This window comes from Thermobispora bispora DSM 43833, assembly GCF_000092645.1.
Classification (GTDB): Bacteria; Actinomycetota; Actinomycetes; order Streptosporangiales; family Streptosporangiaceae; genus Thermobispora; species Thermobispora bispora.
The window spans coordinates 1,482,727-1,538,915 of the sequence record NC_014165.1; the positions used below are offsets into that span (position 1 = coordinate 1,482,727).

53 protein-coding genes and 1 riboswitch (2 of these 54 only partly in view) are annotated in these 56,189 nt (G+C 74.1%); of the genes, 32 read left to right on the forward strand and 21 right to left on the reverse strand.

What is annotated here, in order from left to right; genetic code table 11:
* The 5 genes from TBIS_RS06540 to TBIS_RS06560 all read left to right on the forward strand — a co-directional run.
* Nucleotides 1–183, forward strand: partial view of an SRPBCC family protein gene (locus tag TBIS_RS06540; protein WP_013131558.1) — the 3' end only. The gene continues 255 nt to the left of window position 1, outside the view; 183 of the gene's 438 nt are visible here — the last part of the coding sequence; its start codon lies off the left edge, out of view; its stop codon occupies nucleotides 181–183.
* 73 nt (nucleotides 184–256) lie between these two features.
* Nucleotides 257–712: a hypothetical protein gene (locus tag TBIS_RS06545; protein WP_013131559.1), complete on the forward strand. Its 456-nt coding sequence runs from the start codon at nucleotides 257–259 to the stop codon at nucleotides 710–712.
* Between the two features lie 152 nt (nucleotides 713–864).
* Nucleotides 865–1,806: an ROK family glucokinase gene (locus tag TBIS_RS06550; RefSeq protein ID WP_013131560.1), complete on the forward strand. Its 942-nt coding sequence runs from the start codon at nucleotides 865–867 to the stop codon at nucleotides 1,804–1,806.
* Between the two features lie 6 nt (nucleotides 1,807–1,812).
* Nucleotides 1,813–2,553 carry an endonuclease/exonuclease/phosphatase family protein gene (locus TBIS_RS06555; RefSeq protein ID WP_013131561.1) on the forward strand — a complete coding sequence of 247 codons (741 nt, stop codon included), beginning with the start codon at nucleotides 1,813–1,815 and terminating at the stop codon, nucleotides 2,551–2,553.
* A complete protein-coding gene (locus TBIS_RS06560) occupies nucleotides 2,550–3,698 on the forward strand; it encodes a hypothetical protein (protein ID WP_013131562.1) in 1,149 nt (382 codons plus the stop codon). Before TBIS_RS06555 ends, TBIS_RS06560 begins: the two co-directional genes overlap by 4 nt.
* A 40-nt stretch (nucleotides 3,699–3,738) precedes the next feature.
* Here the strand turns inward: TBIS_RS06560 and TBIS_RS19285 are convergent, their stop codons facing one another.
* Both TBIS_RS19285 and TBIS_RS06570 read right to left on the reverse strand, forming a co-directional pair.
* Nucleotides 3,739–4,188: a hypothetical protein gene (locus TBIS_RS19285; protein WP_013131563.1), complete on the reverse strand. Its 450-nt coding sequence runs from the start codon at nucleotides 4,186–4,188 to the stop codon at nucleotides 3,739–3,741.
* Between the two features lie 12 nt (nucleotides 4,189–4,200).
* Complete coding sequence (locus tag TBIS_RS06570) at nucleotides 4,201–4,965, reverse strand: alpha/beta hydrolase (protein WP_013131564.1); 765 nt, start codon at nucleotides 4,963–4,965, stop codon at nucleotides 4,201–4,203.
* Between the two features lie 119 nt (nucleotides 4,966–5,084).
* Here TBIS_RS06570 and TBIS_RS06575 point away from each other — a divergent pair, with 119 nt between their 5' ends.
* Nucleotides 5,085–5,861, forward strand: a complete 777-nt coding sequence (locus TBIS_RS06575; protein ID WP_013131565.1) for a lysophospholipid acyltransferase family protein — start codon at nucleotides 5,085–5,087, stop codon at nucleotides 5,859–5,861.
* A gap of 70 nt (nucleotides 5,862–5,931) precedes the next feature.
* On the forward strand, nucleotides 5,932–7,539 hold the full coding sequence (locus tag TBIS_RS06580; RefSeq protein WP_013131566.1) for an MDR family MFS transporter: 1,608 nt from the start codon (nucleotides 5,932–5,934) through the stop codon (nucleotides 7,537–7,539).
* 26 nt (nucleotides 7,540–7,565) lie between these two features.
* Here TBIS_RS06580 and mmuM read toward each other — a convergent pair whose 3' ends face one another.
* The 4 genes from mmuM to TBIS_RS06605 form a co-directional block, all read right to left on the reverse strand.
* The gene (gene mmuM / locus TBIS_RS06585) at nucleotides 7,566–8,432 is read right to left on the reverse strand and encodes a homocysteine S-methyltransferase (protein WP_013131567.1); all 867 of its coding nucleotides are present in this window, start codon (nucleotides 8,430–8,432) and stop codon (nucleotides 7,566–7,568) included.
* Nucleotides 8,433–9,060: 628 nt separating this feature from the next.
* The gene (locus tag TBIS_RS06595; RefSeq protein ID WP_013131568.1) at nucleotides 9,061–9,429 is read right to left on the reverse strand and encodes a DUF1622 domain-containing protein; all 369 of its coding nucleotides are present in this window, start codon (nucleotides 9,427–9,429) and stop codon (nucleotides 9,061–9,063) included.
* Nucleotides 9,430–9,576: 147 nt separating this feature from the next.
* Nucleotides 9,577–11,919 (reverse strand): VIT domain-containing protein, encoded by a 2,343-nt coding sequence (locus tag TBIS_RS20055; protein WP_280938084.1) that lies wholly within the window; start codon nucleotides 11,917–11,919, stop codon nucleotides 9,577–9,579.
* Nucleotides 11,920–11,963: 44 nt separating this feature from the next.
* Entirely contained in the window at nucleotides 11,964–12,698 is a 735-nt protein-coding gene (locus tag TBIS_RS06605; protein ID WP_013131570.1) for a helix-turn-helix domain-containing protein, read from the reverse strand.
* A 344-nt stretch (nucleotides 12,699–13,042) separates the two neighbouring features.
* Between TBIS_RS06605 and TBIS_RS06610 the strand changes: the two genes are divergently transcribed.
* A complete protein-coding gene (locus TBIS_RS06610) occupies nucleotides 13,043–14,137 on the forward strand; it encodes an alkaline phosphatase PhoX (protein ID WP_041431299.1) in 1,095 nt (364 codons plus the stop codon).
* Here the strand turns inward: TBIS_RS06610 and TBIS_RS06615 are convergent.
* The 5 genes from TBIS_RS06615 to glpK form a co-directional block, all read right to left on the reverse strand.
* Nucleotides 14,087–14,953 (reverse strand): ABC transporter ATP-binding protein, encoded by an 867-nt coding sequence (locus tag TBIS_RS06615; protein ID WP_013131572.1) that lies wholly within the window; start codon nucleotides 14,951–14,953, stop codon nucleotides 14,087–14,089. The two genes, TBIS_RS06610 and TBIS_RS06615, sit on opposite strands and share 51 nt — an antisense overlap.
* Nucleotides 14,937–15,992 (reverse strand): taurine ABC transporter substrate-binding protein, encoded by a 1,056-nt coding sequence (locus TBIS_RS06620; RefSeq protein WP_013131573.1) that lies wholly within the window; start codon nucleotides 15,990–15,992, stop codon nucleotides 14,937–14,939. The genes TBIS_RS06615 and TBIS_RS06620 overlap by 17 nt, the downstream gene beginning before the upstream one ends.
* A gap of 13 nt (nucleotides 15,993–16,005) precedes the next feature.
* Entirely contained in the window at nucleotides 16,006–16,788 is a 783-nt protein-coding gene (locus TBIS_RS06625; RefSeq protein WP_013131574.1) for an ABC transporter permease, read from the reverse strand.
* Nucleotides 16,785–17,867 carry an LLM class flavin-dependent oxidoreductase gene (locus TBIS_RS06630; protein ID WP_013131575.1) on the reverse strand — a complete coding sequence of 361 codons (1,083 nt, stop codon included), beginning with the start codon at nucleotides 17,865–17,867 and terminating at the stop codon, nucleotides 16,785–16,787. Before TBIS_RS06630 ends, TBIS_RS06625 begins: the two co-directional genes overlap by 4 nt.
* 520 nt (nucleotides 17,868–18,387) lie before the next feature.
* Entirely contained in the window at nucleotides 18,388–19,842 is a 1,455-nt protein-coding gene (gene glpK / locus TBIS_RS06635) for a glycerol kinase GlpK (RefSeq protein ID WP_013131576.1), read from the reverse strand.
* A gap of 192 nt (nucleotides 19,843–20,034) precedes the next feature.
* Between glpK and TBIS_RS06640 the strand changes: the two genes are divergently transcribed.
* Entirely contained in the window at nucleotides 20,035–21,060 is a 1,026-nt protein-coding gene (locus TBIS_RS06640) for a 6-phosphofructokinase (RefSeq protein ID WP_013131577.1), read from the forward strand.
* A 198-nt stretch (nucleotides 21,061–21,258) separates the two neighbouring features.
* Entirely contained in the window at nucleotides 21,259–22,455 is a 1,197-nt protein-coding gene (gene thiI, locus TBIS_RS06645; RefSeq protein WP_013131578.1) for a tRNA uracil 4-sulfurtransferase ThiI, read from the forward strand.
* Between the two features lie 15 nt (nucleotides 22,456–22,470).
* On the opposite strand, the gene aroF is transcribed toward thiI, so the two are convergent.
* Nucleotides 22,471–23,517, reverse strand: coding sequence for a 3-deoxy-7-phosphoheptulonate synthase (gene aroF / locus TBIS_RS06650; RefSeq protein WP_013131579.1), 1,047 nt, complete (start codon nucleotides 23,515–23,517; stop codon nucleotides 22,471–22,473).
* Between the two features lie 319 nt (nucleotides 23,518–23,836).
* Here aroF and TBIS_RS06655 point away from each other — a divergent pair, with 319 nt between their 5' ends.
* Both TBIS_RS06655 and TBIS_RS06660 read left to right on the forward strand, forming a co-directional pair.
* Nucleotides 23,837–24,994, forward strand: a complete 1,158-nt coding sequence (locus tag TBIS_RS06655; protein WP_050760455.1) for a histidine kinase — start codon at nucleotides 23,837–23,839, stop codon at nucleotides 24,992–24,994.
* 66 nt (nucleotides 24,995–25,060) lie between these two features.
* Nucleotides 25,061–25,810 carry a LytR/AlgR family response regulator transcription factor gene (locus tag TBIS_RS06660; protein WP_041432030.1) on the forward strand — a complete coding sequence of 250 codons (750 nt, stop codon included), beginning with the start codon at nucleotides 25,061–25,063 and terminating at the stop codon, nucleotides 25,808–25,810.
* A gap of 549 nt (nucleotides 25,811–26,359) precedes the next feature.
* On the opposite strand, the gene TBIS_RS06665 is transcribed toward TBIS_RS06660, so the two are convergent.
* Nucleotides 26,360–27,199: a deoxyribonuclease IV gene (locus TBIS_RS06665; RefSeq protein WP_013131582.1), complete on the reverse strand. Its 840-nt coding sequence runs from the start codon at nucleotides 27,197–27,199 to the stop codon at nucleotides 26,360–26,362.
* Between the two features lie 121 nt (nucleotides 27,200–27,320).
* Between TBIS_RS06665 and uraD the strand changes: the two genes are divergently transcribed.
* The 5 genes from uraD (at nucleotide 27,321) to TBIS_RS06690 (ending at nucleotide 31,108) form a co-directional block, all read left to right on the forward strand.
* The gene (uraD, locus tag TBIS_RS06670; RefSeq protein ID WP_148231471.1) at nucleotides 27,321–27,794 is read left to right on the forward strand and encodes a 2-oxo-4-hydroxy-4-carboxy-5-ureidoimidazoline decarboxylase; all 474 of its coding nucleotides are present in this window, start codon (nucleotides 27,321–27,323) and stop codon (nucleotides 27,792–27,794) included.
* A complete protein-coding gene (uraH, locus tag TBIS_RS06675; protein WP_013131584.1) occupies nucleotides 27,791–28,138 on the forward strand; it encodes a hydroxyisourate hydrolase in 348 nt (115 codons plus the stop codon). Before uraD ends, uraH begins: the two co-directional genes overlap by 4 nt.
* Nucleotides 28,139–28,229: 91 nt before the next feature.
* A complete protein-coding gene (locus tag TBIS_RS06680; RefSeq protein WP_013131585.1) occupies nucleotides 28,230–29,117 on the forward strand; it encodes an FAD binding domain-containing protein in 888 nt (295 codons plus the stop codon).
* Nucleotides 29,114–29,596: a (2Fe-2S)-binding protein gene (locus TBIS_RS06685; protein ID WP_013131586.1), complete on the forward strand. Its 483-nt coding sequence runs from the start codon at nucleotides 29,114–29,116 to the stop codon at nucleotides 29,594–29,596. Before TBIS_RS06680 ends, TBIS_RS06685 begins: the two co-directional genes overlap by 4 nt.
* A gap of 156 nt (nucleotides 29,597–29,752) precedes the next feature.
* On the forward strand, nucleotides 29,753–31,108 hold the full coding sequence (locus TBIS_RS06690) for an 8-oxoguanine deaminase (RefSeq protein ID WP_013131587.1): 1,356 nt from the start codon (nucleotides 29,753–29,755) through the stop codon (nucleotides 31,106–31,108).
* 115 nt (nucleotides 31,109–31,223) lie between these two features.
* Here the strand turns inward: TBIS_RS06690 and pknB are convergent, their stop codons facing one another.
* From pknB to thiO, 4 genes are all read right to left on the reverse strand, one after another.
* The gene (gene pknB, locus TBIS_RS06695; RefSeq protein ID WP_013131588.1) at nucleotides 31,224–33,164 is read right to left on the reverse strand and encodes a Stk1 family PASTA domain-containing Ser/Thr kinase; all 1,941 of its coding nucleotides are present in this window, start codon (nucleotides 33,162–33,164) and stop codon (nucleotides 31,224–31,226) included.
* A gap of 95 nt (nucleotides 33,165–33,259) precedes the next feature.
* The gene (locus tag TBIS_RS06700) at nucleotides 33,260–34,054 is read right to left on the reverse strand and encodes a thiazole synthase (RefSeq protein WP_013131589.1); all 795 of its coding nucleotides are present in this window, start codon (nucleotides 34,052–34,054) and stop codon (nucleotides 33,260–33,262) included.
* Between the two features lie 2 nt (nucleotides 34,055–34,056).
* Complete coding sequence (gene thiS / locus TBIS_RS06705; RefSeq protein ID WP_013131590.1) at nucleotides 34,057–34,257, reverse strand: sulfur carrier protein ThiS; 201 nt, start codon at nucleotides 34,255–34,257, stop codon at nucleotides 34,057–34,059.
* The gene (thiO, locus tag TBIS_RS06710; RefSeq protein ID WP_013131591.1) at nucleotides 34,254–35,381 is read right to left on the reverse strand and encodes a glycine oxidase ThiO; all 1,128 of its coding nucleotides are present in this window, start codon (nucleotides 35,379–35,381) and stop codon (nucleotides 34,254–34,256) included. The genes thiS and thiO overlap by 4 nt, the downstream gene beginning before the upstream one ends.
* Nucleotides 35,370–35,482: riboswitch (TPP riboswitch) on the reverse strand. It overlaps the preceding gene by 12 nt.
* 125 nt (nucleotides 35,483–35,607) lie before the next feature.
* Between thiO and TBIS_RS06715 the strand changes: the two genes are divergently transcribed.
* The 3 genes from TBIS_RS06715 (at nucleotide 35,608) to thiE (ending at nucleotide 37,961) form a co-directional block, all read left to right on the forward strand.
* Nucleotides 35,608–36,786, forward strand: coding sequence for an NAD(P)/FAD-dependent oxidoreductase (locus TBIS_RS06715; RefSeq protein ID WP_050760456.1), 1,179 nt, complete (start codon nucleotides 35,608–35,610; stop codon nucleotides 36,784–36,786).
* Nucleotides 36,787–36,874: 88 nt separating this feature from the next.
* Nucleotides 36,875–37,252: an Rv2175c family DNA-binding protein gene (locus TBIS_RS06720; RefSeq protein ID WP_013131593.1), complete on the forward strand. Its 378-nt coding sequence runs from the start codon at nucleotides 36,875–36,877 to the stop codon at nucleotides 37,250–37,252.
* A 43-nt stretch (nucleotides 37,253–37,295) separates the two neighbouring features.
* The gene (thiE, locus tag TBIS_RS06725) at nucleotides 37,296–37,961 is read left to right on the forward strand and encodes a thiamine phosphate synthase (protein WP_013131594.1); all 666 of its coding nucleotides are present in this window, start codon (nucleotides 37,296–37,298) and stop codon (nucleotides 37,959–37,961) included.
* Between the two features lie 355 nt (nucleotides 37,962–38,316).
* On the opposite strand, the gene TBIS_RS06730 is transcribed toward thiE, so the two are convergent.
* The gene (locus TBIS_RS06730) at nucleotides 38,317–39,393 is read right to left on the reverse strand and encodes a polyprenyl synthetase family protein (RefSeq protein WP_013131595.1); all 1,077 of its coding nucleotides are present in this window, start codon (nucleotides 39,391–39,393) and stop codon (nucleotides 38,317–38,319) included.
* A 127-nt stretch (nucleotides 39,394–39,520) separates the two neighbouring features.
* Here TBIS_RS06730 and metF point away from each other — a divergent pair, with 127 nt between their 5' ends.
* Nucleotides 39,521–40,447 carry a methylenetetrahydrofolate reductase [NAD(P)H] gene (metF, locus tag TBIS_RS06735; protein ID WP_013131596.1) on the forward strand — a complete coding sequence of 309 codons (927 nt, stop codon included), beginning with the start codon at nucleotides 39,521–39,523 and terminating at the stop codon, nucleotides 40,445–40,447.
* A gap of 175 nt (nucleotides 40,448–40,622) precedes the next feature.
* Here metF and TBIS_RS06740 read toward each other — a convergent pair whose 3' ends face one another.
* Nucleotides 40,623–41,171 (reverse strand): GNAT family N-acetyltransferase, encoded by a 549-nt coding sequence (locus TBIS_RS06740; protein ID WP_013131597.1) that lies wholly within the window; start codon nucleotides 41,169–41,171, stop codon nucleotides 40,623–40,625.
* A 75-nt stretch (nucleotides 41,172–41,246) separates the two neighbouring features.
* Entirely contained in the window at nucleotides 41,247–41,723 is a 477-nt protein-coding gene (locus TBIS_RS06745; protein ID WP_013131598.1) for a YbaK/EbsC family protein, read from the reverse strand.
* Nucleotides 41,724–41,864: 141 nt separating this feature from the next.
* On the opposite strand from TBIS_RS06745, the gene TBIS_RS06750 reads away from it, so the two are divergent.
* Both TBIS_RS06750 and TBIS_RS06755 read left to right on the forward strand, forming a co-directional pair.
* Complete coding sequence (locus tag TBIS_RS06750; protein WP_041432035.1) at nucleotides 41,865–42,671, forward strand: L,D-transpeptidase family protein; 807 nt, start codon at nucleotides 41,865–41,867, stop codon at nucleotides 42,669–42,671.
* Nucleotides 42,672–43,512: 841 nt separating this feature from the next.
* Nucleotides 43,513–43,944: an SAV_6107 family HEPN domain-containing protein gene (locus TBIS_RS06755; protein WP_013131600.1), complete on the forward strand. Its 432-nt coding sequence runs from the start codon at nucleotides 43,513–43,515 to the stop codon at nucleotides 43,942–43,944.
* Between the two features lie 209 nt (nucleotides 43,945–44,153).
* Here TBIS_RS06755 and bldD read toward each other — a convergent pair whose 3' ends face one another.
* Nucleotides 44,154–44,651, reverse strand: coding sequence for a transcriptional regulator BldD (bldD, locus tag TBIS_RS06760; RefSeq protein ID WP_013131601.1), 498 nt, complete (start codon nucleotides 44,649–44,651; stop codon nucleotides 44,154–44,156).
* Between the two features lie 372 nt (nucleotides 44,652–45,023).
* Between bldD and pyrR the strand changes: the two genes are divergently transcribed.
* From pyrR to mihF, 9 genes are all read left to right on the forward strand, one after another.
* Entirely contained in the window at nucleotides 45,024–45,581 is a 558-nt protein-coding gene (pyrR, locus tag TBIS_RS06765; protein WP_013131602.1) for a bifunctional pyr operon transcriptional regulator/uracil phosphoribosyltransferase PyrR, read from the forward strand.
* The gene (locus TBIS_RS06770) at nucleotides 45,578–46,513 is read left to right on the forward strand and encodes an aspartate carbamoyltransferase catalytic subunit (RefSeq protein ID WP_013131603.1); all 936 of its coding nucleotides are present in this window, start codon (nucleotides 45,578–45,580) and stop codon (nucleotides 46,511–46,513) included. Before pyrR ends, TBIS_RS06770 begins: the two co-directional genes overlap by 4 nt.
* Complete coding sequence (locus tag TBIS_RS06775; RefSeq protein ID WP_013131604.1) at nucleotides 46,510–47,811, forward strand: dihydroorotase; 1,302 nt, start codon at nucleotides 46,510–46,512, stop codon at nucleotides 47,809–47,811. The genes TBIS_RS06770 and TBIS_RS06775 overlap by 4 nt, the downstream gene beginning before the upstream one ends.
* Nucleotides 47,808–48,926 carry a glutamine-hydrolyzing carbamoyl-phosphate synthase small subunit gene (gene carA / locus TBIS_RS06780; RefSeq protein ID WP_013131605.1) on the forward strand — a complete coding sequence of 373 codons (1,119 nt, stop codon included), beginning with the start codon at nucleotides 47,808–47,810 and terminating at the stop codon, nucleotides 48,924–48,926. The genes TBIS_RS06775 and carA overlap by 4 nt, the downstream gene beginning before the upstream one ends.
* The gene (gene carB, locus TBIS_RS06785; protein ID WP_013131606.1) at nucleotides 48,919–52,197 is read left to right on the forward strand and encodes a carbamoyl-phosphate synthase large subunit; all 3,279 of its coding nucleotides are present in this window, start codon (nucleotides 48,919–48,921) and stop codon (nucleotides 52,195–52,197) included. The genes carA and carB overlap by 8 nt, the downstream gene beginning before the upstream one ends.
* Before the next feature lie 570 nt (nucleotides 52,198–52,767).
* Nucleotides 52,768–53,625 carry a dihydroorotate dehydrogenase electron transfer subunit gene (locus TBIS_RS06790; protein ID WP_013131607.1) on the forward strand — a complete coding sequence of 286 codons (858 nt, stop codon included), beginning with the start codon at nucleotides 52,768–52,770 and terminating at the stop codon, nucleotides 53,623–53,625.
* Nucleotides 53,626–53,679: 54 nt separating this feature from the next.
* Complete coding sequence (locus TBIS_RS06795) at nucleotides 53,680–54,654, forward strand: dihydroorotate dehydrogenase (RefSeq protein ID WP_041431303.1); 975 nt, start codon at nucleotides 53,680–53,682, stop codon at nucleotides 54,652–54,654.
* Nucleotides 54,651–55,349: an orotidine-5'-phosphate decarboxylase gene (gene pyrF, locus TBIS_RS06800; RefSeq protein WP_013131609.1), complete on the forward strand. Its 699-nt coding sequence runs from the start codon at nucleotides 54,651–54,653 to the stop codon at nucleotides 55,347–55,349. The genes TBIS_RS06795 and pyrF overlap by 4 nt, the downstream gene beginning before the upstream one ends.
* A gap of 827 nt (nucleotides 55,350–56,176) precedes the next feature.
* On the forward strand, nucleotides 56,177–56,189 hold the beginning of the coding sequence (gene mihF, locus TBIS_RS06805; protein WP_013131610.1) for an integration host factor, actinobacterial type. The gene runs 311 nt beyond the window's last position; 13 of the gene's 324 nt are visible here — the first part of the coding sequence; it begins with the start codon at nucleotides 56,177–56,179; its stop codon lies beyond the right edge, outside the window.

The window sequence follows — 56,189 nt, forward strand, 5'->3', positions numbered from 1 at the left end:
CGGATGATCTCCGGGCTCACCGGCGCTTACCGCCTCACCGAGGTGACCGGGGGCACGGAGGTCGCCTACGAGCTCGCCGTCGACCTCGCGGTCCCCATGCCGGGCCTGATCAAGCGCCGGGCCGAGAAGGTCATCGTCGACACCGCGCTCAAGGAGCTCAAGCGGCGCGTCGAGGCCCGATGACCGGCCCGTGCGCCGGCCTTCCGGGCTGCGCTCCGCCGGCCGGCTCCGGGTACGTTCGAGGCAGGAGGGCGACATGACGGAGGTCAACGGGAGCGGCGGCGCGAACGGGAGCACGAGGGGCGACCGGCAGGGCGATCCGTTCGCCGCGGCCGCCGGCGAGGCGATGCGGCTCATCGACGCGGTCCAGCAGCGCATCGCCAGAGAGCTCGGCAAGGGCCTGGTCAAGAGCGGGATGACCGGCCTCGGGGCGGTGTTCGGCCGGACCGCGGGCGGCCACGGCGGCGACGTGTGGAGTGAGGCGGTCGCCGAGGGGCACGGTGAACAGTACATCTGCCGGGCCTGCCCGGTCTGCCGGCTCATCGCCGCCGGCAGGGAGGCCGGCGGAGACGTGACCGGGCATGTGCTCGCGGCGGGCGGCGAGCTCCTCGCCGCGCTGCGGCAGCTCCTCGAGGCCCTGCAGCGAGAGCCCGCCGAGCCCGGGGGACCGGGCCGGTGGGAGGGGGGCCGGGGCCCCGCGGAAGGCTCCTGACCAGCCGAGGGCCGGCCCCGGCCGGGGTGCCGCGGGCGGCCTCGGACGTCCCCGGCGCCGGGGGTCAGCCCGTGAGCGATTTCGGGATATCTCGATCAATTGGTTCACTTGCTGCCGGCGTGTTGCAAACCCGGTCGGCAAGAGGAGGGCACATGGCGCTGACCATCGGCGTGGACGTGGGCGGTACCAAGATCGCCGCGGGTGTCGTCGACCACGAGGGGAGGATCCTGGACCGGACGCACCGGCAGACCCCCGCCGGCAACCCGGAGAAGGTCTCCCTGACCATCGCCGACGCGGTCTCCGAGCTGGCCGCCCGCCATCCCGTCGATGCGGTCGGCATCGGCGCGGCGGGGTTCGTGGACGAGACCCGGTCGGTCATCCGGTTCGCCCCCAACCTCGCCTGGCGCGAGGAGCCGCTGCGCGAGAAGATCGCTGACCTGGTCGGCCTGCCGGTGTTCGTGGAGAACGACGCCAACGCCATGGCCTGGGGGGAGTACCGCTTCGGGGCCGGGCGCGGCGAGAGCCACGTGGTCTGCGTGACCCTCGGCACCGGGCTGGGCGGCGGGATCGTGCTCGACGGCGGGCTCTACCGGGGCCGGTGGGGCATGGGCGGTGAGCTCGGGCACGTTCAGGTGCAGCCGGGCGGCCGCCCGTGCGGGTGCGGGAACCTCGGGTGCTGGGAGCGGTACGCGAGCGGGACCGCGCTGCTCGCCGAGGCGCGGCGGAACCTGGAGGCCGATCCCTCGTCGGGGTCCGTGCTGCTCCGCCTCGCCGGATCCGTGGACGGCATCCGGGGCGAGCACGTGACCGCGGCGGCGCGGGAGGGCGACCCGGCGGCCCTCGCGGCCTTCCACACTATGGCGGAGTGGCTCGCCCAGGGCTTCGCCGACCTCGCGGCCACCCTCGACCCGGGGTGCTTCATCGTCGGCGGCGGCGTCTCCGAGGCCGCCGACCTGTTCATCGACAAGGTCAGGTCCGAGTTCGCCGACCGGCTCGTCGGCCGCGGCCACCGCCCGCTCGCCGAGATCAGGGTGGCCGAGCTCGGACCGGCGGCCGGGGTGGTCGGGGCGGCCGATCTCGCCCGGCAGCGCTGACCCCGCGTGCTCAGGGTCGCCACCTACAACGTCCGGTCGCTCCGGGACGACCGGGCCGCCCTGGTCCGGATGATCAAGGCATTGCGGCCGGACGTGCTCTGCCTCCAGGAGATGCCCCGCCTCCCGGGCCGGCGCCGGGCCTGGCGCGAGCTCGCCGCGCTGACCGGCATGACGATCGCCGCCGGCTGCCGCGCCGGCGGCGTCGCCGTGTTCGCCGGCCCGGGGCTGCGGGTGGTGCACGGGCTGGGCCGCCCCCTGCGCCGGTTCACCGGCCTCGAACGGCGGGCGATCGCGCTCGCCGTGGTGGAGCGGTCCGGCGCCCGGTACGCGGCCTGCTCGTTCCACCTCGACCTGGTGGGCGAGGCCCGGCTGCGGCACGCGGCCGAGATCGTGCCGGCCGTCGAGGGTGCGGCCCGCGCCTTCGGCGCGCACGCCGTCCTCGCCGGGGACGTGAACGAGGAACCGGACGGGCCGGTCTGGCGCTACCTGGCCGGGCGGTACACCGACTGCCTGGCCGCCGCGGCCGGCGCGACCGGCGGGACGTTCCCCTCGCCGCGGCCCCGGGCCCGGATCGACGGGATCTTCGCCGATCGCGGGCTGCGGGTCGTCTCCTGCGCGGTGGCGGCCGAGCCGATCCACGACGTGGTGCGGGCGAGCGACCACCGGCCGGTGGTGGCCGTTCTCACTCCCGGGGCGGCGCCACCGGTCGGCCGGATGCCCCCCGCGGGCCGTACGATCGTCCCATGACCCGCAGTCCCAAGGGGCGTGCGGTGCCGCTGTGCGCGCTGTTCGCCGGCCTGCTGGCCGGTCCGCACCTGCGTCCGGCGGCGGTGGCGCACGCGTACACCGGCCCGGGCCTCCTGGCGGCCCAGCGGACCGCGCACGTGGAGATCGCCCGGGACTGGCTCCCCCCGCGGCTGCAGGGCGACGCCTCGCTCTCCGATGTCGCGGCCGTCTCGGCCACCGACATCTGGGCGGTGGGCCAGCAGGACGTCTGGGATCTATGGCGCAACCGCGGCGTCATCGCCCACTGGAACGGCTCGTCCTGGACCGAGGTGCCCGTCCGCGGGGACGAGACCGGGCCCGGCCACCTCCGGTCCGTCGCGGTCGCCGGCCGGAACGACGTCTGGGTGGTCGGCGACGGCCAGGACGGCCTGCCGTACGTCGCGCACGGCTCGGCCGACGGGTTCAGCCGGGTCCGGGTGCGGGAGCTGCGGTCCGGGGACTGGCTCGGCGCGGTGGCCGCCGCCTCCGGCCGGGTGGTGATGGTGGGCAGCCGGGACGGCAAGGCCTTCCTGGTGAGCCTCGGCAAGAACGGGGCCTGGGCCACCGCGCAGGGCGGCAAGGGGGCCATGTACGGCGTGGCGCTCTCCGGCAAGAGCGACGGGTGGGCGGTCGGCGACTCGGGCACCCGGCCGCTGATCATGCGGCTGTCGGGGAGCGGGTGGAAGCCCGCGTCCGTGCCCGAGGTCGCCGGCGGTTACCTGCGCGACGTCCACGTGGACGGCAAGCGGTCGTCGCTGGCGGTGGGCGGCGTCTACCGGGGCGGCACCTCGATCGCGCCGCTGGTGCTGCACTGGAACGGCAAGAAGTGGCGGCGGCTCCGGCTCCCCGTGCGCGTGGCCGAGCTGTACGGGGTGACCGGGGACGGGCGGGGCACCTACTGGATCTCCGGGTACGACCCCCGGCACCCCGAGCGGTCGTTCCTGCTCAAGTACGACGGCCGCCGCTGGACCACGCTGCGCGGCCGGGCGTCCGGCCAGAAGCGCAAGGTGCGGCTGCAGGCGGTCTCCCACGTCAGCGGCCTCACCGTCGCCGTCGGCCACCTGCTCGACGCCAAGGACCGCTACACCGACCACGTCGAGCGGTACGAGACCCAGCCCGCCAAGTGACGGCGGCGCCCGGCCCGGCCGGCCGGGCGCCGGGCCCCGCTCAGACCACGGCGCCGTTGTCCCAGCCCGAGTCCGGGGGCGGGCCGTCCCCCAGGCGGACCACGAGCGTCACGAAGCCGGCGATGAACGCGGCCACCGCGGCGAACACGATCCACCCGTCCATCGGCCACCCCAGCATCGCGGCGAGCAGCAGGTAGGCCGGCCCGCCGAAGAGCGCGGCCCAGGACAGCCTGCTGATCGCGTCTCCCTTGGGGAGCGGCGGCGGGGGCGGCGGGACGAAGTGGTCGTCATCGTCGTCCTCGTCCTCGCCGGTGACGGGCTCCTCCACCGCCGCCGCGGGGCAGGCGCCGGCGGGCTCCCGCCGCACCGGGTCGTCCTCGGTCACGTTCTCCCGGTCCGGCCACGGCTGACCGGCCGAGGGATCCTCGGGCTGGTGAAAGGAGGCGACGATCTGACGCCAGACCTCGTCCTCGTCACTCTGCGGCGTCACTTCGATCCCAGATCACACGTCTTTGGGCAAGCCTACCGAGGCGTGGGACCGGATGAAGCCGAGGCTCCCCTCGAAGATCACCGGCGCGTCGTTGTCGAGCGTCGCGACGTGGTAGCTGTCGGTGAGCTCCCTGACCTCCACCCGGTCCGCCAGCCGGGAGCGGAGGAACGCGACGCTCGCCGGCCCGACCACGTGGTCCTCGCGGCTGCGGAACACCAGCACCGGGGCCTCGATCCGGTCGATGTCCCGCTGGACGAGCCGCCACAGCCGGAGCAGGGTCGCGGCGGCCCGCACGGGGGTCCGCGAGTAGCCGAGCTCGGTCACCCCCTCGCGCTTGATGTCGTTCGCCACCCCGCGCACCGACGGAACGATCCACTTCAGCACGGGGGCGAGCCGGAGTAAGGGGGTGTCGCAGACCAGGGAGGGGTTCACCGCGACCACGCCCCGGATCGCCTTGGGGTGCACCTCGGCGAGCCGGAGGGCGAGGCATCCGCCGAGCGAGAGGCCCATGACGAACACCTCGGCGCACCGCTCGCGGAGGGCGGCGAGCGCCTTGTCGAGCTCGGCGTACCAGTCCTCCCACCCCGTCCGGTTCATCTCCTGCCATGTCGTGCCATGCCCGGGCAGGCGGGGGAGCGAGACCGTGAGCCCGTGCCCTGCCAGGTACTCACCCCACGGGCGCAGCGACTGCGGCGATCCGGTGAACCCATGGCAGAGCAGGACACCGATCGGGCCGCCGTCGTGGTGGTACGGCTCCGCACCCGGCAGTACCGGCATCCAGCACCTCCGTGTCCCGAGTATCCGGTGTTCCGCCCGATAGTCCCATGTAAGCCGCGGTTCAGGGGAGAGGGGCGGCCCGTGCGAAGATGACTTCCACATCGATCCAAGGGGGCTGCGTGTTCTACTGGGTGCTGAAGGTCATCCTGTGGCCGATCCTCCGTGTGCTCTTCCGCCCGTGGGCGGAGGGGGTGGAGAACGTACCGAAGGAGGGCCCGGTCATCCTGGCCGGCAACCACCTGTCCTTCGCCGACCACTTCTTCGGCGCCGGCTTCCTCCCGCGCAAGGTCATCTCCCTCGGCAAGATCGAATACTTCACCGGCCGCGGGATCAAGGGGTGGATCAGCAGGGCGTTCTTCAAAGGGGTCGGGACCGTGCCCATCGACCGGACCGGTGGCAAGGCGAGTGAGGCGGCGCTCCGCACCGGCCTGCGCATCCTCAGCGAGGGCAAGGTGCTCGGCATCTACCCGGAGGGAACCCGATCCCCGGACGGCCGCCTCTACAAGGGCAAGACCGGGGTGGCGCGGCTCGCCCTCGAGTCCCGGGCGCCGGTGATCCCCTGGGTGATGGTCAACACGCACGAGATGATGCCGCCCGGCCGGGTCATCCCCAAGTTCGGCATCCGCCCCGGGGTCAAGTTCGGCAAGCCGCTCGACTTCTCCCGCTACTACGGGATGGAGCACGACCGCCTGATCCTCCGGGCGGTCACCGACGAGATCATGTACGCGATCATGGAGCTCTCCGGCCAGGAGTACGTCGACAAGTACGCGGCCGCCGCCAAGGCCGAGATGCAGGCGGCCCGCAAGGCGGAGAAGGCCGAGAAGGCGGAGAAGAGCGGGAAGCCGGAGACCATCGAGCACACGGAGCGGACCGCGGCGGGCGGATCCTCGTCATAGCGCGTATTAGACCGCGGTGACCGCGGGTAGCGACTCGGTATACGCCCCGTATCGAACGATTGGGAGGCATATGACCGAGCGCAGCCCGCGGGTATCGGACCTCAGCGCGGAGACGGCGGGCCCGGGTGGCGGGGGTGCCGCCGCCCGGGCCGATCGCCGTCCCGGCTACCTTCCCCACCGGCAGATCCTCGTCGTCCTCCTCGGCGTGGCGTGCGGGATGCTGCTCGCCGCGCTCGACCAGAGCATCGTCGGCACCGCCTTACCCCGCATCGTGAGCGAGCTCGGCGGGCTCGACCGGCTCTCCTGGGTGGTCACCGCCTACCTGCTCACCTCGACGGCGGCCACCCCGGTCTGGGGGAAGATCTCCGACCTGTACGGCCGGCGGATCATCTTCCAGGCCGCGATAGCGATCTTCCTCGCCGGGTCGGCGTTCGCCGGGCTGAGCCAGAGCATCGGCCAGCTCATCGCCTCCCGGGCGATCCAGGGCCTGGGCGGCGGCGGGCTCATGGCGATCGCCTTCGGCATCGTCGCGGACGTGATCCCGCCCCGGGAGCGCGGCCGCTACCAGGGCTACTTCGGCGCGGTGTGGGGCACCGCGAGCGTGGCCGGCCCGCTGCTCGGCGGCTTCTTCGCCGACGGCCCCGGCTGGCGGTGGATCTTCCTGATCAATCTCCCGATCGGGATCGTCGCGCTCGCCGTCGTCTCGGCCGCGCTCCGGCTCCCGCTGGAGCGCCGCCGCCAGCGGGTCGACTACCTGGGGGCCACGGTGATCGCGGCCGGGGTGGCGTGCTTCCTCCTCTACCTCGACTGGGCCGGGCGGGAGCTCGGCTGGACCGCCCCGGGCGCGCTCGCCCTGCTCGCCGGCGCCGTGTCGCTCGCCTCGCTCTTCGTGCTCGTCGAGCTCCGGGCCTTCGAGCCCATCCTGCCGATGCGGCTCTTCCGCAACGCGGTGTTCAGCGTGGGCAACCTCTTCGGGTTCCTCTCCGGCCTCGCCATGTTCGGAGGCCTGGTCTTCCTCCCCGTCTACCTGCAGGTGGTCCAGGGCATGTCGCCCACCGTCTCCGGCCTCGCCCTGCTCCCGGCCGTCCTCGGCATCTTCTCCACCTCGGTCGCCACCGGCCGGCTGATGAGCCGCACCGGCCGGTACAAGGCGTTCCCGATCGCCGGTTCGGCCGTGCTCATCGTGGCGCTCTGGCTGCTGTCCACGATCGGGGTGGACACGCCGTACTGGCGGGTCGCGGCCTACGCCTACCTGTTCGGCGCCGGGCTCGGGTGCTGCATGCAGACCGTGGTGACCGCGGTCCAGAACGCGGTCCGCCGGTCCGACATCGGCGTGGCCACGAGCTCGACCGCGTTCTTCCGGATGATGGGCGCGGCGATCGGCACCGCGATCATGGGCGTGGTGCTCACCGACCGGCTGACCCACCACATGGCGGCCGAGTTCGGCGGCCGGCCGCCCACCGGCCCGGGCGCGACCGCGATCGACGTCAACGACGTCGAGGCGATCCGGCGGCTCGCGCCGCCGATCCGGGAGCACGTGCTCGCCGCCTTCTCCCACGCGATCGACGACGTGTTCCTGGTGAGCATCCCGTTCGTCGCCGCCGCGCTCGTGGTGGCGCTCTTCCTCAAGGAGATCCCGCTCGCCGGCCGCACCGGCGGCCCGCCGGGCGTCGGCTGAGAAGCCGCGGCCCGGCCGGGGCGCGGTCAGGCCGGCGACTCCGCGAGCCGGGCGCGGATCTCCCGGATGTGCGCGGGGGTGGTGCGGCAGCAGCCGCCGATGTGCGTGGCGCCGAGCGCCCGCCACTCCACGGCGGCCCGGCCGAACGAGACCGGGTCGGAGGTCCCGGTCCAGCGGCGGCCCACCGGGTCCCACGCCTCACCGGAGTTGGGGTAGACGATCCGGGCGCCCGCGCGGATCAGCCCGGGGATGTGGCGCGGCGGCGTGCAGTTCACCCCGACCGCGACGACCTGCGGCATGCCGGAGAAGAGCGCCACGCACTCGGCGAACGGCGTGCCGTCGTTGATGTGGCGGTCGTCCCGGCAGGAGAAGCTCACCCAGGCGCGCACCTCAGGGGCGAGCCGGAGCAGCCGGGCCACCGCGCACGCCTCGGGGAACGACGGGATGGTCTCGAACGCCACCAGGTCGGCTCCGGCCGAGGCGAGGATCTCGAAGCGCTCCCGGTGCCAGGCGAACAGCCCGTCCTCGCCGAGGTCGTACGCGCCGGTGTACTCGGCGCCGTTGGCGAGGTAGGCGCCGTACGGCCCCACGCTCGCCGCCACCAGCCCGTGGCCGGCCTCGTCCCGCGCCTCGACCGCGAGCCGTACGGCGAGGCGGAGCAGATCCCGGGCCTCCCCGGGGGTGAGGCCGCGCCGCACGAACCCGGGGATGCTCGCCTGGTAGCTCGCCGTGGTGGCGACGTCGGCGCCCGCGGCGAAGTAGTCGAGGTGGGCCTTGCGGATGATCCCGGGATTCTCGATGAGCAGCCTCGCCGACCACAGCTCATCGCGGAGGTCGCACCCGAGCGCCTCCAGATGGGTGGCGAGGCCGCCGTCCAGCACGAGGTAGCTCACCGGTCAACCCTATGCGTTCCGATCCGTGAACAGGTTCCCGGGCGCCGTCCGGCGGCCCCGGCGCCCGCCGGACGGCGCCCGCCCGGTCCGGACCGGGGTGCCTCCCGGCGGCCCGGGCCGTACCCGGGCTTCGGGGCCGGTCACGCGCCGACGGCGCACCGCGGCAGTCCCCCCGCAGGATCCGGCTGGAGACGGCCGGAGAAGGGGGAGGCGGACCGGACGCGATCCGGGGCTCACGCAGCCCTGGAGTCCACGTCACCCTCGGGTTTCCGTGACACGGCGAACGAAGCGTGAACCGCGGTCGGTGCGGGCGCGATCGCGGTGCCCGTGCCCAGGTCGGTGCCGTCGTGGCCGGCCGCCGGGGAACTCTTGATCGGTGAATGCCCGTATCGGATACCCCATCGATATTTCTGCTTATTTGGTAGGGATAATGGGGTCAGGGTCGCCTTCGCCCTGCCGTTCAGCTTCGAGTACGAGGACTACGAGCAGATCCTCACCGACATCGCGACCAAGCTCGGCCCGGCGCTCGGCCGGCGGCCGTCCACCTGACCGCACGCACGCCCCGTTGCCGGGGTGGACCTCCCGCCGCGATGGCGCTCCGGCCGGGTCGGTGGAGCGGAAGCGGCGATCAGCGCTCCTCACGCGGTGCGGGGCGGGGACGGCGGTGCCACGGCCACCGGCCCTCCAGCTCCACCTGGAGCGAGAGGCTGAGGAAGGTGCGGATCAGCACGATCACCGCGAGCACGCCGACGCTGCGGAACGTGGGCGATACGGCCACCGTGCGGATGATGTCCCCGGCGACGAGGAACTCCAGGCCCAGCAGGATCGCCCGGCCCAGCCCTTGCCGGTACCGGCGGTAGGCGTCCTCGAACCGTTCGCGGTGCCGTACCCGCGGCAGGAACAGCACGGTCGCCACGAGCGCACCGAGCACGATCACGATCACACCGGCGAGGTCGAGCGCCTGCCCGGCCGTCTCCGCGATCCTGCCGAACTCCACGGCATCCGGTTACCCGGCCGCCCGCCGCCCATGGCGCGCCCGGCCAACGCTTGACCGTCGCTCGCCCATCCACGGACCCGCGAGCCGCGCTCCCGCCGGAAGGCCCGCCGCGGGCCGTGCGGGCCCCGGGGGGAGCGCCGTGACCGCTCAGGGCCTCCGCCTCCAGAAGGCCCGCCCCGGCCCGGCCGCGCCGCCGGGCCCGCCGCCCGCCCCGTGGCCGCCGGTCTCCGCGCCACCGCCGGTCCCCGGGCCGCCGGTGAGCGCGATGAGCAGGTCGATCGCCCGCCGGCAGAGGTCACCGGGCTCGGCCCCGGGCAGCTCGGCCCGGGCCAGCTCGTCGGCGAGGGCGGTGAGCTCGGCGTGGCCGCCGAGCATGTGGGCGATCACCCGCAGCCGGCTCGCCAGATCGGCGAGGTACCGCCGCAGCTCCGGGCCGGGGAGCGGCTGCGCCTCCCGGAGCCTGGCCAGCTCCTGGATCAGGAGCGGGCGGACCGTGTCGAACCCCACCGCCGGTGCGGTCCCTGCGGCGGGCGAGGAGAGGTGCGGCCCGGCCGCGAACCGGCCGGCCCGGCGGAGCATGGCCCCGAAGGAACCGGCCGGCGCCCCCGGGGGCGGCGGCGCGCCGCCGAAGGACGCCAGGGTCGCCATCATCGGCGCCCCCGTCGCGAGCTCGGTCATCTCCCAGCCCGACGGCGGCTCGACCGGCTGGATCACGCGGTGCTCCGGGGCGCCGTCCGCGGTCACCCGGGTGTCGATGGCGGCGAACGCGGTGAACCGGCACAGCACCCCGAACCGCAGCGAGGTCGCCACGATCCGCTCCTCGAGCGAGGTGTCGCCGGCGGCGTACCGGTCCTCCAGCTCCCGCAGGTGCGCCCGGACCCAGATCGCCCGGGCCGCCGGGTTCGCGGCCGCCCGGCCGGTGACGCGGGTCTCCCAGGGCTCCCCGCTCGCGGTACGGCCGGCGAGGGTGAGCGCGCCGGTGGGGCGGCCCCGGTAGCGGCCGAGGAGGGTGAGCGGCACGCCCGGATAGAGGGAGCCGAGGTGGGTGAGGGTGCCGGGGATCACCTCCAGCCCGTCGGGCCGCGCGGTGATGTCGGTGACCAGCGGCGCGCCGATCCGGCGGTGGATGTGCTCCATGGCCTCGTCGAGCCGGTCCTCGGACTCCACCAGCTCGCACCGGCCGGCGCCGAGCACGGCGAGCCGGCCGAGGAAGGCGGCGTTGACCGCCCGGTCGATGCCGACGGCGTGGACGCGCACCCCGCCGATCCGGGAGGCCATCCGCTCCAGGATCCGGTCCTCGTCGCCCACCTGGCCGTCGGTGACCAGGACGAGCACCGCGTCCCGCCCGCCTTCGGCCGCGGCGGCGAGCGCGGTGAGCGCCTCCTCCAGCGGGGCGAGCATCTCGGTCCCGCCGCGCGCCTCGAGCCGGGCGAGGAACTCAACGGCCCGGTACCGGGCGCGGTCGGTGGCCGCGGTGAGCCCGTCGGGGAACGCCCGCTCGATCACGTTGTCGAAGGCGAGCACGGCGAGGCGGTCGCGCTCGGTGAGCGTGTCCACGATCCGGGCCGCCGCCCGCCGGGCGGCGACCATCTTCCAGCCGGCCATGCTGCCGGAGCGGTCGAGCACGAGGACCACGTCGCGCGGGCGGCGCGCGGCCTCCCGGTCGTCCGGGGGCAGCACGGTGAGCATGAGGGTCCCCTCCCCGTCCTCCGCCGCGCCGTCGCCGGGCTCGTCCGGCACCAGGAGCAGCCCGCCCGAGGCGCGGTAGGCGAACCGGAGGATGACGTCGCGGTCGAGCCGCTCCCCGGGCCGGAGGCGGATCGTGTCCCCCTCCACGGCCACGTCGTGCAGGCTGGAGCGGATCTCGCGCAGCTCGAGCCCGGCCGGGTCCAGGGTGACCGTGAACGACAGGCGCACCGGCGCGGGGAAGCCGGGAAGGAGCACCGGCGGGGTGATCCGGGAGGCGTCGGGCACCGCATCGGTGTCCGGGACGACCCCCGAGCCGGCGGCGGGGGCGCCGAGCGGGCTCCCCGGGATGTACCGGGGCGCCACGACCAGCGGGAACCGGAACTCGGCCGCGCCGTCCTCGTAGGGGAGCGGCTGGCTGAGCTCGAGCCGGACCGTGACGCGCTCCCCGGGCATGATGTTGCCGACCCGGATGGTGAAGACGTCGGGCCGGTCCTCCTCGGCGATCGCCGCCGGCCTGCCCTCGGCGAGCGCCCGCTCGTAGGCGGCGCGCGCCCGGCCGCGTTCCTGGAGCACGCCCTCGATCACGCGGTCGTCCGCCTCCATGCGGAACGCGGTGACCGCGGCGCGCGGCGGCAGCGGGAAGACGTACGTCGCCTCGAGCGGGACGTCGTGCGGGTTGCGGTATCCCTGGACCACCGTGACGCCGGCGATCAGCCCGGTGACGCGGGCGGTGACGGTGACGCTCTCCAGCGGGAGGTTGCCCCGCTCGGTGCCGAGCGCCCCGAGGCCGGCGCCGGGCACCGGCCGGCACTCCTCCGGCCTGAGGCGCGTGATGATCGGACCGGTCATCGTGGACGGGGCGCGGACCCCGGGCCACGGCCGTGGGGCGGCCGCCCCTCCCTCCCTCCGTTTGTCATAGGCGTTGCGGGAAGTTCCGCGCCGGGGCGGTCGGCGAGGCCGTACCCGGCGAGCATGGCGAGGAGCGGGCCGGCCGCGCGGCGGATGGCGGCGGCCTCCTCGGCGGTGGGGGCGCGGCCGGCGCCGTCGAGCAGCAGCGTCACCCCGGGCGCGAGCCGTACCCCGTGGACGACCCCGGCGGGCTGCTGGTCCGCGGCTCTGGGCGGCGGGTATCCCGCGGAGGTCGTGTCGGGTGCGGCGGTGCCGTCCGGGCGGGGTGGCCGGGCGAGCGCGGCCGGGCGCGCCCAGAACCGCCGGGCCGGGCCGGGCGCGGGCGCGCCGTCCGCGGCGGTTCCGGCCGGCTCCTCCGGCAGGTCCGCGTCGCCGAGGCCGGCGATGCGCTGGAGCGCGGCGTCGGTCGCCCCGGCGAGCTCGGCCTGGATGGCGGCGATGGAGAGCCCGGCCGCCTGGCGGCGCTTGATCGCCACGAGCTGCAGCAGGTGGCGCCGCCCGTAGAGCGCGACCCGGCCCCGGCGGGCGATCGGCGGGTCGAGCAGGCCGATCGTCGTGTACCAGCGGATGAGCCGCTCGTTCGGCACGGGGCGGACCCGGCCGCTCACCTGCCCGTCCGGGCCGAGCAGCCGCGCCGCGTGCTCCGCCAGTTCGCCGATCGTCCAGGCCATGCTCCCACTATGACACTGTCAATTTGACAGTGTCAATGTTGAGCTGTGCCGGGGCGGTGAGCGGTGCCATGATTAGCCGGGAAGTCCCCGCCGGCGGACGCGCGTCCCCGCCGTCCGCAACGCGCGAGCTGCTGGATCGTCCGGCGGGCGGTGGCGGTTGCGAGCGGCCGCCGGTGGTGGTGGATTGAAATGCGTGCGATGGAGGCCTGGCCGGGCATCGGCCGGCGAGGTCACCACAGGCGACGGGGCTGAGCCCACGGGGAGACCGTCCAACGCCGCCAGGTGTCCGGACAGGCGTGGCAACGGGCAGCTCGAGGAGGCGGGTCACGGTGCGTGGAACGGCCATGCGGTCCACGGCTGACTCGGTGGTGTCCGGCTCCCTATGGCGTCTCGCCTTCACCCGTCCCGGTGCGGAGAGCGGGCGATCGGCGGGCCGGCGGTACGGGGAACCGGCCGATCCCGACGGAGACGGTGTCGCGGTCCCCGAGGGGTTCACGGTCCGCGTCGTCGCCAGGTCGGGGGAGCGGATCGGCGGCGTCGCCTGGCACGCCGCCCCCGACGAGGCGGGCTGCCTCGCCTGCGATGACGGGTGGATCTACGTCTCCAACTCCGCGCGTCCGCTGCTCGGCGGCGTCACCGCGGTGCGGTTCACCGCCGGCGGCGAGGTGGTGAGCGCCTACCGCCTCCTGTCCGGGACCGATCGCAACCACGCGGGCGCGGTCACCCCGTGGCGCACCTGGCTGTCCGGTGAGGAGACCCCCTACGGGCGGATCTTCGAATGCGACCCGTACGGCATGCGCGCCGCCATGCCGCGCCTCGCGATGGGCCGGTTCCGGCACGGCGGTCTCGCCGTCGACCCGGACCGGGGGATCGTCTACCTCACCGAGCTGGAGCCCGACGGCTGCTTCTACCGGTTCCGCCCCGAGGACTGGGGCGACCTCACCACCGGCGTCCTCGAGGTGATGGTCACGGACGGGGAGTCGGTGTCCTGGCGGCGGGTGCACACCCCGGCCGCGATCGACGAGCCGCTGCGCGAGCAGGTGCCCGGGGCGCGGCGGTTCGCCGTCGGCTCGGCCGTCCACTGCCACGGCGGGATCTGCTACTTCGCCACCGTGGGCGACGGCCGGATCTGGGCCTACGACCCGGAGCGGGAGCGGCTCACGGTCGTCTACGGGGACGGCGCCGCGCACCCCGGCACACTGCACGAGAACCTCTTCGTCGCCGAGGACGACGGCGCCCGGATCAGCGTGGTGAGCGAGGAGGGCACGGCGGCGCCGTTCCTCCGCCTGGAGGGCGCGGCGGACCGGCGGATCACCGGCCTCGCCTTCGCCCCCGACCACAGCAGGCTGTACTTCTCGGTCCTGCCCGCCCGGCCGGGCGCCGCGGGATCAGCCGAGGCCGGGGTCACCTACGAGGTGCGCGGCCCGTTCCTCGGCTGACGCGGGCCCGCGCCCGGGCGCCGCGGCCGAGCGGATCACGGCGGCGAGCCGCTCCCGCGCCGCGCCGAAGCGCGCGTCACCGCGCGGGTGCGGCAGGGACGGCAGGTCCGACCGCTCGTCGTGGATCACCCGCCCGGGCCCGCCGCTGAGCGCGATGGCCCGGGTGCCGAGGTAGACGGCCTCGTCCACGTCGTGGGTGATGAACACGACCGTCGTCCCGGTGCTCCGCCACAGCCGCCGCAGCTCGTCCTGCATGCGCTCGCGGGTGAACGCGTCGAGCGCGGCGAACGGCTCGTCCATGAGCAGCACCCGGGGCCGGGTCGCGAGCGCGCGGGCGATCGCCGCCCGCTGGCGCATCCCGCCGGAGAGCTCGTACGGCCGCAGCCGGGCCGCGTCGCTCAGCCCGGTCAGCTCGAGCAGCTCGGCCACGCGGGCCCGGCGGGCCGCCCGCGGCAGGCCGCGCAGGCCGAAGCCCACGTTCGCGGCGACCGAGAGCCACGGGAAGAGCCGGGGCTGCTGGAAGACCACGCCCCGGTCGGGCCCCGGCCCGGTGACCGGCCGGCCCGACACGGCGACCGAGCCGGCCGACGGCCGGGTGAACCCGGCGATCAGGCGGAGCAGCGTGCTCTTGCCGCAGCCCGAGGGGCCGACCACGGTCACGAACTCCCCGGGCTCGATCGCCAGGTCGATCGGGCCGAGGACCGTGCGGTCCCGGTAGGCCTGCCGTACCCCGCGCAGCTCGATCGCGTACGGCCCGCCGCCGCGGGCGGCGGCGTCACCGGGCGCGCCGTGAGGGGCGTCATTGCGCGAAGGCATCGGCGAGTTCCCTGGTGCCGAGGCCGTTGCGGAAGACGTCGAGGCCGGGGACGGCGTCGACCTTCTTCTGCTCGTGGAGGAACAGCGCGGTCCGGCGCAGGGTCTCGGCGAGCCTCCCGGGCGCCTCGGGGGTGCCGAGGTAGCCGGCCGACCGCTGCTGCTCGCCGTCGAGCAGGATGAGCTGGCCGAGCTGGCGGGCGGCCTCCTCCGGGGTGATGCCGAGCTGGCGGGCGATCGCGGCGGCGGCCGCCTGCGGGTCGCTGCGCGCGAGCCGGACCGCGCGGTCCTGCTGCTGGAGCCAGACCCTCACCACGTCCGGGTACCGCTCGGCGAACTCGTTCCGGACCACGGCGAGGTCGGCGGTGAGCGTGCCGCGCTCGGCGAGCTCCCTGCTGGTGATCAGGGTGGTGCCGGTCTTCTGCAGCTCGGCGAGGACCGGGGTCCACACGTACGCGCCGTCGATGTCGCCCCGCTGCCAGGCCGCCTGGATGTCCGGGGGCTCCATGTCGACGATGTCCACCTGCGACTCGGAGAGCCCGGCGTCGCGCAGCGCGGCGAGCAGGCTGTAGTGGGTGGTGGAGCTGTACGGCGCCGCCACCCGCTTGCCGGCGAGCTCCTTGATCGACGTGATCCCCTTCCGCACCACGAGGGCCTCGTTGTCGCCGATCACGTCGAAGATCCACGGGACCCGGTAGGGGATGTTGAGCGGCGCGGAGAGCCCGCGGGCGACCGGGCTGCTGCCGGCGAGGCCGATGTCGATGGCGCCGGAGAGCATGGCCGTGTTGACGTCGCCGCCGGAGTCGAACCTGCTCCAGATGATCTTCGTGTCCGGGAGGGCCTGCTCCAGCCACCCCTGGTCTTTGACGATCAGGTCCCCGTTGGGGATGAGCTGATAGCCGATCCGGAGGGTGGCCGGGGCGCCGGGCCCGCCGGCCTCCTCACCCCCGGAGCCGCCCCCGATGGCGCAGGAGGTGAGCGCGAGGGCCGCGGCCACGAGCCCGGCGAGCAGGTGTCTCCGTCTCTTGGTGGGTGATCGCATGGTGTCTCCACGTTCAGTCGCGCCCGCGCCAGGGCACCAGGCGCCGGTCGAGGGTTTGCAGCAGGAAGTCGATGAGCAGGCCGGAGAGACCGATGATCAGGATCCCGAGGATCACCACGTCGGTCTGGTTGTAGCGCTGGGCGTCCCGGATCATCCCGCCGATGCCGGGGATGCCGTTGACGGTCTCGGCCGCGACCACGGAGGTGTAGGCGACGCCGACCGCGACCCGGATCCCGGTGAGGATCTCCGGCAGGGCGCTCGGCAGCACCACGCGCCAGGGGAGCTGCCACCGCGGCACGCCGAGCGACCGGGCGGCGTTGAGGTAGTCCTCGTGCACCCCGCGCACCGCGTCCGCGGTCGAGACGGCCACGGGCGGGAGGGCGGCGATCAGGAGGAGCCAGACCTTCGGCTCCTCGTCGATGCCGAACCAGATCACCAGCAGGCTGAGGTAGGCGAGCGGCGGGAGGGTGCGCACGAAGGTCACCGGCGGGCCGAGCAGCGCCCGCACCGTGGGGACCATGCCGATGAGCAGGCCGAGCGCGATCCCCCCGCCGATGCCGTACAGGCAGCCGAGGAGGATCCGGCGCAGGCTGGCGAGCAGGTGCTCGCCGAGGGTGTGGCCGGCGTACCCCTCGGTGGACGTGGTGATGAGCTTCTCCCACACCGCGGCCGGCTCGGGCACCAGCACCGGGGGCCAGATCCGCGCGGCCGCGACCGCCTGCCAGACCGCGAGGATCACCGCCACCGAGCCGAGGGTGAGCAGCCCGCGGCGGTGGGGCGAGGACGGCGCGTTCATACCGCCACGGGCTCGGCGGCGAGCCGGGGGAGGATGAACTCGCCGACCCGGAGCGCCTCCTCCAGGTGCGGCCAGCCGGAGAGGATGAACTCCTCGAGGCCGAGCGCGGCGTACTCCCGGATCCGCTCGGCCACCTCGTCGTAGCTGCCCACGAGCGCGGTGCCCGCGCCCTCGGGGACGAGCCCGACGCCGGCCCACAGGTTGGGGGAGACCTCCAGCCGCTCGGCCGAGCCGCCGTGCAGCGCGGTCATGCGCCGCTGGCCGACCGAGTCCATCCGGGCGAACCGCGCCTGGGCGGCGGCGATCCGCTCCGGGTCCATCCCGGCGAGCAGCCGGTTCGCCTGCGCCCACGCCTCCTCGGCGGTCTCCCGGGCGATGACGTGCAGCCGGATGCCGTAGCGGAGGGTGCGGCCGGCCTCGGCGGCGAGCGCGCGCATCCGCTCCAGCCGCTCGGCGATCGCCGCGGGCGGCTCGCCCCACATCAGGTAGACGTCGGCGTGCCGCGCCGCGACCCGCTCCGCGGCGGGGGAGGCCCCGCCGAAGTAGATCTCCGGCGGATCGCTCAGCGGGGTCCCCAGGCCGCCGCCCTCGATCCGGTAGTAGGTCCCCTGGAAGTCGAACGGCCCGCCCCGCCAGATCCGGCGCAGCAGCTCGAGGTACTCGGCGGTCCGCGCGTAGCGCTCGTCATGGCCGAGGAAGTCGCCGTAGGCCCGCTGCTCCACCGGGTCGCCCCCGGTCACCGCGTTGAGCAGCAGGCGCCCGCCGCTGAGCTCCTGGAACGTCTGGGCCTGCTGGGCGAGCACGGTGGGGAGGGTGAACCCGGGCCGGAAGGCGACGAGCAGGCGCAGCCGCTCGGTGGCGCCCGCCAGGGCCGCGCAGGTGACCAGCGGGTCCAGGCAGCCGGAGCCGATGGGGGTCAGCGCGGCGTCGAACCCGGCCGCCTCGGCCGCCCGGGCCACCTGGGTGAGGTAGCCGAGCGTCGGCGGGCGCGAGACCGTGGGGCTCGCCGCGACCGTGGTGGTGGCCGGCCGGACCTGGTGCCCGTCGCCTGAGGTCGGGAGAAACCAGTGGAACCGCATGGATGCCGCCTCGGTACGTGGGTGGGTTCTGCCTGGCAAGAGGGTAACCCGATTATTCCTACTGATATAGAGGTAAATCTCTATGGCGAATATCACAATCGGGACATTCCGTACGGTTGCCAGGGGGCGGCGGCCCGGAAGGGGCGCGGGCGGCCACCCCAGGGCGGTCCGGCGGCCGGGGGCAGGCGCGCGCGTCCGGGCCGGTGCCGGTCTGCGCATGGCGCGCGGCACGGGGCGATGGCCGGCCATCGGCGAGGTCGCCGGCCCGGCCCGCGGCGCGCGAGGCGGGCGGCCCGCGGGCGCCGAACAGGGCATCGGCGCCCGGCCGGGCCCACGGGACCGACGCCCGGGCGGCCGGTGAGGCGCCGCCGGACCACCACCGGATCACCCGGCCCGCCCGGCCGCGCCAGGCGGCGCCGCACGCCGGGCCGGAACGCCCCTGAGCGGCCCCACGGGGGCGAGACGGCGTCCACGGGACGTCCACCGGGACGCCGCCGACCGGGACAGAGCGGCCCGGCGGTCAGCCGGTCCAGCCCACCACCAGCTCCACGGCCCGCTTCCACCGGGCGTACGCCGTGCCGTCGTCGTACCGCGGCTCGAAGCGGCGGTCGAGCCGCCAGGTGGCGCGCAGCTCGTCGGGGGAGGACCACACGCCCGCCCCCAGCCCGGCGAGGAACGCGGCGCCGAGCGCGGTCGTCTCCTGGATCACCGGCCGCTCCACCGGCGTGCCGAGCTGATCGGCCTGGAGCTGCATGAGCAGGTCGTTGGCGCTCGCGCCGCCGTCGACCTTGAGCACCGGCGTGGCGAGCCCTTCGGCCCGGATCGCCTCGACGATGTCGCGCACCTTGAACGCGATCGCCTCCAGGGTGGCCCGGGCCAGGTGCGCGGCCCGGGTGCCGCGGGTGATGCCGAGGATCGCGCCCCGCGCGTCCGGGGCCCAGTACGGCGCGCCGAGCCCGGTCAGGGCGGGGGCGAACACCACCCCGCCCGAGTCGGGGACCTCCCGCGCCAGGCGCTCGGACTCGGCCGCCGTGTCGATCAGGCCGAGGCCGTCGCGCAGCCACTGCACGGCGGCGCCCGTGACGAAGATCGAGCCCTCCAGCGCGTAGGTGAGCTCGCCGGACGGCGCCTGCCAGGCGACGGTGGAGAGCAGCCCGGCCTTCGACCGGATGATCTCGCTCCCGGTGTTGACGAGGATGAACGAGCCCGTGCCGTACGTGCACTTGATGTCGCCGGGGGAGAGGCACAGCTGGCCGAAGAGCGCCGCCTGCTGGTCGCCGGCCATCCCGCTGATCGGGAGCTCGAGGCCGAGGAACGCCTCCGGGTCGGTGCGGCCGATCTCCCCGAAGTTCGGCACCACCTCGGGGAGCGCCTTCCCGGAGACGCCGAACAGCTCGCAGAGCTCCTCCGACCAGCGCCCGGCCCGGATGTCGTACAGCAGGGTCCGGGAGGCGTTCGACGCGTCGGTGACGTGCCGCGCCCCGCCGGTGAGCCGGGCGATCAGGTACGAGTCCACGGTGCCGATCATCACGTCGCCGTCGCGCCAGACGCCGGGCTCGTTCTCGGCGAGCCAGGTGAGCTTGGTCGCGGTGAAGTAGGGGTCGAGCCTGAGGCCGGTGAGCTCGGCCACCCGGGGCTCGTGCTCCCGCAGCCGGGCGCAGATCTCCGCCGAGCGCCGGTCCTGCCAGACGATGGCCCGCCGGGGCGCGGCCAGGGTCCGCCGGTCCCACAGCACGGCGGTCTCCCGCTGGTTGGTGATCCCGACGCACCGCGGTACCGTGGCCGACGACTCCAGGGCGGCGCGGCAGGCCTCCAGCGTCGCCCGCCAGATCTCCTCGGGGTCGTGCTCCACCCAGCCCTGTTCGGGGAAGTGCTGGGGGAACTCCCGGTGGCCACGGCCGTCGATCCGCCCGTCCTCGGTCACCACGAGGGCGGTGATCCCCGACGTACCGGCGTCGATGGCAAGGACGCTCACGGCGCCTCCTCTCCCGCGGACAGACGTTTTTGTGGCCATCCTTCCGCGTTCACCCGCTCTTCACCGAGCCCGACGTGAAAGACTGGGCTGAGGTCCCGTAGGCTCACCCTTGGTCTAGACCACTATCTGGCCGGCCGGGAGCGCGCGCACGGCCCGGCCGCAGCCGCGCATCACCATATGGAGGAATCCGAAATGCGAATCGGAGTGCTGACCGGTGGCGGTGACTGCCCCGGGCTCAACGCGGTGATCCGCGCCGTCGTCCGCAAGGGCATCAGCGTGTACGGCTACGAGTTCGTCGGCTTCCGGGACGGCTGGCGGGGTCCGCTCGAGTGCGACACCATGCCGCTCGACATCCAGGCCGTCCGGGGCATCCTCCCGCGCGGCGGCACCATCCTCGGCACCTCGCGCACCAACCCGCTGAAGCTCGAGGACGGTGTGGAGCGCATCAAGCAGAACTTCGAGAAGCTGGGCGTCGACGCGCTGATCGCCATCGGCGGCGAGGACACGCTCGGCGTCGCCAAGAAGCTCCACGACCAGGGCGTCAAGGTCGTCGGCGTGCCGAAGACGATCGACAACGACCTCAACGCCACCGACTACACCTTCGGCTTCGACACCGCGGTCAACATCGCGATGGAGGCGATCGACCGGCTCCACACCACGGCCGAGTCGCACCACCGCGCCCTGATCTGCGAGGTCATGGGCCGCCACGCCGGGTGGATCGCCCTGCACGCGGGCATGGCCGCCGGGGCGAACGTCATCCTCATCCCGGAGAAGCCGTTCGACATCGACAAGGTCTGCGAGTACGTCGAGTCCCGGTTCAAGACCCGCTACGCGCCGATCATCGTGGTCGCCGAGGGCGCCCACCCGAAGGAGGGCCAGCTCGCCGTCCAGAGCTCGGAGCTGGACGCGTTCGGCCACGTCCGCCTCGGCGGCATCGGTGAGGCGCTCGCCAAGGAGATCGAGAAGCGGACCGGCAAGGAGGCGCGGACCACGGTCCTCGGCCACATCCAGCGCGGTGGCACGCCCACGGCCTTCGACCGGGTGCTCGCCACCCGGTTCGGTCTCGGCGCCATCGACGCGGTCCACGACGGCGACTGGGGCAAGATGGTCGCGCTCCGCGGCACGGACATCGTCCGGGTGAGCCTCGAGGAGGCCACCGCCGAGCTGAAGCTGGTGCCGATCCACCGCTACGAGGAGGCCGAGGTCTTCTTCGGCTGACGGCACCGGCCGCACGCCACCCCCGCCCAGCCGTACGGCTCCCGCGGCGACCCCGCGGGAGCCGTCGCCGTGCCGGGGCCCGCGGCGCCGGACCCGCCGCGGTGCACGACCGGCCCGCCGTTCGGTCTACTCTGGGGAAGATTCCCGCACCGCGCCCGCGTTGGTCTTCTGGGTGTGACACCGTCCGGAGGTTCACCGATGCCCTTTACCGCCCTGGGAGAGCCGTGCGTGCTGCTCAAGCTCGGCGAGGTGGTCCTGAAAGGCAGGAACCGCGACCTGTTCGAGACGCGGCTGCGGGCCAACGTCAAGCACGCGCTGAAGGACCACCCGATCCGGCTCCGCCAGCGGCACGGCGTGATCGTGGTGTTCCTGCCGAAGGGCGCCGGGGCGGAGGTGGCCGAGGCCGTCGCGAAGCGCGCGACCGAGATCCCCGGCATCGTGCTGGTCCAGCTCGCCTGGCGGGTCCCCAAGGACCCCGACGCCATCACCAAGGCGGCGGTCGAGCTCGTCCGGGACTCCGGCAAGGCCGAGAGCGGGGCGCGCTTCGCCGTGCGCTCCCGCCGCCGTGACAAGCGGTTCCCGCTCCGCTCCAACGAGCTGGACCGCCTCGTCGGCGGTGTGATCAAGGACACCTTCGGCCTGCCGGTCGACCTCACCGACCCCGAGCTCACCGTCTACATCGAGGTGGACCGGGACGAGGCGTTCCTCTACACCGACGGGCTCCAGGGCACCGGGGGCCTGCCGGTCGGCTCGAGCGGCCGGGCGCTCGCGCTGCTCTCCGGGGGGATCGACTCGCCGGTGGCCGCCTACCGGATGATGCGGCGGGGCCTGCGCGTGGACTTCCTGCACTTCTCCGGCATCCCGTACACCACCTCGGAGTCGATCTACAAGGCGTACGCGCTCGTCCGCACGCTCGACAAGTTCCAGGGCCGGTCGCGCCTGTGGGTGGTGCCGTTCGGCAAGGCCCAGCAGTCGATCAAGGCCTCCGGCCAGGACCGGCTCGCGGTGATCGCGCAGCGGCGGCTCATGCTCAAGACGGCCGCGGAGGTGGCCCGGCGCATCCACGCCGAAGCGCTCATCACCGGCGACTCGCTCGGCCAGGTCTCCTCGCAGACGCTCGCGAACATCACCGCGCAGGACAACGCGGTGGAGCTGCCGATCCTCCGGCCGCTCATCGGCATGGACAAGGCCGAGATCATCGCGGAGGCGCGGCGCATCGGCACCCTGGAGATCTCCGAGCTCCCCGACGAGGACTGCTGCACGCTGCTCGCCCCGCGCTCCGCGGAGACCCGGGCCAAGATCGAGGATCTGCGGCAGATCGAGCGGCGGCTCGACGCCGAGGAGCTCGCCGTCCAGCTCGCCGACTCGATCCGCCCGTACATGCTGGAGGCCTGACCGCCGGCCGTACGGCTACGCGGTGGTGAGGGCCGCCTCGTCCGCGGTCACCGGCTTGCGGTTCAGCAGCGGCGGGAAGTCCCGCAGGATGGCGGCGAGCTCCGGCAGATCCTCATGGACCAGCGCCTGCGGGCCGTCGCAGAGCGCCTCCTCGGGCCGCGGGTGGACGTCGACGAGCAGGCCGTCGGCGCCGACCGCGATCGCGGCCCGGGCGAGCGGCAGCACCAGGTCCCGCCGGCCGCCGGAGTGGGACGGGTCGATCACCACCGGCAGGTGGGAGAGGCGCTGGGCCACGGGCACCGCCGAGATGTCGAGCGTGTTGCGGGTCGCCCGCTCGTAGGTCCGGATGCCCCGCTCGCAGAGCACGATGTTCAGGTTGCCGCGCTGGGCGATGTACTCCGCGGCCATCAGCCACTCCTCGATGGTCGCGGTCATGCCCCGCTTGAGCAGCACGGGCTTGCCCGCCTCCCCCAGCGCCTGGAGCAGGCTGAAGTTCTGCGCGTTCCGGGTCCCCACCTGGAGCATGTCGGCGTAGGAGGCGACGAGCTCCACGTCGTGGGGGTCGACCACCTCGGTCACGATCGGGAGCCCGGTCTCCTCCCGGACCTCGGCCAGGATGCGCAGGCCGTGCTCGCCGAGGCCCTGGAAGGCGTACGGCGAGGTGCGCGGCTTGTACGCGCCGCCGCGCAGCAGGGTCGCGCCGGCCGCCTTCGCCATCTTGGCCGCCTCGAGCGTCTGCTCGGGGGTCTCCACCGCGCAGGGCCCGGCGATCAGGGTCACCGTGTCCGGCCCGATCGGCACCCCGCGCACCGTCACCGTGGACCGTGCGGGGTGGTTCTCCCTGCTCACCAGCTTGTACGGGGTCGATACCCGGACGACGTCGGCCACCCCGGGCATGCCCTGGAGGTTGAGCGTGGTGAATCGCTCCACGTCGCCGACGAGCCCGATGATCGTACGGCTCACGCCGCGGCTCACGAACGCCTCGCCGCCGGCGCGGGAGACGCGATCCACCACCGCCTCGATGTCGTCATTGGTGGCCTCCGGGGCCATCACGATGACCATTGATCACTCCTTGAGCGCCTTGGGGGAAGTGGGCGGAAAGCAGAAGGCCCCGGATCCGGATGGACCCGGGGCCTTCGCCAAGCCTTTCGCTAACCGGCGCAGCACGTGGCGGCGGGCCACACGGGTCCGCTGCCATAAAAGCCGAAGAACATGCTGCGCATGTTCCGGAATATAGCGTATGCCGGGACCCGCCCGTGCGGCCGATCGCCGATCCGGCGGGTCCGCGGGCCGGGAGCGGGGCCGGGCGGCGCGTGCGCATATCGGGAGGAGCCGGGCGACGGCCCGCGGCGACCCGAGGGAGAGGGCTACGGTTTCCCGCGTGTCCGTAGCCGTGTGGGTGCTCCTCTGCCTCGCCTCGGCCGGTGCCGGGTTCGCGCTCGGCCGGGGTCGCGCGCGCCGGCGCGGCCGACCGGCGGCCCTCCTCGCCCTCCACTTCGCGAGCCTCGCCATGCCCGCGCTCCGGGCCGGGCTCACCGAGGAGACGGCGCACCGGGCCGTGCGGCACCTGCGGGCCCTGCTGGGGCGGGCCGCGCTCGTCATCACCTCACGGGACCGGGTGCTCGCCCGGGAGGGGGCGGGCGCCCCGGACGACGCGGCCGTGCTCCGCGCGGTCGGCCCCACCCTCGCCGAGGCGCGGACGCGCGTGATCCCCGGCGAGCCGGGCGCGGTGACCGTGCCCCTCACCACCGGGGGGCGGGTGGTGGGCGCCCTCGCCGTCTACCGGTCCGGGATCGGCGAGCGATTCGCCCGCGCCGCCGCCGAGGTGGGCGCCTGGGTCTCCGGGCAGCTCGAGCTCGGCGAGCTCGACACCGCCCGCCGGCGGGTGGAGGAGGCGGAGATGCGGGCCCTGCAGGCGCAGATCTCGCCGCACTTCGTCTACAACTCGCTCACCACGATCGCCTCGTTCGTCCGTACCGACCCGGAACGGGCCCGCGAGCTGCTCCTGGAGTTCGCCGAGTTCGTCAGGTACGCGCTGCGCCGCAAGGCGGACCTCACCACGCTCGCCGACGAGCTGATCTGCATGGACCGCTACCTGGTGCTCGAGCGGGCCAGGTTCGGCGACCGGCTGCGGTTCACCGTCCAGGTCGCCCCCGAGGTGCTCGGGGTGCGCGTGCCCTTCCTCTGCCTGCAGCCGCTGGTCGAGAACGCCATCAAGCACGGCATGCCCGGCGAGGTGCGCGTGGTGATCAAGGACGCGGGGAGCGAGGCGCACATCTGGGTGGAGGACGACGGCATCGGCATGGACCCCGACCAGGTCAAGGCCGTGCTGAGCGAGGAGCCGACCACGGGGATCGGGCTGAGCAACGTCGACCGGCGGATGCGGAGCATCTTCGGCCCGGAGTACGGGCTCATCGTGGAGACCGCCCCCAACCAGGGCACCAAGGTGCACCTGAGGATCCCCAAGAACCGTGCCCGGATCGCCGGATATGACGGCTGTGTTACGCGACAAGTTGGGATACCTGGTCGCATTCCGTAGCTGGAAAATCACATCTCGCTCATCTGTCACTTGCGCGACGGCGCGTTCCCGGTGCACGGTTACGCCATGCTGCGCCTGCTTGCGGTCGACGACGAGGTTCCCGCCCTGTCCGAGCTGGCGTACCTGCTCCGTCAGGACGCCCGGGTCGAGCACGTCGCCACGGCGTCGGACAGCAGGACCGCTCTACGGGACATGGTCCAGATGATCACCGCCGGGGAGCGTCTCGACGGGGTGTTCCTGGACATCCGCATGCCGGGACTCGACGGCATCGACCTGGCGAGGCTGATCGGGGGCTTCCCCACCCCGCCTCGGCTCGTCTTCGTCAGCGCCTACGATCGCGCCATCCAGGCGTTCGAGCTGGAGGCCGTGGACTACTTACTCAAGCCGGTGCGCCCGGAGCGGCTCGCCGAGGCGGTGCGGCGGATCGCCGCCGCGGTCCGGCCCCCGTCCGGAGAGGAGATCGCCGACGTCATCCCGGTGGAGCTGGGCGGGCGGACGAAGTTCGTGGCGCGGCAGGACGTCTGCTACGCCGAGGCGCACGGCGACTACGTCCGCCTCCACACGATCGACGCGAGCTACCTGGTGCGCATGTCCCTCGCCGCGCTGGAGCGCCGCTGGGGGCCGGCCGGCTTCATCCGCGCCCACCGCAGCACGCTGGTGAACGCGCGGCACGTCAGCGAGCTGAGGTTCGACAGCGGCCGCGTGGTGCTCCAGGTCGGGGACGAGACCCTGCCGGTGAGCAGGCGGCACACCCGTCAGGTGCGGGAGCAGCTCGTGCGGCAGTTCCGGTCGGGCGCCCCGGCCGACGCCCGCTGAGCGGTCGCCGTCCATGCGGCCGGCGACCGCTCGTCGCCCGGAAGGATCCGCTCGTCGCGATCTGCAGAGCCGCATGGCGCGAACTACGGACCGCTTAACCGAAGGGGCCCCGCACAGCATGATGACCCCTCCTAGTCTTGTCATCGTCGAACGACACGCCAGGTAGCGCTGAGGTAGCGATACGTCACCTTGGAGCTACGGAGGGCCGGGCCCTGGTCGGGGGGGAGGGCCCGGCCCGCGCACCGCGGGCTCCGCGGCGCGAGCCGGCAGTACGGGGGCGCCGGGTCGCGCGCGAGCCCCGGCCCGGCCCCCGCGGGCGGCATCGCACCCCCGGTGCCGCCCGCGGGGGAGCCGCCGGCACGGTGTGCGACGGCGGCGGTGACGACGGTGACGCGGGCGGCCGGACCCGGCGGCGCGCTGGTGGCGCGCCCCAGGCGGAGAACGGTGTCGGGGCCCGGTGATCGGCCACCGGTCCCGTGACGGCCGGTGACCGCGGGGGTTCACCGGTGACCGCGGCGCTCAAGACCCGCAGGCCTTTCGGCAGGGCGCTCAGGAGCCGCGCAGGCTCTTCAGCAGATCGATGTCCTCCCGGAGCTTGGCGGCGCTGCCCGGGGTCTCCACGCAGAGCGGGACGCCGGCGGCGACCGGGTGGCGCATGAGGTCGGCGAACGGCCGGGTGCCGATGTGGCCGGCCCCGATGTTCTCGTGACGGTCCCGCTTCGAGCCGCACGGGTCCTTGGAGTCGTTGGCGTGGATCAGCTTCAGCCGCCCCGGCGCGATCCGGTGCAGCTCGTCGAGCATGAGCGCCACCCCGTCCGGGGCGGTGAGGTCGTGCCCGGCGGCGAACATGTGGCAGGTGTCGAGGCACACGCCCGCCTTCGGGTGCCAGTCGAGCGTCTCCAGGTAGGGCCCGAGGTCCTCCACCCGGGCGCACAGCATCGCACCCTGCCCGGCCATCGGCTCCAGCAGCAGGTCCGGCCCCTCCTCCGGCACCTCATCGAGCAGCGGGAGCAGGTGCTCGCGCACCTGGCGCATCGCCTTCTCGCGGGGCTGGCTCACCGCCGAGCCGGTGTGCATGACCACGCCGCGCGCGCCGATCTCCGCGGCCCGGCGGAGGGCGTGGCGGATGGACGCGCCCGAGTTCTCCAGGGTGGCCGGGTTGGGCGAGCCGAAGTTCACCAGGTACGAGGCGTGCACGTACACCGGGATGCCCGACTCGCGCAGCCGGGCGTCCTCGTCCGCCTTGCCCTCGCTGAGCGCCCACCCGCGGGGGTTGCTCACGAAGACCTGCATGACCTCGGCGCCGATCTCGGCGGCGTAGCGCAGCCCGCCCGTGGCGAGCCCACCGGCGACGAGGCAGTGACCGCCGATGAGGTTGGAAGGAGCCATGATGCCCACCAGGGTAGTGGGCTCCTTTGTCGCAACGTACAAAGCCACGCGGGAGCGGGGCCGCCGTGTTCGGCGTTCGCGCCGCTGGACCGGCCGCCGGGCGGGCGGTCTACTTGCAGGCATGCGAGAACTCAGCCGGGACGAACTGAGCTCCTGCTGTGCCTCCGCCGCCTGGGTGTCCAAGGTCTCCGCCCGCGGGCCCTTCCGCGACCTCGGCGACCTGCTCCGCGCCGGTGAGGAGGCGCTCGCCGAGCTGACCTGGGCGGACGTGCTCGAGGCGCTCGCCGCGCACCCGCGGATCGGGGAGCGGCCCGCGGGGGAGGGCCGGGAGGCCGCCTGGTCGCGGGCCGAGCAGGCGGGGACCGCGGAGGCCGGCCGGGAGCTCCTCGATCGGCTGCGCGAGGGCAACGCCGCGTACGAGCGCCGGTTCGGCCACGTCTTCCTGGTGTGCGCCACCGGCAAGACCGCCGCGGAGATGCTCGAGCTGCTCGAGAAGCGGCTCGCGAACGACGAGGAGACCGAGCGGAAAGTGGTGCGCGAGGAGCTGTCCGCGATCGTCCGCCTGCGCCTGACGAAGCTCTGGGAGGGCGCATGAGCCTCTCCACGCACGTGCTCGACACCGCCCGCGGCCGGCCGGCCAAGGACGTGCACGTCCGGGTCTTCCGCCGCGACGCGCACGGGTTCGTGCCGGTCGCCGAGGGCCGCACCGACGGCGACGGCCGGATCCGCGACTGGACGCCGGTGGACGGCGGCTGGGCGCCGGGGGAGGACCCCAGGCCCGGGACCTACCGGCTGCTGTTCGACACCCGCGGCTACCTGGGGGAGGACGCGTTCTTCCCCGAGGTGAGCGTCGTCTTCACGGTCCGGGACGCGGCGGAGCACTACCACGTGCCCCTGCTGCTCAGCCCGTACGGCTACTCGACCTACCGGGGGAGCTGAGATGACGCGCCGCGATCCAGCCCTCGCCCGCCCGGCGGCCGCCGGCCCGGCGCTCCGCCGCCCCGCACGCGGACCGGAGAGGGGGTAGCCGATGGACTTCCTGCGCCCCCGCACCTGGGAGGAGGCCGTGGCGCTCAAGGCGGAGCGGCCCGACGCCACGCCCATCCAGGGCGGCACCGACGTGATGGTCGAGATCAACCTCGGCAAGGGCCGGCCGGCGGCGCTGCTCGACCTCGGCCGGATCCCCGAGCTCGCCGGGTGGTCGCTCGAGGACGGCACGGTACGGCTCGGCGCCGGGGTCACCTACGCCCAAGTGATCGGCGAGCTCGGCGGCCTGCTCCCCGGGCTCGCCCAGGCCTCCCGGACCGTGGGCTCGGCGCAGATCAGGAACCGGGCCACGGTCGCCGGGAACCTCGGCTCCGCCTCCCCGGCGGGCGACGCGCACCCGCCCCTGCTCGCCTCGGGGGCCGTGGTGGAGGCCGAGTCGGTGCGCGGCACCCGCCTGATCCCGGTGGCCGAGTTCTACACCGGGGTGAAGCGGAACGCGCTCGCCCCGGACGAGCTGATCCGCGCGATCCGGGTGCCGGTCGCCCGCGGCCCGCAGTACTTCTCCAAGATCGGCACCAGGAACGCGATGGTGATCGCGGTCTGCTCGTTCGCGATCGCGCTCGACGCGGGCGGGCGGCGCGTGGGCACCGGGTTCGGCTCGGCGGCGCCCACTCCCCGGCGCGCGCCCGCCGCCGAGGAGTTCCTCGCCGGCGCGCTCGACTGGGAGGGGGCCTCCCCGCTCGATCCCGGGGTCGCCCGGAGGTTCGGGGAGCTGGTCGCGCAGGCCGCATCCCCCATCGACGACGTGCGCGGGCGGGCCGCCTACCGGCGGCACGCCCTGGCCGTGATGGCACGCCGTACCCTCGCCTGGGCCTGGGAGGACTACCGGCGCGAGGGGGCGCGGACGGATCGGGAGCGGAGGCCGGCATGAGGGTGAGTTTCCGGGTGAACGGGCGTCCCGTGACCGCCGACGACGTGTGGGAGGGGGAGAGCCTGCTGTTCGTGCTGCGCGAGCGGCTCGGCCTGCCCGGCACCAAGAACGCCTGCGAGCAGGGCGAGTGCGGCTCGTGCACCGTCTACCTCGACGGGGTGACCGTCTGCGCCTGCCTGGTCGCCGCGGGCCAGGCCGAGGGCCGCGACGTGGTCACGGTCGAAGGGCTCGCCCCCGGCGGCGAGCTCGACGAGGTGCAGCGCGCGTTCGTCGAGGCCGGCGCGGTGCAGTGCGGGTTCTGCACCCCCGGGCTCGTCGTCCAGGCGCACGCCCTGCTCCAGCGGGCCGAGGGCGTTCCCCCGGACGCCGAGATCAGGGAGGCCCTCGCCGGGAACCTGTGCCGGTGCACCGGGTACGAGAAGATCCTCGACGCGGTCCGCCTCGCCGCCCGCCGCAAGGCGGCGGCGCGCGCCACATGACGGCCCGCCCGCACCCGGTCAGGCCGCACCCCGGACGCCGCCCGCGCGGGGCCGGGGCGCGGGCCGGCGGCGTCCCGCGGGCGCGTCATCGAGCGGAGCGGGACGCCCGCGCCCGCCCCGCGCCGTCCCCCGACCGACCCGTGCCCAGGAGCAGCCGTGTCCCGATCAGCGACGATCGTCATTGAGAACGCCTACATCGCACCGGTCGCCGGGCCGGAGATCCCGTCCGGTCACATCGTGGTCGAGGGCGACCGGATCGCACGGGTCGGCCCCGGCGCCCCGCCCGCCGTGCCCGACGGGGCCGAGCGCGTGGACGCCACCGGCTGCCTGGCCACCCCCGGGCTCGTCAACACCCACCACCACCTCTACCAGTGGGCCACGCAGGGGATGGCGCCCGAGGGGACGCTGTTCGAGTGGCTGGTCACCGGCTACCGGCTGTGGGCCGGGGTGGACGCCGAGGTGGTCTGGGGCGCGGCCACGGCCGGGCTCGCCTGGCTCGCCAAGTCCGGCTGCACCACGTCGGCCGACCACCACTACGTGTTCCCCGCGGGGCGGGGTGATCTGCTCGCCGCGGAGATCGAGGCCGCCGGGCGGGTGGGCCTCCGGTTCCACCCGTGCCGGGGCTCGATGGACCGGGGGAGCTCCCAGGGCGGGCTGCCCCCGGACGAGGTGGTGGAGGACCTCGACGGGATCCTCGCCGCCACCGAGGAGGCGATCCGCAAGTACCACGACCCGTCCCCCGGGGCGATGGTGCGGATCGCGGTGGCCCCCTGCTCGCCGTTCTCGGTGAGCCGGGAGCTCATGACCGCCTCGGCCGAGCTCGCCCGGGCGCACGGCGTGCGGCTGCACACGCACATCGCCGAGACGCTCGACGAGGAGGAGCACTGCGCGGCCCAGTTCGGGGTGCGCCCGGTGGAGTACCTCGAGCGGCTCGGCTGGCTCGGCCCGGACGTCTGGCTCGCCCACGCCGTCCACCTCAGCGACGGGGACGTGCGCCGGCTCGGCGAGACCGGCACCGGGGTCGCGCACTGCCCCTCCTCGAACGGGCGGCTCGGCGCGGGCATCGCCCGGGTCCGCGACCTGCTGCGGGCCGGCGCCCCGGTGGGGCTCGGCGTGGACGGCGCCGCCTCCAGCGAGCTGACCCCGCTCGCCGGGGAGATGCGGATGGCCATGCTGCTGCAGCGGGCCAGGTACGGCCCGCGCGCCCTCACCGCGCGGCAGGCGCTGGAGCTCGCCACGCTGGGCGGGGCCCGGTGCCTCGGCCGGGACGCCGAGCTCGGCTCCCTGGAGCCGGGCAAGCTCGCCGACATCGCGCTGTGGCGGCTGGACGGGTTCCACGCCGCCGTGGACGACCCCGTGGTGGCCCTCGTCTACGGCCAGACCCCGCCGCTGGCCCGGCTGCTCGTGGGCGGCCGGACCGTGGTGGAGGACGGTGAGCTGCGCACGGTCCCCGAGGACGCGGCCGCGGAGGCGGGGGTCAGAGCGCGCCGCCGCCTGCTCGCCGCCGGGTGAGCCGCGCCGCCGGCGGAACGCCGCCGGCCGATCCGGTACGGCGGGCCGATCCGGTACGGGGCCGTCCGAACACCGGGCGGCCCGGGCCGGAACCGGCCGGCCCGGGCCGCGCGGGTCAGTGCCAGATAGTGATCTTGGTCCCCGGCGGCTGCTGCCCGCCCGGGTTGACCGCGACCACCCGGTCGGTGCCGAACAGCTTGCGGACGTGCACCTTGAACCCGGCGGCGCGCAGCTCGTGGACGGCGTCGCGGACGTTCTTGTACCGCACGTCGGGGACCTGGACGAGGTTGGGCGGCTGCTCTCCAGGGGCGACCTCGATCTCCCACGGCCAGCGCCAGCCGTGCTCCGGGCCCTTGGAGACCGTGAGGTTGACGGTCGCGCCCGCGTCCACCTCGGCGCCGCCGGCGGGGTGCTGGGCGATCACCGTGCCGGGCGGGGTGTCGTCGGTCACCTCGACGACCTGGACGTTGAAGCCCTTCTCCCGGAGGAACTGCTCGGCCTGCTCCCGGGTCATGTCGGTGACGTTCGGCATGAGCAGCCCGGCGCTGATCACCAGGTTGACCTTGCCGCCCTTGCGCACCCGCGTGCCGACCTCCGGATTGGTCCGGATGACCTGGCCGCGCGGGACGGTCTCGCTCGGCAGCTTGCTCACGCGCCCGACGGTGAGCCCCACTTCGGCGATCTTCGCCCGGGCGTCGGCCTCGCTGAGGTTGACCACCTTGGGCACCGGGATCGTCTCCGGGCCCCCGGACGGGATCAGGGTGAGGAGCGAGCCCCGGACCACCTCCGCGCCCGCCCCCGGCTCGGTGTCGAGCACCCGGTCCTTCTCGATCTTGTCGTCGAACCTGGGCTCACCGATCTTCACCTCGAAGCCGGCCCGCTGGGCGATCTGCCGGGCGACCACGATGTTCTGGCCGCGCAGGTCGGGCACCTTGACGTAGCGGCCCTGGGAGAACCACCACGCGCTGAACGCGATCCCGGCGAGCATCAGCAGGGTGAGCGCGCCGATGAACCAGATGGCCGGCCGCGGGCCGCGCCGCGCCCGGGGCTCCGCCGTGCCCGGGCTGGTGAGCAGCTCCACCTGCGGCTGGATCATCGTCTCGGCGAGCCGCTCCTCCCGCTCCGGGACCGGGTCGAGGTCCTCGGCCTGGTGGACGGCGGTGGCGGTCACCGAGCCCGGCGGGGGAGTGGGGTGCGCGGCGCCCCCCTGGGTGAGCCCGCGGTGCACCTCGACCGCGGCCACGAGCATCGCCGTGGCGTCGCGGGGGCGCCGGTCCGGGTCGCGATCGGTCGCGGAGCGCACGAGCGCGTCCACGGAGGCCGGAATGCCCGGGACGACCGACGAGGGCGCGGGCACGTTCTCGTGCACGTGCCGGTAGGCGATCGACATCGCGGTCTCGCCCGCGTACGGCTGCCGCCCGGTGAGCAGCTCGAAGAGCATGATGCCCACGGCGTAGACGTCGCTGCGGGCGTCGGCCGTGCCCGTGGTGACCTGCTCCGGCGACATGTAGCCGATCGTGCCGATCATCGTGCCGGTGCGGGTGAGGTGGCCGCCGTGGATGGCGCGGGCCAGCCCGAAGTCCACCACCTTCACCCGGCCGTCGTCGGCGATCAGCACGTTCTCGGGCTTGATGTCCCGGTGGATCAGCCCGGCCTGGTGGGCGGCGCCGAGGGCGGCCAGCACGGGGATGACGATCTCCAGCGCCTCGCGCACCGGCAGGCGGCCCCGGGCGCGCAGCACCTCGCGCAGGCTCCTCCCGGGGATGTACTCCATCGAGAGGTAGACGTGCGTCCCGTCGGTGCCCTGGTCGAAGACCTGCACGATGTTCGGGTGCGAAAGGCGGGCCACCGACTTCGCCTCGCCGATGAACCGCTGCACGAACTGGGGGTCCTCGGCCAGCGACGGGTGCATCACCTTGACGGCGACCGTGCGCTCGAGCCGGACGTCCAGAGCCAGGTAGACGGAGGCCATGCCGCCCCGGGCGATCCGGGACTCGACGCGGTAGCGCCCATCGAGCAGCCGCCCAATGAGCGGATCGGTTAGCGTCGTGTCCACTCGCCCGAGTTTACGGGTGACGCGCGGAACGTACCGCTGGAGAAGCCCAACCGATACCTCGCCCCGGCCGGGCCCCGGCCCGCGTGATCCGGAGGTCAGGCCTCGCGGGCCGGGGAGGACGCCTCGGCGTAGCGCCGGCGCGGGATGCGGCCGGCCAGGTAGGCCTTCCGGCCCGCGTCGACGGCGGCCCGCATGGCCGCGGCCATCAGGGCGGGCCGTTGCGCCCGGGTCACCGCGCTGGCGAGCAGCACGGCGTCGCAGCCGAGCTCCATGGCCAGGGCCGCGTCGCTCGCCGTGCCGATCCCGGCGTCGAGGATCACCGGGACGTTCACCGACTCCACGATCAGCTCGATGCTGTGCGGGTTGCGGATGCCGAGCCCGGAGCCGATCGGCGCGCCCAGCGGCATGACGGCGGCGCACCCGATCTGCTCGAGGCGGCGGGCCAGCGCGGGGTCGTCCCCGATGTACGGCAGCACGACGAACCCGTCGGCGACCAGCCGCTCGGCCGCGTCGAAGGTCTCGATCGGGTCGGGCAGCAGCGTGCGCTCGTCGGCGATGACCTCCAGCTTGACCCAGTTGGTCTCCAGGGCCTCCCGCGCCAGCCGGGCGGTGAGCACGGCCTCGCCGGCGGTGTAGCAGCCGGCGGTGTTGGGCAGGGGCTTGATCCCCCGCTTGCGCAGCACGTCGAGCACCGAGCCCCTGGCCGACGGGTCGAGCCGGCGCATGGCCACCGTGGTGAGCTCGGTGCCGGAGGCGGCGAGCGCCTGGTCGAGCACCTCCAGCGAGGGGGCGCCGCCGGTGCCCATGATCAGGCGCGAGGTGAACTTCTCCCCGCCGAGGACGAACACGTCGTCGCCGCCGGGGGCCGCGGGGGCCGGGGTCTCGGCCATGCTCACCCTCCCTGTACCGCGGTGAGCACCTCGACCCGGTCGCCCTCGGAGAGCGGGGTCGACTCCCACGCGCTCCGGCTCACCACCTCGTCGTTGATCGAGATCGCCACACCGGAGTGCGCCGAGGTGAGCGTGCGCACCGCGTCGGCGGCGGTCGCCCCGCCGGGCAGCTCGACCGTGTTCCCGTTGATCACGACCTTCACGATCGGAATCTCCCTGGATCGCAGGACTTGACGACATCCGGTACCGGGCCATCGGTGAGGAACGCCGCGATGGCCTCGGCGGAGATGGGGGCCAGCAGGATGCCGCCCCGGCCGTGGCCGGTGGCGGCGAGCACGCCCGGCGGCCCGGCCGGCCCGATGAGCGGCAGGTTGTCCGGTGTCCCGGGCCGGAAGCCGGTCGCGGTCTCGGCCAGCTCGAGCTCGGTGACGCCGGGAACGAGCTCGTGTGCGTCGCGCAGGAGCTCGTAGACCGCGCCCGCGGTGACCCGCCCGTCGAACCCCAGCTCCTCCATGGTCGCGCCGAGCGTGATCTCGCCGTCGCCCCGGGGCACGAGGTAGACGGGGGAGCCGTGCACCAGGCCGCGCACGCACCGGCTCAGGAAGCCGGCCGGGCCGCGCAGCCGGAGGATCTGCCCCTTGACCGGCCGCACCGGGAGGCCGGGGAGGATCTCGGACGACCACGCGCCCGCGGCGACGACCACCCACGCGCCCCGGACCACCTCGCCCGAGCCGAGCCGTACGCCGGGGGAGTCACCGCCGGCGACCAGCCCGGCGGCGCGCTCGGGGATCACCCGCACGCCGTGGCGGTCCACCGCGGCGAGCAGGGCGGTGACCACCTTCCTCGGGTTCACCCACGCGTCGTCCCGGGCGAGCAGGCCGCCGCGGACCGAGGGGGAGAGCATCGGCTCCTCGGCCCGGCACTCCCGCCCGGTGAGGCGCTCCACCCGCAGCCCGAGCGTCCGCTCGAACTCGGCGAGCCGATCGAGGTAGGCCATGTCGTCGGAGTGGTAGCCGACCTGCAGGGTGCCGTCGGTCCGGTAGTCGAGGTCGATCCCGGTCTCCTCCTGCAGCTCGTCCCGGAAGGCCGGCCACCGCGCCAGCGAGGCGAGGCCGAGCTGCAGCAGCGGCTCCTCGGTGTAGGTCACCTCGCTGACCGGGGCGAGCATGCCCCCCGACACGTGCGTGGCCCCGCGACCGGGGTGGGGGTCGATCACGGCCACCGACAGTCCGAGCTTCGCCGCGCGCCAGGCGGCGGACAGGCCGGCCACCCCGCCGCCCACGACGATCACGTCGTGACCGGCGGGCGCGCCCGTTTCTCTGGGCATTTCGCTCCCTTCGCCGGCATTACCCGGATCAGGTTCCTTGGCGGTCGAGAGCCTTGCGCTCTCCTCTCAGCCCGGCATGCCGAGCTCCCGCGCGTCTCCACAATCAGCCTAATCCCGGGACACTCGGCCACGCACTGGGGCATTCCGTAGACGCGGGTGTGGCGTACTCAACTCGTTATCCGGCGCCGGATGGCGGGCTCCCCGGTCGGCAATCTATGTTCGGGTTGTGGATCACGTGGTGGTGGTGGGCGGCGGCCTGGCCGGTGTGCGCAGCGTGGAGGCGCTGCGGGCCCGCGGGTTCGCCGGGCTGATCACGCTCATCGGTGAGGAACGGCATCGCCCCTACGACCGGCCGCCGCTGTCCAAGGCGGTCCTGGCGGGCGAGACGGACTCGACCGCGGTCGACTCCGACCTCGACGCGCTCGACGTCACGGTGCGCCTCGGCACGGCCGCCAAGGGGCTGCGCGACGGCGTCCTGGAGACGACCGAGGGCGAGATCGAGTACGACGGGCTGGTCATCGCGACCGGCGCCACCCCGATCCGGCTGCGCGGCGAGGGCAGGCAGTACGTGCTGCGCACCATCGACGACGCCCGCGCGCTGCGCGAACGGCTCACGCCCGGCACCCGGGTGGCCGTGATCGGCGCGGGCTGGATCGGCGCGGAGGTGGCGACGGCGGCGGCGCGGGCCGGATGCGCGGTCACGGTGATCGAGGCGGCCGAGGCGCCGCTGGCGGGCGCGCTCGGCCCCGAGGTCGGCGCGTACACGATCCCGTGGTACGCCGAGGCCGGGGTGGAGCTGCGGCTGGGCGCACCGGTCGGCAGCGTCGACCCCGATGGGATCACGCTCATGTCCGGTACCCGGGTGCGGGCCGACGTGGTGGTGACCGGCATCGGGGTGCGCCCGGCCGTCGACTGGCTGAAGGGGTCGGGCGTCGCGGTCGACAACGGCGTGCTCGTGGACGAGCACCTGCGGAGCACCCTGCCCAACGTGGTCGCGGTCGGCGACTGCGCCAACTGGTGGTCGCGCCGGTACGGCCGGCGCATGCGCGTCGAGCACTGGGACACGGCCATCTCCGCCCCGGACACCGCGGCGGCGACCCTGCTGGGCGAGGACGCGGTCTACGATCCCGTGCCCTACTTCTGGTCGGAGCAGTTCGGCCGGATGGTGCAGTTCGCCGGCGACCGGATCGGGGCGGAGCGGACGCTGCTCCGCGGCGACCCCCGCACCGACGCCAAGTGGGCGGTGTGCTGGCTCACCGCCGAGGACCGGCTCGCCGCGATCCTCACCGTCGACCGGCCGCGCGACGTGGTGCAGGGCCGCCGGATAGCCGAGCGCGGGCAGCGGCTCGACCCGCGGCGGCTGACCGATCCGTCGGTCCCGCTCCGCGACTGCGTCAAGGAATGACCGGGGCCGGGCGGCGTTCCCGCGGGCTGCCTCCCGGGGCACTCATCAGGGTGTTTTCGGACGGCGCGCCTGTGGTAATGGTGATTGCGTGACGCTAGCTGTTACGCAGATCGACCCGGAGACCGAGCGGCTCGTGGCCGAGTGGATCTCGCTCTCCGAGGCCGCGAAGCGGCTGAAGGTCTCGGTCGGCCGGGTCAAGCAGCTGATCCACGACCACAAGCTGGTGGGCGTCCGGCGGAGCGGCGAGAGCGAGCCGCAGATCCCCGCGATCTTCATCGCCGGCGGCGAGGTGCTGAAGGGCCTGCCCGGGACGCTCACCCTGCTCGCCGACGCCGGTTACAACCCGGTCGAGTCGATCCGCTGGCTGTTCACCCCGGACGACTCCCTGCCCGGGACGCCGATCGAGGCGATCGCCGCGGGACGGCACACCGAGGTCAAGCGGCGGGCGCAGGCGCTCGGGTTCTGACCCCGGGTACCCGGCGGCCCGCCGGTGATGGCATTGTGGTCGGGTGATCGGTACCGATAACGGCACCCGGCGTGAGCGGCTCGCCCGGGCCAGGCTCTACCTGTGCACCGACGGCCGGCGGGACCGCGGCGACCTCGAGGAGTTCCTCGACGCGGTCCTGGCGAACGGCGTGGACATCGTCCAGCTCAGGGAGAAGGGCCTGGAGGCCCGCGAGGAGCTGGAGCTGCTCGAGATCTTCCGTGCGGCCTGTGACCGGCACGGGGCGCTGCTCGCGGTGAACGACCGGGCCGACATCGCCTATGCCGCCCGGCCGGACATCCTCCACCTCGGCCAGAACGACCTCCCGGTCGCGGTGGCCCGGGAGATCCTCGGACCGGACATCCTCATCGGCAGGTCCACGCACTCACCCGAGCAGGCGTCGGCGGCGGCCGCGGAGCCCGGCGTCGACTACTTCTGCTGCGGCCCGATCTGGCCCACCCCGACCAAGCCCGGCCGCCCGGCGGCCGGTCCGGAGCTGATCCGGTACGCCTCCGGGCTCGGCACGCAACGCCCCTGGTTCGGCATCGGCGGCATCGACCTGAACAACCTCGACGAGGTCATCGGGTACGGGGTCCGCCGGGTCGTCGTGGTCCGCGCGATCACCGAGGCCGACGACCCGGGGGAGGCGGCCGCCCGGTTCCGCGACCGGCTGCGGGCCGTCCCGCTCTGACCCGTAAGGCCCGGCCGCGACCGGCGGCCGCGGTCTTCGCGCCGTGAGCCACGAGGCCGGGCCGTGACCGGCTGTGGTCTCTTCACTATGAGGCGCGGGGCCCGGACGCGACCGGCTGCGCGCGGCACTCGCCGGCTCGCGAGGGCGCGCGCCGGTCCGCCGGGCCCGCCCGTCGCGGCCCGCGGGCCAGGGTCCCGATCACGCCTCGCGGATCAGGCCCAGGCCGGGCGTCTTCGCGCTCGCTGGGCCGGGAGCGCCGGGCCGGGCGTCCACCGCGGTCCGCGGATCCGGGGAGCGCCGGCCGGGTGCCCGTCGCGTCGGGTGGGCGGCCCGCGCCGCCCGGAGGCGCAGGCGCTCAGGTGCGCCGCGTGGTCGCCGCGACCGCGAGCGCGGCCAGGGCGGAGCGGGCGCTCTCGTCGATGATGGGCGCCTCCTGGAGCGCGTGCAGCGCCTCGTCGAGGTAGCGCTTGATCATCTCCTCGCACGCGGCGAGCGCGCCCGTCTCCTCGATGATCGTCCGGAGCGTGGCCACGCCCTCGGCGTCGAGATCGGGGTTGCCGAGCAGCTTGCGGACCACCTCCGCCTGCTCCGGCGTCGCCTGGGCGAGGGTGCGGGCGATGAGCATGGTGCGCTTGCCCTCGCGCAGGTCGTCCCCGGCGGGCTTGCCGGTCTCGGCCGGGTCGCCGAAGACCCCGAGGATGTCGTCGCGGAGCTGGAACGCGATCCCCACCCGCTGGCCGTACTGCGCGCAGAGGGTGTCGATCCACGGGAGCCGGCTCTGGGCGGCGAGGAGCAGCCCGAGCCGGAGCGGCTGCTCGACCGAGTACTTGCCGCTCTTGTAGAGCGCCACCCGGAGCGCGCTGTCGAACGTGCCCTCGCCCTGCGCCTGCTCCAGCAGGTCGAGGTACTGCCCGCACATGAGCTCGGTGAGCATGTGGTCGTGGACCGGCTGGGCGACGGCGAGCGCCTCGGCCGGCAGGCCGCTGGTGCGCCACATCTCACCGGCCCAGACCAGGAGCAGGTTGCCGAGGAGCACCGCGGCGTTCTCCCCGAACTGCGCGGCCGAGCCGTGCCAGCGGGACTCCAGGTGCATGCGCTCGAACCGGCGGTGCGCCGACGGCATGCCCCGGCGCACGTCGCTCGCGTCCATCACGTCGTCGTGGATGAGGGCGCTCGCCTGGAGCAGCTCCAGCGAGGCGGCCGCGTTGTACAGGCGGGCGTCGTCGGATCCTCCCCCCGCCGCTCGCCACCCCCAGTAGCAGAAGGCGGGGCGGAGCCGTTTGCCACCGGACAGGAAGGCCTCGGCGGCGTCCAGGAGCGTGGCCAGCTGCGGGTCGTCGAAGAACAGCGGCCGCTGGCGGTCGAGGAACCGCCGGATCGAACGGTCCACCTCAGGTCGGACGACGTCGAGCGGAGCGGCGGAAGTGGTCATGAACACGAGAGTAGCTGCCGCATTCCTGATTACCAGGGGGCATATCCCCCAAATCGGTCGGGGCGGATTCCGGTGCCCGCATGCTGGAACACGACCTCGGTGGATCACGGGCGGGAGGGGTACCCTAATGACCATGACTCTCGGTCTGCCCTCCCGGCTGCCCGATCGCGCCCCGACGGTGCGCGAGCTGCTCGCGGCGGGGGAGCGGTCGTTCTCCTTCGAGTTCTTCCCGCCGAAGACCGGCGAGGGGGAGCGGCAGCTCTGGCGGGCGATCCGGGAGGTGGAGGCGCTCCGGCCGACCTTCGTCTCCGTGACCTACGGCGCGGGCGGCAGCACCCGCGACCGGACCGTGGAGATCGTCGAGCGGCTGGCGCGCGAGACGACCCTCACGCCGGTGGCGCACTGCACCGCGGTCAACCACTCGGTGCGGGAGCTGCGGCACCTGATCGGGAGGTTCGCCGACGCCGGGGTGCGGAACATGCTCGCGCTCCGCGGCGACCCGCCCGGTGACCCGCTGGGCGAATGGGTCAAGCATCCCGAAGGGCTGGAGTACGCCGAGGAGCTGGTCCGGCTGATCCGCCAGTCCGGGGAGTTCTGCGTCGGGGTCGCCGCCTTCCCGAACAAGCACCCGCGGTCCCCGAGCATCGAGTCGGACACCGAGTACTTCGTGCGCAAGTGCCGGGCCGGCGCGGACTTCGCCATCACCCAGATGTTCTTCCGCGCCGAGGACTACCTGCGGCTGCGGGACCGCGTGGCGGCGAAGGGCTGCGACACGCCGATCATCCCCGGGATCATGCCGGTCACCAAGCTGAGCACGATCACCCGGTCGGAGCAGCTCTCCGGCGCGCCGTTCCCCCGGGACCTCGCCGCCCGGTTCGAGGCGGTGGCCGACGACCCCGAGGCGGTCCGCCGGCTCGGGATCGAGCACGCGATCGAGCTGTGCCGCACCCTGCTCGACGAGGGTGCGCCGGGCATCCACTTCATCACCTTCAACCGGTCGAGCGCGACCCGGGAGGTGTTCCGGGCGCTGCAGCCCGCCACCGTGGGCTCGTGACGCGCGCTCACCGGGTGGGCCCGGGAGGCCCGCCGTTCCGCCGCGCGCCCGTCCCGGTCTTCCCCGGCTCTGGCCGGTGCCCCGCCGGCTGCTTAAGGCCGCGTGCCGGCCGCGCGGGGTCAGTCCTTCGAACCTGATTCCGCCATCCCGGCCCGCCCGCGCCCCGCCGCGCGCGTCAGCCCGCGCCGGTGAGCGGCAGCCGCGCCCCGGCGATCACGTACGGCTCGGCGGTGCCGGGGAAGCGGAAGCGGGGCAGCAGGTCGACGAAGCCGGCGTCGCGGTAGAGATGGCGGGCCGCGGTAGGGGCGTCGCGGGTGGAGAGCACCGCGGTCCGCTCCGGGCGGCCCGCGCAGATCGCGTGGAGCAGGCGACGCCCGATCCCCCGGCCCTGATGGCCGGGGAGGACGTGGATCTCCGCGATCTCCAGGGCGTCGCCCAGCCACTCCGCGCAGGTCTCCTCGCCCGCGTGGTCCCGCAGCCCGCGCCAGACCACGTCATACCACCACTCCCCGGGGGCGCCGTGGAACCCGTAGGCGAAGCCGACGACCTGCGGCGCCTCGGCGAGCAGGCAGACGAAGCCGGGCCGGCTCCCGTGGTCGCGCATGATGGACGGCCGGACGGCGAGCTGGCCGGGCGGCGGGCGCATCGCGGCCGTGTAAATCCCCAGCAGGGTGCCGAGCAGCGTGGGGAACCGGTCGGCCGTCACGTGGCGTAGCCGGACCATCTGCGGCAGCCTAGCACCCACGACCGGGATGAATTCGTAAACAATGCAATTTTTCGTGACAAATAGGTCAGGTGGCTACTCCACGTCGGCCGGGGTCCCGCCGGTGATCCGCACCAGCTCCTCGAAGGTCGTGGGGAAGACCGTGTTCGGATGGCCGGCCGCGGCCCAGACCACCTCATGCTTGCCGAGCCAGGTGTCCACCAGCGTCCGGATCGGCGCCGGATGCCCCACCGGGGCCACCCCGCCGATGGGCTGACCGGTGTGCTCCCGCACGAACTCCGGCGTCGCCCGCCGTACCTCCCGGGCTCCGATGAGGCGGGCGATGTGGCCGGTGTCGACACGGTGGGCGCCGCTGGTGAGCACGAGCAGCGGTGCGCCGTCGGCGTCGAAGACCAGGCTGTTGGCGATCGCCCCGACATCGCAGCCGAGCGGAGCCGCGGCGGCGGCCGCGGTCCGCACCGGCTCCTCGAAGACCTTCACCTCGCCCTTGGCCCCGCGCGCGCGGAGGGCCTCGATCACCCGGACGGTGTTCGGATGCAACTTCTCAGCCACTGGGTCACTCTAACCGGATGTCCCGGGCGATTGTGAAGGATCACCCCGCCATGGCCGTACCAGGCGGATCGGCCGCCGCGCGCGGGGAACCCGGCCGGGACGGGCAGCAGGGGCGAGAGGTCTTCGGAGAGGCGGATGGCGATGAGCGTTCGAGGACGACTGGCCGCGGCGTTGCTCACCGTGGGTGCCATCACGGTCACGGCCTGGGGTGCGGCGGGCCCCGCCGGCGCGGTCCCGGTGCCGGCCGCGGCGGCGGAGGCGCGGGCGCACCCCGCGGCGGCCCCCCACTACCCGCCGTTCACCGCGCCGGCCACGACGCTCCGGCTCGGCGCCAAGGGCGCGGCGGTCCGGGCGTTACAGGCCCGGCTGAAGGAGCTCGGGTACCACCCGGGCAAGATCGACGGCAGGTACGGCGGGGCCACCCAGGCCGCGGTCTGGGCCTTCCAGAAGGTCCACGGGATCAAGCCGTCCAGCACGGTCGGCCGCCGGACCTGGGCGGCGCTGGAGCGGCCCCGGGCCCCGAAGGTCCTGGTCCCGCGCGGCAGGCCGGACCGCATCGAGGTGAACCTCACCCAGCAGATCATGGTGCTCTACAAGAAGGGCCGGCCGGTGCTGATCAGCCACATCTCGAGCGGCAGCGGCATCCCCTACACCGAGTACGTGGTGTGGAACGGCAAGCGGCAGCGGTTCTCCGGAAGCGCGATCACCCCCATCGGCGACTTCCGGACCACCTGGCGGGTCAGCGGCTGGCACCGCTCCTACCTGGGCATGCTGTACAACCCGATCTTCTTCCACGGTGGCATCGCGCTCCACGGCTCGCTCTCGGTGCCGCTCTACCCGGCCTCGCACGGCTGCGTCCGGCTCCCCATGCACGTCGCGTCGATCCTGCCCCGCCTGGTGGGGAAGGGCTTCCCCGTCCACGTGCGCGGGAAGTACGTGCGCCGCTGAGCGGGCCTGCGGCGTGGCGGCGCCCGCCGCGGCCGCCCGTACCGGCCCGCCATCCGCGTCGGGCGGGCCGGCCCGGGCGCGCCGTGCGCCGGCGACCGGCTCGCGAGCCGGCCGGGCCGCGGCCGGGCCCGGTCCCGCCGCGCGGCCGGGTTCCTGCCAAGTCGTCACACCCCTTGGGCGTGTCCGCCGGCGGGTCGTGCCGCGCGGGCGGGGTTCCGCCCTCCGGCGGGCCCTCGGGCGTACGGGGACGGCGGTACCGGACGGCGGCCGACCACGCCGCGGCCGGCCGGGGCCGGGGCGTACGGGCGACGGTGGGCGGAGTGGGCCGGGGTCCGGCCGCGATGGACCGGCGGGAGGTTGACAGCCACCTGGAGTCGAAAGTATGTTCGAACGCGCGAGGGTTCGCGCTCGCGTTCCCGCAGCCGGAAGCGCCCCGTCGGCGGCGGGACGGGCACGGTGCCGGCACTCCCGTCGGTGTCCGCCGGAACCGGCCCGGCGTTGGGCGGGCACTGGCCGGCGCGGCCGGGCGGGGGGAGGGGAAGCTCCTCGCCCGGCCGCGTCCTCGTTCCGGGCCGGGCCGAAGCCGGTGATGGCGGGGCCGGGGGCGGTCACGCGCGCGACCGGTGGCACCTCACCCGGCCGGGGAAGAAGCCGGCTCGGTGAGACGGTCCCGCGCGCGGCCCGTGGCACCAGCACCCGGCCGCCCGCCGGCGGGCGGCCGGACCGATCGCCAGGGCAGCGGCCGGATGGACGCCAGAGCACCCGATTTTGTCGGTGCCATCTGCGACGGTGAAGGTGACCGGCGATCCACGCCGGGGTGCTACGGCTCAAGGAGTGCGGGATGATCGGACACAGCGGTGGACGCAGCGGCCCCCGGGTCTCGCAGCGTGTCCTGGCGCATCTCGCCGAGGCGAGGGCCTGCCTGGACGAGGCGGCGGCCGCGGCCACGCCGGCGGAGCGGTACGTGGCGGCCCATCTCGCGGCCCTGCGGGCGGCCGCCGGTCTCATCGCGGCGCGGCCGGCCCGGATCGCCCGGCGCCGCCGGCTGCGCAGCGCGTGGGAGATGCTCCCCGAGGCCGAGCCCGGGCTCGCCGAATGGGCGGCCTATTTCCAGCTCAGCGCCGCCAAGCGAGCCGCGGCGGAGGCGGGCATGGTGCGGGGGATCACCTGGCGCGACGCCGACGAGCTGCTCGCCGAGGCGGGACGGTTCGTCGAGGAGGTCGAGTCGATCCTCGGGGTCACGAGCCAGCCGGTACTCCCCCTCGCCGGATAGCGGGCCGCCGCCAGAAGGGAAAGTGCGCCACCGGGAGACAGGAGCGCCACCGCCGGCGGACGGCCCATCCGCGCGTGCACGGTTCGCCGATCCGGTGCCGGGCCGGTGGTCCGCCGCCCGGAGTCTCCGGCGGCCCCGGGCCGCCCCGCGGAGTGGGCGGTGGGGCACCGGGAGGAGGCGGCGGTGCCGGGACGCCCGGCGGACCGGCGTCAGGACGACGACTCGACCGCGCCCCGTGCCTCCGGGTCGAGCACGCCCCAGCTGATGAACTCCTCGGTCAGCTCCGCGGGCGACTTGTCGTAGATCACCGCGAGCGAGCGCAGGTCCTCCTGGCGGATGGAGAGCACCTTGCCGTTGTAGTCACCGCGCTGGCTCTGGATGGTGGCGACGTAGCGGGCCAGCGGACCGACCTTCTCCTTCGGGAGCTGGGCCAGCCGCTCCAGGTTGATCACCAGCTTCGGGGTGGGAGCGACGGGAGCGGGGGAGTTGCCCCCGGGAAGCAGCTCGGCGACCGGCACTCCGTAGAACTCGGCCAGCTCGGCGAGCTTCTGCACGGTCACCGCGCGGTCCCCACGCTCGTAGGAGCCCACCACGACGGCCTTCCACCGGCCGCGGGACTTCTCTTCCACCCCGTGCAGCGAGAGCCCCTGCTGGGTGCGGATGGCGCGGAGCCGTGCTCCGAGCGACTTGGCGTAGTCAGATGGCATCGTCTGGCCCCCGGCTATCTATTTGAGTTCTCACTTGATTGTGCGTCCTTGTCCTAAGGGTTCCGAACACCGGGGTCGGTGCCTGGCGGCAACCTTCGGTGAGCACTGCGTCGGCTTTTACCCAGGAAGGTCGCGAGGTGTGGTTACGCGCAGTGACGGTAAAGCTCCTTGACCGAAAGGTCAAGCTGATCGGAAAAAAGTCCCTTGGCCGCCGGTCTCGTGAAATGCCCGGACAGCCTGGCCCGGCGCCGGTGCCGCCCCGGTCACCCGCCCCACCGCCTGCCGGACCGCCCTGGACCTGCTGATACCCTTAAGCGGCCGGACATCCCTTTAAGACCCGTCCCGTGAGGCGGGAAAGGCGGTGATTTTTTCATGTCCGAAGCCCGAAATCGGGCGCGCGCCGTGCTCGAGGGGCCCGACATCAACCGGGCACTGACCCGCATAGCGCACGAGATTCTCGAGCGTACCAAAGGCGCGAACGACATCATCCTCCTCGGCATCCCCACCCGCGGCGTCCCGCTGGCCCGCCGGATCGGCGAGCGCATCGAGCGGTTCGAAGGGGTCAAGGTCCCCGTCGGCGCGATCGACATCACCATGTACCGCGACGACCTCCGGCTCCGGCCGGCCCGCCCGCTCGGCCGTACCGAGATCCCGGCGGAGGGCATCGACGGCAAGATCGTCATCCTCGTCGACGACGTGCTCTACTCCGGCCGCACGGTCCGCGCCGCGCTCGACGCGCTCAGCGACGTCGGCCGGCCGCGCGCCGTCCAGCTCGCGACGCTCGTCGACCGGGGCCACCGCGAGCTCCCCATCCGCGCCGACTACGTCGGCAAGAACCTGCCGACGGCCAAGAGCGAAACGGTCAAGGTCTACCTGGAGGAGACCGACGGACGGGACGCCGTCGTGCTCATGAAGGGGGACGCCCGATGAAGCGGCACCTGCTCTCGGCCGGCGACCTGAGCCGCGAGGACGCCCTGCTCATCCTGGACACGGCCGAGGAGCTCTCCAAGGTCTCGCAGCGCTCCATCAAGAAGCTGCCGACCCTGCGCGGCCGCACGGTGGTCAACCTGTTCTTCGAGGACTCCACCCGGACGCGCATCTCGTTCGAGGCGGCCGCGAAGCGGCTCTCCGCCGATGTCATCAACTTCTCCGCGCGCGGGTCGAGCGTGTCCAAGGGCGAGTCGCTCAAGGACACCGCGCTCACCCTCGAGGCGATGGGCGCCGACGCCGTGGTCATCCGGCACGGGGCCTCCGGCGCCCCGCACCGGCTCGCCGGCTGGATCCGCGGCAGCGTGATCAACGCGGGCGACGGCACCCACGAGCACCCCACCCAGGCGCTGCTCGACGCGTTCAGCATCCGCCGGGCCATGGGCCGGGTGGAGGGGCTGAAGGTCGCGATCGTCGGCGACGTGCTGCACAGCCGGGTGGCGCGGTCGAACGTCCAGCTCCTCCACACGCTCGGCGCCGAGGTCACCCTCGTCGGGCCGCCGACCCTGATCCCGGTCGCGGTCGACACCTGGCCGTGCCAGGTCTCGTACGACTTCGACGCCGTGCTGCCCAAGACGGACGTGGTGATGATGCTCCGGGTGCAGCAGGAGCGGATGAACGGCGCCTACTTCCCGTCGGCGCGGGAGTACAGCCGCCGCTACGGCCTCGACCGCGACCGGTTCGCCAAGCTCCACGACGACGCGATCGTCATGCACCCGGGGCCGCTCAACCGCGGCATGGAGATCTCGGCCGAGGTGGCCGACTCCCCGCGGTCGATCATCGTGGAGCAGGTCGGCAACGGCGTGCTCGTCCGGATGGCCGTGCTCTATCTCCTGCTCGGCGGGTCCGAATCGGCGATCGGAGGTGGCGAGTGACGACCGTGCTCATCACGGGCGCCCGGGTGCTCGGCGGCCCGGCGCGCGACATCCTGATCCGCGACGGCGTCATCGCCGAGCTCGGCCGGCTCACCGGAACCGCCGCCGACCTCACGGTCGACGCCGACGGCCTGATCGCCCTCCCCGGGCTGGTCGACCTGCACACCCACCTGCGCGAGCCGGGCCGGGAGGACGCCGAGACCATCGAGACCGGGACCCAGGCCGCCGCGCTCGGCGGGTTCACCGCGGTCCACGCCATGGCGAACACCTCCCCGGTCGCCGACACCGCCGGGGTGGTCGAGCAGGTCTGGCGGCTCGGCCGGACCTACGGCCACTGCGACGTCCAGCCGGTCGGCGCGGTCACCGCGGGCCTGCAGGGCAGGCAGCTCGCCGAGCTCGGCGCCATGGCCGACTCGGCCGCCCGGGTCCGGGTCTTCTCCGACGACGGCAACTGCGTCTCCGACGCGGTGCTCATGCGCCGGGCGCTCGAGTACGTCAAGGCGTTCGACGGAGTGATCGCCCAGCACGCCCAGGAGCCGCGGCTCACCGAGGGGGCCCAGCTCAACGAGGGCGAGGTGTCGGCCAGGCTCGGGCTCGCCGGCTGGCCGGCCGTGGCCGAGGAGGCGATCGTCGCCCGGGACTGCCTGCTCGCCGCGCACGTCGGCTCCCGGCTGCACATCTGCCACGTGTCCACCGCCGGATCGGTGGAGATCATCCGCTGGGCCAAGTCGAAGGGCTGGAACGTCACCGCGGAGGTCACCCCGCACCACCTGCTGCTCACCGACTCCTACGCGGAGAACTCGCCGCTCGGGCCGTACAACCCGATCTACAAGGTGAACCCGCCGCTGCGCACCGAGGCGGACGTGCGGGCGCTGCGCGAGGCGCTCGCCGACGGCACGATCGACTGCGTCGCCACCGACCACGCCCCGCACCCGGTCGAGGCCAAGGAGACCGAGTGGGCGGCCGCGGCCATGGGGATGATCGGGCTGGAGACCGCCCTGTCGGTGGTGCAGGAGACCATGGTCGAGACCGGCCTGCTCGACTGGGCCGGCGTCGCCGACCGCATGTCCTACCGCCCGGCCCGCATCGGCAGGCTCTCCGGGCACGGCCGGCCGATCGAGGTCGGCGCCCCCGCCAACATCACGCTGTACGACCCGTCGGTGCGGGCGCCGGTCGACCCCTCGGCGATGGCGTCGAAGAGCAGGAACACCCCCTATCAGGGCATGACGTTGCCCGGGCGCGTCGTGGCCACGTTCCTCCGCGGCCGCCCCACCGTGCTGGAAGGGAAGCTGGCATGACCGCGCTGCTCGTGCTGGAGGACGGCCGGGTCTTCACGGGGACGCCCTACGGCGCCGTCGGGGAGACGTTCGGCGAGATGGTCTTCAACACCGGCATGACCGGGTACCAGGAGGTGCTCACCGACCCCTCCTACCACCGGCAGATCGTCGCGATGACCGCGCCGCACATCGGCAACACCGGGGTCAACCTCGAGGACGCGGAGTCGCGCCGGGTCTGGGTCGCCGGCTACGTGGTGCGCGAGCCGTCGCGGATCGCCTCGAGCTGGCGCGCCACCGGCACCCTCGGCGACTACCTCGCCGAGCACGGGGTGGTCGGGATCGCCATGCCCGGCACCCGGGCGCTCACCCGCCACCTGCGCGAGCGGGGGGCGATGCGCGCCGGGATCTTCTCCGGCGACGCCCTCGCCCCGGTCGAGGAGCTGGTCGAGCGGGTCCGGCGCTCGCCCGAGATGACCGGGGCCGACCTCGCCCGGGAGGTGAGCACGCCCGAGCCGTACGTGGTGCCCGCGAACGGGCGGAAGCGCTTCACCGTGGCCGCGGTCGACCTGGGCGTGAAGGCGATGACCGTGCGGCGGCTCACCGACCGCGGCTGCGAGGTGCACGTGCTGCCCGCCGGGGCCACCGCGGAGGAGATCCTCGCCCGCGACCCGGACGGAGTGTTCTTCTCCAACGGCCCCGGCGACCCGGCCGCCGCCGGGTACGCGGTCGAGGCGCTGCGCGGGGTGCTCGACGCCGGCAGGCCGTTCTTCGGCATCTGCTTCGGCAACCAGATCTTCGGCCGCGCGCTCGGGCTCGGCACGTACAAGCTCAAGTACGGCCACCGGGGGGTGAACCAGCCGGTGAAGGACCTGCGCACCGGCCGGGTGGCCATCTCCGCGCACAACCACGGCTTCGCCGTGCAGGCGCCGGTCGGCGAGCCGTTCGACACGCCGTACGGCCCGGCCGAGGTGACCCACGTCAACCTCAACGACGGGTGCGTGGAAGGGCTCCGGCTGATCGACCGGCCGGCCTTCAGCGTCCAGTACCACCCGGAGGCGGCGGCCGGGCCGCACGACGCGGGGTACCTGTTCGACCGGTTCTGCGAGCTGATGGAGAAGGGGGACCAGGGTGCCTAGGCGCACCGACATCTCGTCGGTCTTGGTGATCGGCTCCGGCCCGATCGTGATCGGGCAGGCGTGCGAGTTCGACTACTCGGGCACCCAGGCCTGCCGGGTCCTCAAGAACGAGGGGTTCCGCGTGATCCTGGTGAACAGCAACCCCGCCACGATCATGACGGACCCGGAGTTCGCCGACGCCACGTACGTCGAGCCGATCACCCCGGAGATGGTCGAGAAGATCATCGCCAAGGAGCGGCCGGACGCGCTGCTGCCCACCCTCGGCGGGCAGACCGCGCTCAACACCGCGGTCGCGCTCCACGAGGCCGGGGTGCTCGAGCGGTACGGCGTCGAGGTGATCGGCGCGAGCATCGAGGCGATCCAGGCGGGGGAGAACCGGGAACGCTTCAAGGAGATCGTCGCCCGGGTGGCCGAGAAGCACGGCCTCAACGCCGAGTCGGCGCGGAGCGTGATCTGCCACTCGCTCGACGACTGCCTGCGGGCCGCCGAGGAGCTCGGCTACCCCCTGGTGGTGCGGCCGAGCTTCACCCTCGGCGGCGCCGGCTCCGGCCTCGCCCACGACGAGGAGGAGCTGCGCCGGATCGCCGGGGCCGGGCTCGACGCCTCCCCCACCCATGAGGTGCTCCTGGAGGAGTCGGTCCTCGGGTGGAAGGAGTTCGAGCTCGAGGTCATGCGCGACCGCAACGACAACGTCGTGGTCGTCTGCTCGATCGAGAACATCGACCCCATGGGGGTGCACACCGGCGACAGCGTCACCGTGGCGCCCGCGATGACGCTCACCGACCGCGAATACCAGAACATGCGGGACGTCGCCATCGCGGTCATCCGCGAGGTCGGGGTGGACACCGGCGGCTGCAACATCCAGTTCGCCGTCCACCCGGAGACCGGCCGGATGGTCGTGATCGAGATGAACCCCCGGGTGTCGCGCTCCTCCGCGCTCGCCTCCAAGGCCACCGGCTTCCCGATCGCCAAGATCGCGGCGAAGCTCGCGGTGGGGTACACGCTCGACGAGATCCCCAACGACATCACCAGGGAGACCCCGGCCTCGTTCGAGCCCGCGCTCGACTACGTGGTGGTGAAGGTGCCGCGGTTCGCCTTCGAGAAGTTCGCCGGCGCGGACCGCACGCTCACCACCCACATGAAGTCGGTCGGCGAGGTCATGGCGATCGGCCGGTCGTTCCCGGAGGCCCTGCAGAAGGCCCTCAGGTCGCTGGAGCGGAAGGGCTCGGCGTTCACCTGGGCCGGGGAGCCGGGCGACCTGCAGGAGCTGCTCGAGGCCTGCCGCCGGCCGCACGACGGGCGGCTGCGCACCATGCAGCAGGCGATCCGGGCCGGGGCCACCCCGGAGCAGCTCGCCGAGGCGACCGGGATCGACCCCTGGTTCGTCGACCAGCTCTTCGCCATCGACGAGGTCGCCCGGTCGATCACGGCCCTCGACGGCCCCACGCTGCTGCGCGCCAAGCGGTACGGGTTCAGCGACGCCCAGATCGGCGAGATCCTCGGCGTGCCCGAGGCCGAGGTGCGCCGGGCCCGCCACGAGCTCGGCATCCGGCCCGTGTACCACACCGTCGACACCTGCGCGGCCGAGTTCGCCGCCCGCACCCCGTACCTCTACTCCACGTACGACGAGGAGACCGAGGTGCCGGCCGGGGACCGGCCCAAGGTGATCATCCTGGGCAGCGGGCCGAACCGGATCGGGCAGGGCATCGAGTTCGACTACGCCTGCGTGCACGCGTCGTTCGAGCTCGCCAAGGCCGGCTACGAGACCGTGATGGTCAACTGCAACCCGGAGACGGTCTCGACCGACTACGACACCTCCGACCGCCTGTACTTCGAGCCGCTCACCCTCGAGGACGTCCTCGAGATCGTGCACGCCGAGCAGGCCACCGGCCCGGTCGCCGGGGTGATCGTCCAGCTCGGCGGGCAGACCCCGCTCGGCCTGGCCCAGGGGCTGAAGGACGCCGGGGTCCCGGTGGTCGGCACCTCGCCCGAGTCGATCCACCTCGCCGAGGACCGCGGGGCCTTCGGCCGGGTGCTCGCCGAGGCCGGGCTGCTCGCCCCCAAGCACGGCACGGCCCGCACCGCCGAGGAGGCGGTGGAGGTCGCGTCCCGGATCGGGTACCCGGTGCTGGTCCGGCCGTCGTACGTGCTCGGTGGGGCCGGCATGGCCATCGTCTACGACGACGACACCCTGCGCACGTTCATGTCGCGGGTCTCCGCCGAGCACCCGGTGCTGATCGACCGCTTCCTCGACGACGCGATCGAGATCGACGTCGACGCCCTGTTCGACGGGGAGGAGCTCTACCTCGGCGGGGTCATGGAGCACATCGAGGAGGCCGGCATCCACTCCGGTGACTCGGCGTGCGCGCTCCCGCCGATCAGCCTGAGCGGCCACGACGTCGCCCGCATCCGCGCCGCCACCGAGGCGATCGCCCGCGGGGTCGGCGTCCGCGGCCTGCTCAACGTGCAGTACGCGCTGGCCGCCGGGGTGCTCTACGTGCTCGAGGCGAACCCGCGGGCGAGCCGTACTGTGCCGTTCGTGTCGAAGGCGACCGCGGTCCCGCTCGCCAAGGCGGCGGCCCGGGTGATGATGGGCGCGACCATCGCCGAGCTGCGCGCCGAGGGCCTGCTCCCGGCGACCGGGGACGGCGGCGCGCTGCCGTTCGACGCGCCGATCGCGGTCAAGGAGGCGGTGCTCCCGTTCAACCGGTTCCGCGGGGTGGACACGGTGCTCGGGCCGGAGATGCGCTCCACCGGCGAGGTGATGGGCATCGACGAGTTCTTCGGCACCGCCTACGCCAAGTCGCAGATCGCGGTGTACGGCGGGCTGCCCACCAAGGGCCGGGCCTTCGTGTCCATCGCGGATCGGGACAAACGAGCCGCGATCCTTCCGGTGAAGGTGCTCGCCGACCTCGGATTCGAGATTCTGGCCACGGAGGGTACCGCCGAGGTGCTGCGCCGTAACGGCGTCCATGTCAAGATCGTGCGCAAGCACAGCGACGGTCCCGGTCCCGATGGTGAGCCGACGATCGTGCAGCGCATCCTCGACGGTGAGGTGGATCTCATCGTGAACACGCCCCACGGCGGTCCCGGGCAGTCGGGGCCCCGGGTCGACGGGTATGAGATCCGCACCGCCGCCGTGCTGCGCGGCATCGCCTGCATCACCACCATCCAGGGCCTCGTGGCCGCCGTGCAGGGCATCCAGCACATCGCCCGGGGCGAGGTGGGCGTACGGTCTCTCCAGGAGCACGCCCGGAGGCTGAGGAGCTGAGCGGACGGAGTGGACCGGCCATGCCGGTCCGCGAAGTGAGCGAGGCTCCGAAGCCGGCCATGGGTGCCGTGGCTGGGGCCTGAGCGGACGGAGTGGACCGGCCATGCCGGTCCGCGAAGTGCGCGAGGGTCCGGAGCCCACCATGGGAGCTGTGGCTGCGGGCCTGAGCGATCCGTGCGGGGCGGCATGGCCGTTCCGTGCGGTGAGCGAGGGCCCGAAGTCGGCCGCGGGCGCCCTGGCCGTGGACCTTCGCGGGCCGGACGGTCCTTGCCGCGCGGCTCGGGCGGGCCCGGTGCCGGTGGGCGCCTGACCGTGGGTGCGCGCGTGGGCCTGAAGCCGGCCGCGGGTCCCCGGCCGAGGCCCGTGGGAAACCGGGCGGGCCGGTTCGGCCGTTCCGTGTGGTGAGCGAGGGCCCGAGACCGGCCGTGGGCGCCCTGGCCGCCGGCCGGGCGTGCCGGGCGGTCCCGGCAGCGCCGGTCCGCCGGCCGTGGCTGCGTGACCGGGCGGGCGGAAGGCCCCCGGTGCCGGGCCGGGCCCGCCGAGCCGAGGGAGAGGCCGAGGGAGCAGGGAGTGGCCGCAAGTCCGGTTCAGGTGACGGGCACGGTGCTGACGACGCGCCAGGTGGACGCCTATCATGCGCTCACCGTGGTGGCGCCGGGCATCGCCGACAGGTTCCGCCCCGGTCACTTCGTCACCGTCGCCGTCGGCGGCCCCGGGTCGTCGATGATCACCCGGCGCGCCCTCTCCATCCACGACGTCACACCGGACTACGGGGGCACGGTGGAGCTGGTCTTCAGCGTGCGCGGGCCGGGGACGGCCTGGCTGGCCGGTCTGCGCGCCCGCGACACGCTCGACCTGGTCGGCCCGCTCGGCCGCCCGTTCCCGCTGCCGCGCGATCCGTGCACCTGCGTGCTGGTGGGGTGGGAGTACGGCTCGGCCCCGCTGTTCGCGCTGGGGGACGTCCTGCAGCGCCGCGGGTGCCGGATCGACTTCATGCTGGGCGCGAAGACCGCCGACCGCGTCTTCGGCGCGCTGCGGGCCCGCAGGATGGCGGAGACGACAACGCTCGTCACGGAGGACGGTTCGCTCGGCCTGCGGGGCACGGTGATCGACGTCCTGCCCGGGGTGATCGCGGACACCCGGGCGGACGTGGTCTACGCGAGCGGGCCGATGCCGGTGCTCCGCGGCGCCACCGCGGTCGCCGTGGAGTTCGGGATCCCGATCCAGGTGGCGGTGGAGGAGTCGATGGCCTGCGGCATCGGCATCTGCATGACCTGCGTGGTGCCGGTGATCGGCGAGGACGGCGTCACCAGGATGGTCCGCGCGTGCACGGAGGGGCCCGTGTTCCGCGGCGAGCGGGTACGGTTCGGCGACGTGGGGACGATCCCGTTCGACGCGCTCGGCGCACCTGGGGGCCGGCATGCCTGAGGCGGTGCGCGGGCGCGCCCATGCCCTGGTCGGCGCGAGGCGGGGTGAGCGGCCATAGCCGTCGATCTGCGGACCTACCTCGCCCATGTGGAGCTGCCCAACCCGGTGCTGACCGCGGCCGGCTGCGGCGGCACCGGGCGCGAGCTCGCGCACTTCTACGACCTGCGGCGGCTGGGGGCCTTCGTCACCCGGTCGATCACGGTCACGCCGCGGGCGGGGCGGCCGACGCCGCGGATGGCGGAGACGCCGTCCGGGCTGCTCACCGGCGTGGGGTTGCAGGGCCCGGGCGTCGACGCCTTCCTGGAGCGGGAGCTGCCCTGGCTCGCGCAGCGGGGGGTGCGGACCATCGTGTCGATCGGCGGGAGCACGGTGTCGGAGTACACCACGCTCGCCCGGCGGCTCGCCGACGAGCACGCGATCATGGCGGTCGAGGTGAACCTCTCGTGCCCGAACGCCGAGGATCGGGGTAGGGTATTCGGCCGCGACGGGTCAGCGGCCGCCGAGGTGGTGTCCGCGGTGCGCGCGGTGACGCGGTACGACGTCCCGGTCATCGCCAAGCTCCCCCCTGACGTGACCGACATCGTGGCCGTGGCGCGTTCGTGTGTGGACGGCGGCGCCGACGCGCTCACGCTGATCAACACACCGCTCGGCATGAGCATCGACGTGGACGCCATGCGCCCGGCGCTCGCGGCGGGGGTCGGGGGCCTGTCCGGCCCGGCCGTGCGGCCGCTCGCGGTGCGCTGCGTGTGGCAGGTCCACGCCGCCCTGCCCGGCGTCCCGATCGTCGGCGTCGGCGGCGTGGCGACCGGGAGGGACGCCCTGGAGCTGATCCTGGCCGGCGCGTGCGCGGTCGGCGTGGGCACCGCCATGTTCCAGGACCCGTACGCCTGCCTGCGCGTCCTGCGAGAGCTGGAGGAGCTGCTCCGGGAGCGCGGGTTCGACCGGGTGGCGGACGCGGTGGGCCTCGCCCACCGGCCGGCGGGGCCCGGTCTCCGTGAGACCGACGATCTTGAGGAGAGTTCCCTGTGACGACGCCAGCTCCCATCGCCGTCGCCCTCGACGCGCCGGACCTGGAGACCGCGGCCCGCTGGGCGGGCCTGGTGACCCCCCACGTGTCGACCGTGAAGGTGGGCCTGGAACTCTACCTCCGCTACGGCCCGGACGTGATCGCGTCGGTGCGCGGCGCGAGCGGGGTGCAGGTCTTCCTGGATCTCAAGCTCCATGACATCCCCAACACCGTGGGGGCGGCGGCGCGGGCGGTCGCCCGGCTCAGGCCCGCGATCCTCACCGTCCACGCCGCCGGCGGCGCGGCGATGATCCGGGCCGCGGTGGAGGCGGCGCCGCACACCAAGATCGCCGCCGTGACGCTGCTGACGTCGCTGTCCGCCGCCGACCTCGGCGAGATCGGCATCCAGGGCCCGCCGTCGGACGCGGTCCGCCGCCTGGCCGCCCTGGCGGTGGAGGCGGGCGCCCAGGCGCTCGTCTGCTCCCCGCAGGAGGTCGCGGCGGTCCGGGCCGAGGTGGGGCCGGACATCATGCTCATCACCCCGGGCGTACGGCCGGCCGGCGCCGACACCCAGGACCAGGCCCGGGTGGCGACCCCGGAGGAGGCGATCGCCAACGGGGCCGATCTCCTCGTGATCGGCCGCCCGATCACGGGCGCGCCCGATCCGGGCGCGGCCGCGGCCGCGATCGCCGCGGCGCTGCGGCGTGCCGTCCCCTGACCGGGCGGCGCCCGGCGAGATGGCCGCACCCCGCTGCGCGGGCCTCGTTCCGCCGGGCGGGCGTGCACCCGCCTGTCTCACCGCCCGGCCCGGGAAGGCCTGTCCGGCGCGCGCACGGCTCGCGGCGCGACAGCCGGCCGATGGCGAACGGCCGGTTCCCCGGGCTCCCGCGCCTACGGCTCGCGGGCGCGCATGCGCCGGCGGGTCGGGCCGGGACGGCAGGCCCCGTGCGGGCACGGCCCGCGGGACGCCTCGCCGGCGTCCGGGCACCCTGCCGGCGGCGCCGGAGCGCGGCGGGGCGACCGCGTACGGGCGTCCGCATGCGGGCGTCCCTGCGCGGGCGGGTGCAGCCGGGCGACGTGCGGACGGGCACCGGGCGGCCGTGGTGGCCGCGGCGGGCCGCCGTGCGTCACCGGGTTGGCGCGGCGATCGCGTTCCTGCTATCGATTTCCCGTCGACCGTGCGGAGCGGTGGGCCGGGCCGCATGCTAGCGGATCCGGCCGCGTCCATGATCGGCTTTTCACGGATCCCGGGTGTCCCGCGAGTCCGGCACGGCCCGCCCGGGACGCCGCCAGACCCGCGTGCCGGCGCGCCGGCGCCGGGCCGGTGGCGCGGCCGTCCCGCCCGGGGCGGCCGGCGGTCACGGGCGCCGGGCCGCAGGTAAGTTCAGGGTCCATGGTCGACAAATCGTGATATAAGAGTTACCAATGGTAGTGCCACTTATTTTGTGGTGAGAGAAACACCCCGTCACGTTGCCGTACGGGGCATAGTCAAGCTAGTTTCCCCTCCCGTCCGAGTACATCGACAGAAATCCGAGGTGACCCGGCGTGGCTCTTCCTC

Coding starts and splice junctions, on each gene's coding strand:
- TBIS_RS06545 (WP_013131559.1), top strand. CDS start 257: ATGACGGAGGTCAACGGGAGCGGCGGCGCGAACGGGAGCACGAGGGGC.
- TBIS_RS06550 (WP_013131560.1), top strand. CDS start 865: ATGGCGCTGACCATCGGCGTGGACGTGGGCGGTACCAAGATCGCCGCG.
- TBIS_RS06560 (WP_013131562.1), top strand. CDS start 2,550: ATGACCCGCAGTCCCAAGGGGCGTGCGGTGCCGCTGTGCGCGCTGTTC.
- TBIS_RS06570 (WP_013131564.1), bottom strand. CDS start 4,965: ATGCCGGTACTGCCGGGTGCGGAGCCGTACCACCACGACGGCGGCCCG.
- TBIS_RS06580 (WP_013131566.1), top strand. CDS start 5,932: ATGACCGAGCGCAGCCCGCGGGTATCGGACCTCAGCGCGGAGACGGCG.
- TBIS_RS06605 (WP_013131570.1), bottom strand. CDS start 12,698: ATGGCCTGGACGATCGGCGAACTGGCGGAGCACGCGGCGCGGCTGCTC.
- TBIS_RS06610 (WP_041431299.1), top strand. CDS start 13,043: ATGCGGTCCACGGCTGACTCGGTGGTGTCCGGCTCCCTATGGCGTCTC.
- TBIS_RS06615 (WP_013131572.1), bottom strand. CDS start 14,953: ATGCCTTCGCGCAATGACGCCCCTCACGGCGCGCCCGGTGACGCCGCC.
- TBIS_RS06620 (WP_013131573.1), bottom strand. CDS start 15,992: ATGCGATCACCCACCAAGAGACGGAGACACCTGCTCGCCGGGCTCGTG.
- TBIS_RS06625 (WP_013131574.1), bottom strand. CDS start 16,788: ATGAACGCGCCGTCCTCGCCCCACCGCCGCGGGCTGCTCACCCTCGGC.
- TBIS_RS06630 (WP_013131575.1), bottom strand. CDS start 17,867: ATGCGGTTCCACTGGTTTCTCCCGACCTCAGGCGACGGGCACCAGGTC.
- TBIS_RS06640 (WP_013131577.1), top strand. CDS start 20,035: ATGCGAATCGGAGTGCTGACCGGTGGCGGTGACTGCCCCGGGCTCAAC.
- thiI (WP_013131578.1), top strand. CDS start 21,259: ATGCCCTTTACCGCCCTGGGAGAGCCGTGCGTGCTGCTCAAGCTCGGC.
- aroF (WP_013131579.1), bottom strand. CDS start 23,517: ATGGTCATCGTGATGGCCCCGGAGGCCACCAATGACGACATCGAGGCG.
- TBIS_RS06660 (WP_041432030.1), top strand. CDS start 25,061: ATGCTGCGCCTGCTTGCGGTCGACGACGAGGTTCCCGCCCTGTCCGAG.
- TBIS_RS06665 (WP_013131582.1), bottom strand. CDS start 27,199: ATGGCTCCTTCCAACCTCATCGGCGGTCACTGCCTCGTCGCCGGTGGG.
- uraD (WP_148231471.1), top strand. CDS start 27,321: ATGCGAGAACTCAGCCGGGACGAACTGAGCTCCTGCTGTGCCTCCGCC.
- uraH (WP_013131584.1), top strand. CDS start 27,791: ATGAGCCTCTCCACGCACGTGCTCGACACCGCCCGCGGCCGGCCGGCC.
- TBIS_RS06680 (WP_013131585.1), top strand. CDS start 28,230: ATGGACTTCCTGCGCCCCCGCACCTGGGAGGAGGCCGTGGCGCTCAAG.
- TBIS_RS06685 (WP_013131586.1), top strand. CDS start 29,114: ATGAGGGTGAGTTTCCGGGTGAACGGGCGTCCCGTGACCGCCGACGAC.
- TBIS_RS06700 (WP_013131589.1), bottom strand. CDS start 34,054: ATGGCCGAGACCCCGGCCCCCGCGGCCCCCGGCGGCGACGACGTGTTC.
- thiO (WP_013131591.1), bottom strand. CDS start 35,381: ATGCCCAGAGAAACGGGCGCGCCCGCCGGTCACGACGTGATCGTCGTG.
- TBIS_RS06730 (WP_013131595.1), bottom strand. CDS start 39,393: ATGACCACTTCCGCCGCTCCGCTCGACGTCGTCCGACCTGAGGTGGAC.
- metF (WP_013131596.1), top strand. CDS start 39,521: ATGACCATGACTCTCGGTCTGCCCTCCCGGCTGCCCGATCGCGCCCCG.
- TBIS_RS06740 (WP_013131597.1), bottom strand. CDS start 41,171: ATGGTCCGGCTACGCCACGTGACGGCCGACCGGTTCCCCACGCTGCTC.
- TBIS_RS06750 (WP_041432035.1), top strand. CDS start 41,865: ATGAGCGTTCGAGGACGACTGGCCGCGGCGTTGCTCACCGTGGGTGCC.
- TBIS_RS06755 (WP_013131600.1), top strand. CDS start 43,513: ATGATCGGACACAGCGGTGGACGCAGCGGCCCCCGGGTCTCGCAGCGT.
- bldD (WP_013131601.1), bottom strand. CDS start 44,651: ATGCCATCTGACTACGCCAAGTCGCTCGGAGCACGGCTCCGCGCCATC.
- pyrR (WP_013131602.1), top strand. CDS start 45,024: ATGTCCGAAGCCCGAAATCGGGCGCGCGCCGTGCTCGAGGGGCCCGAC.
- TBIS_RS06770 (WP_013131603.1), top strand. CDS start 45,578: ATGAAGCGGCACCTGCTCTCGGCCGGCGACCTGAGCCGCGAGGACGCC.
- carA (WP_013131605.1), top strand. CDS start 47,808: ATGACCGCGCTGCTCGTGCTGGAGGACGGCCGGGTCTTCACGGGGACG.